Annotated in this window: 41 protein-coding genes; 19 read left to right on the forward strand and 22 right to left on the reverse strand. The window is 37.0% G+C overall.

Annotation, left to right across the window (positions count from 1 at the left end; genetic code table 11):
• Window positions 1-69: 69 nt before the first annotated feature.
• The 7 genes from PN497_RS09660 to PN497_RS09690 all read right to left on the reverse strand — a co-directional run bounded on the left by PN497_RS09660 (window position 70) and on the right by PN497_RS09690 (window position 5,405).
• Window positions 70-684 (reverse strand): CP12 domain-containing protein, encoded by a 615-nt coding sequence (locus PN497_RS09660; RefSeq protein ID WP_096571658.1) that lies wholly within the window; start codon window positions 682-684, stop codon window positions 70-72.
• A 72-nt stretch (window positions 685-756) separates the two neighbouring features.
• Window positions 757-1,302, reverse strand: coding sequence for an NADH-quinone oxidoreductase subunit B family protein (locus PN497_RS09665; protein ID WP_096571657.1), 546 nt, complete (start codon window positions 1,300-1,302; stop codon window positions 757-759).
• A gap of 19 nt (window positions 1,303-1,321) precedes the next feature.
• Window positions 1,322-1,843 carry a DUF3122 domain-containing protein gene (locus PN497_RS09670; protein ID WP_096571656.1) on the reverse strand — a complete coding sequence of 174 codons (522 nt, stop codon included), beginning with the start codon at window positions 1,841-1,843 and terminating at the stop codon, window positions 1,322-1,324.
• 51 nt (window positions 1,844-1,894) lie between these two features.
• On the reverse strand, window positions 1,895-2,611 hold the full coding sequence (gene hoxU / locus PN497_RS09675) for a bidirectional hydrogenase complex protein HoxU (protein ID WP_096571655.1): 717 nt from the start codon (window positions 2,609-2,611) through the stop codon (window positions 1,895-1,897).
• A gap of 44 nt (window positions 2,612-2,655) precedes the next feature.
• Window positions 2,656-4,260 carry a NuoF family protein gene (locus tag PN497_RS09680; protein ID WP_096571654.1) on the reverse strand — a complete coding sequence of 535 codons (1,605 nt, stop codon included), beginning with the start codon at window positions 4,258-4,260 and terminating at the stop codon, window positions 2,656-2,658.
• Window positions 4,247-4,756 carry a bidirectional hydrogenase complex protein HoxE gene (gene hoxE / locus PN497_RS09685; protein WP_096572828.1) on the reverse strand — a complete coding sequence of 170 codons (510 nt, stop codon included), beginning with the start codon at window positions 4,754-4,756 and terminating at the stop codon, window positions 4,247-4,249. Before hoxE ends, PN497_RS09680 begins: the two co-directional genes overlap by 14 nt.
• Window positions 4,757-4,907: 151 nt before the next feature.
• Window positions 4,908-5,405 (reverse strand): universal stress protein, encoded by a 498-nt coding sequence (locus PN497_RS09690; RefSeq protein WP_096572827.1) that lies wholly within the window; start codon window positions 5,403-5,405, stop codon window positions 4,908-4,910.
• Window positions 5,406-6,017: 612 nt separating this feature from the next.
• On the opposite strand from PN497_RS09690, the gene PN497_RS09695 reads away from it, so the two are divergent.
• Together PN497_RS09695 and PN497_RS09700 are read left to right on the forward strand one after the other, a co-directional pair.
• On the forward strand, window positions 6,018-10,037 hold the full coding sequence (locus PN497_RS09695) for a response regulator (RefSeq protein WP_096571653.1): 4,020 nt from the start codon (window positions 6,018-6,020) through the stop codon (window positions 10,035-10,037).
• Window positions 10,038-10,157: 120 nt separating this feature from the next.
• Window positions 10,158-10,544 (forward strand): response regulator, encoded by a 387-nt coding sequence (locus PN497_RS09700; protein ID WP_096571652.1) that lies wholly within the window; start codon window positions 10,158-10,160, stop codon window positions 10,542-10,544.
• Between the two features lie 163 nt (window positions 10,545-10,707).
• Here PN497_RS09700 and PN497_RS09705 read toward each other — a convergent pair whose 3' ends face one another.
• Both PN497_RS09705 and PN497_RS09710 read right to left on the reverse strand, forming a co-directional pair.
• Window positions 10,708-11,436: a dienelactone hydrolase family protein gene (locus tag PN497_RS09705; RefSeq protein ID WP_096571651.1), complete on the reverse strand. Its 729-nt coding sequence runs from the start codon at window positions 11,434-11,436 to the stop codon at window positions 10,708-10,710.
• Between the two features lie 65 nt (window positions 11,437-11,501).
• On the reverse strand, window positions 11,502-12,143 hold the full coding sequence (locus PN497_RS09710; protein WP_096572826.1) for a phosphoribosyltransferase: 642 nt from the start codon (window positions 12,141-12,143) through the stop codon (window positions 11,502-11,504).
• 477 nt (window positions 12,144-12,620) lie between these two features.
• Here PN497_RS09710 and PN497_RS09715 point away from each other — a divergent pair, with 477 nt between their 5' ends.
• Both PN497_RS09715 and PN497_RS09720 read left to right on the forward strand, forming a co-directional pair.
• On the forward strand, window positions 12,621-13,148 hold the full coding sequence (locus PN497_RS09715; RefSeq protein WP_096571650.1) for a universal stress protein: 528 nt from the start codon (window positions 12,621-12,623) through the stop codon (window positions 13,146-13,148).
• Window positions 13,149-13,545: 397 nt separating this feature from the next.
• The gene (locus tag PN497_RS09720; protein WP_096571648.1) at window positions 13,546-14,232 is read left to right on the forward strand and encodes a LabA-like NYN domain-containing protein; all 687 of its coding nucleotides are present in this window, start codon (window positions 13,546-13,548) and stop codon (window positions 14,230-14,232) included.
• Window positions 14,233-15,313: 1,081 nt separating this feature from the next.
• Here PN497_RS09720 and PN497_RS09730 read toward each other — a convergent pair.
• Entirely contained in the window at window positions 15,314-16,549 is a 1,236-nt protein-coding gene (locus PN497_RS09730; RefSeq protein WP_096571646.1) for an HhoA/HhoB/HtrA family serine endopeptidase, read from the reverse strand.
• Between the two features lie 337 nt (window positions 16,550-16,886).
• Here PN497_RS09730 and PN497_RS09735 point away from each other — a divergent pair, with 337 nt between their 5' ends.
• The 6 genes from PN497_RS09735 (at window position 16,887) to PN497_RS09760 (ending at window position 22,360) form a co-directional block, all read left to right on the forward strand.
• On the forward strand, window positions 16,887-17,465 hold the full coding sequence (locus tag PN497_RS09735) for a TetR/AcrR family transcriptional regulator (RefSeq protein ID WP_096571645.1): 579 nt from the start codon (window positions 16,887-16,889) through the stop codon (window positions 17,463-17,465).
• Between the two features lie 67 nt (window positions 17,466-17,532).
• Window positions 17,533-18,822, forward strand: a complete 1,290-nt coding sequence (locus PN497_RS09740; protein ID WP_096571644.1) for an ABC exporter membrane fusion protein — start codon at window positions 17,533-17,535, stop codon at window positions 18,820-18,822.
• 153 nt (window positions 18,823-18,975) lie between these two features.
• Complete coding sequence (gene devC / locus PN497_RS09745) at window positions 18,976-20,157, forward strand: ABC transporter permease DevC (protein ID WP_096571643.1); 1,182 nt, start codon at window positions 18,976-18,978, stop codon at window positions 20,155-20,157.
• A gap of 104 nt (window positions 20,158-20,261) precedes the next feature.
• Window positions 20,262-20,966, forward strand: a complete 705-nt coding sequence (locus PN497_RS09750) for a DevA family ABC transporter ATP-binding protein (protein ID WP_096571642.1) — start codon at window positions 20,262-20,264, stop codon at window positions 20,964-20,966.
• 482 nt (window positions 20,967-21,448) lie between these two features.
• Window positions 21,449-21,655, forward strand: a complete 207-nt coding sequence (locus PN497_RS09755) for a glycogen debranching protein (protein WP_096571641.1) — start codon at window positions 21,449-21,451, stop codon at window positions 21,653-21,655.
• 144 nt (window positions 21,656-21,799) lie between these two features.
• A complete protein-coding gene (locus PN497_RS09760) occupies window positions 21,800-22,360 on the forward strand; it encodes a methylmalonic aciduria and homocystinuria type D protein (protein WP_096571640.1) in 561 nt (186 codons plus the stop codon).
• Window positions 22,361-22,426: 66 nt separating this feature from the next.
• Here PN497_RS09760 and PN497_RS09765 read toward each other — a convergent pair whose 3' ends face one another.
• Window positions 22,427-23,491: a potassium channel family protein gene (locus PN497_RS09765; RefSeq protein WP_272110014.1), complete on the reverse strand. Its 1,065-nt coding sequence runs from the start codon at window positions 23,489-23,491 to the stop codon at window positions 22,427-22,429.
• 370 nt (window positions 23,492-23,861) lie between these two features.
• Between PN497_RS09765 and PN497_RS09770 the strand changes: the two genes are divergently transcribed.
• Complete coding sequence (locus tag PN497_RS09770) at window positions 23,862-25,130, forward strand: aspartate aminotransferase family protein (RefSeq protein WP_096571639.1); 1,269 nt, start codon at window positions 23,862-23,864, stop codon at window positions 25,128-25,130.
• A 147-nt stretch (window positions 25,131-25,277) separates the two neighbouring features.
• Here PN497_RS09770 and PN497_RS09775 read toward each other — a convergent pair whose 3' ends face one another.
• The 3 genes from PN497_RS09775 to PN497_RS09785 all read right to left on the reverse strand — a co-directional run bounded on the left by PN497_RS09775 (window position 25,278) and on the right by PN497_RS09785 (window position 27,111).
• Window positions 25,278-25,961 carry a Uma2 family endonuclease gene (locus tag PN497_RS09775; RefSeq protein WP_096571638.1) on the reverse strand — a complete coding sequence of 228 codons (684 nt, stop codon included), beginning with the start codon at window positions 25,959-25,961 and terminating at the stop codon, window positions 25,278-25,280.
• Between the two features lie 41 nt (window positions 25,962-26,002).
• On the reverse strand, window positions 26,003-26,662 hold the full coding sequence (tsaB, locus tag PN497_RS09780) for a tRNA (adenosine(37)-N6)-threonylcarbamoyltransferase complex dimerization subunit type 1 TsaB (protein WP_096571637.1): 660 nt from the start codon (window positions 26,660-26,662) through the stop codon (window positions 26,003-26,005).
• Window positions 26,663-26,862: 200 nt separating this feature from the next.
• Complete coding sequence (locus PN497_RS09785; RefSeq protein WP_096571636.1) at window positions 26,863-27,111, reverse strand: Ycf34 family protein; 249 nt, start codon at window positions 27,109-27,111, stop codon at window positions 26,863-26,865.
• A gap of 149 nt (window positions 27,112-27,260) precedes the next feature.
• On the opposite strand from PN497_RS09785, the gene PN497_RS09790 reads away from it, so the two are divergent.
• Window positions 27,261-28,571 (forward strand): tRNA nucleotidyltransferase/poly(A) polymerase family protein, encoded by a 1,311-nt coding sequence (locus PN497_RS09790; protein WP_096571635.1) that lies wholly within the window; start codon window positions 27,261-27,263, stop codon window positions 28,569-28,571.
• 86 nt (window positions 28,572-28,657) lie between these two features.
• Here the strand turns inward: PN497_RS09790 and PN497_RS09795 are convergent, their stop codons facing one another.
• Window positions 28,658-29,122, reverse strand: a complete 465-nt coding sequence (locus tag PN497_RS09795; protein WP_096571634.1) for an SRPBCC family protein — start codon at window positions 29,120-29,122, stop codon at window positions 28,658-28,660.
• A gap of 116 nt (window positions 29,123-29,238) precedes the next feature.
• Window positions 29,239-30,819 (reverse strand): B12-binding domain-containing radical SAM protein, encoded by a 1,581-nt coding sequence (locus tag PN497_RS09800; RefSeq protein WP_096571633.1) that lies wholly within the window; start codon window positions 30,817-30,819, stop codon window positions 29,239-29,241.
• A 182-nt stretch (window positions 30,820-31,001) separates the two neighbouring features.
• Between PN497_RS09800 and PN497_RS09805 the strand changes: the two genes are divergently transcribed.
• The 4 genes from PN497_RS09805 (at window position 31,002) to PN497_RS09820 (ending at window position 33,802) form a co-directional block, all read left to right on the forward strand.
• The gene (locus tag PN497_RS09805; RefSeq protein ID WP_096571632.1) at window positions 31,002-31,301 is read left to right on the forward strand and encodes a type II toxin-antitoxin system HigB family toxin; all 300 of its coding nucleotides are present in this window, start codon (window positions 31,002-31,004) and stop codon (window positions 31,299-31,301) included.
• Window positions 31,285-31,695, forward strand: coding sequence for a helix-turn-helix domain-containing protein (locus PN497_RS09810; RefSeq protein ID WP_096571631.1), 411 nt, complete (start codon window positions 31,285-31,287; stop codon window positions 31,693-31,695). Before PN497_RS09805 ends, PN497_RS09810 begins: the two co-directional genes overlap by 17 nt.
• A 67-nt stretch (window positions 31,696-31,762) precedes the next feature.
• Window positions 31,763-32,770 (forward strand): tryptophan--tRNA ligase, encoded by a 1,008-nt coding sequence (trpS, locus tag PN497_RS09815; RefSeq protein ID WP_096571630.1) that lies wholly within the window; start codon window positions 31,763-31,765, stop codon window positions 32,768-32,770.
• Window positions 32,771-32,887: 117 nt separating this feature from the next.
• Window positions 32,888-33,802: a methylenetetrahydrofolate reductase gene (locus PN497_RS09820; RefSeq protein ID WP_096571629.1), complete on the forward strand. Its 915-nt coding sequence runs from the start codon at window positions 32,888-32,890 to the stop codon at window positions 33,800-33,802.
• A gap of 43 nt (window positions 33,803-33,845) precedes the next feature.
• Here PN497_RS09820 and PN497_RS09825 read toward each other — a convergent pair whose 3' ends face one another.
• Window positions 33,846-33,983, reverse strand: a complete 138-nt coding sequence (locus PN497_RS09825) for a hypothetical protein (RefSeq protein WP_272110019.1) — start codon at window positions 33,981-33,983, stop codon at window positions 33,846-33,848.
• Between the two features lie 83 nt (window positions 33,984-34,066).
• The gene (locus PN497_RS09830; protein ID WP_096571628.1) at window positions 34,067-34,306 is read right to left on the reverse strand and encodes a DUF433 domain-containing protein; all 240 of its coding nucleotides are present in this window, start codon (window positions 34,304-34,306) and stop codon (window positions 34,067-34,069) included.
• A 253-nt stretch (window positions 34,307-34,559) separates the two neighbouring features.
• Between PN497_RS09830 and PN497_RS09835 the strand changes: the two genes are divergently transcribed.
• Entirely contained in the window at window positions 34,560-36,029 is a 1,470-nt protein-coding gene (locus PN497_RS09835) for an aminotransferase class I/II-fold pyridoxal phosphate-dependent enzyme (protein WP_096572823.1), read from the forward strand.
• 100 nt (window positions 36,030-36,129) lie between these two features.
• On the opposite strand, the gene trpC is transcribed toward PN497_RS09835, so the two are convergent.
• On the reverse strand, window positions 36,130-37,005 hold the full coding sequence (trpC, locus tag PN497_RS09840; RefSeq protein ID WP_096571627.1) for an indole-3-glycerol phosphate synthase TrpC: 876 nt from the start codon (window positions 37,003-37,005) through the stop codon (window positions 36,130-36,132).
• Between the two features lie 250 nt (window positions 37,006-37,255).
• Window positions 37,256-37,537: a HetP family heterocyst commitment protein gene (locus tag PN497_RS09845; protein ID WP_096571626.1), complete on the reverse strand. Its 282-nt coding sequence runs from the start codon at window positions 37,535-37,537 to the stop codon at window positions 37,256-37,258.
• Window positions 37,538-38,663: 1,126 nt separating this feature from the next.
• On the opposite strand from PN497_RS09845, the gene PN497_RS09850 reads away from it, so the two are divergent.
• Window positions 38,664-40,277, forward strand: coding sequence for a sensor histidine kinase (locus PN497_RS09850; protein ID WP_096571625.1), 1,614 nt, complete (start codon window positions 38,664-38,666; stop codon window positions 40,275-40,277).
• Between the two features lie 116 nt (window positions 40,278-40,393).
• A complete protein-coding gene (locus tag PN497_RS09855) occupies window positions 40,394-41,269 on the forward strand; it encodes a response regulator transcription factor (protein ID WP_096571624.1) in 876 nt (291 codons plus the stop codon).
• Window positions 41,270-41,432: 163 nt separating this feature from the next.
• Here the strand turns inward: PN497_RS09855 and PN497_RS09860 are convergent, their stop codons facing one another.
• Together PN497_RS09860 and ispE are read right to left on the reverse strand one after the other, a co-directional pair.
• The gene (locus PN497_RS09860) at window positions 41,433-41,756 is read right to left on the reverse strand and encodes a DUF3082 domain-containing protein (protein WP_096572822.1); all 324 of its coding nucleotides are present in this window, start codon (window positions 41,754-41,756) and stop codon (window positions 41,433-41,435) included.
• A gap of 181 nt (window positions 41,757-41,937) precedes the next feature.
• Window positions 41,938-42,885 carry a 4-(cytidine 5'-diphospho)-2-C-methyl-D-erythritol kinase gene (gene ispE, locus PN497_RS09865; protein WP_096571623.1) on the reverse strand — a complete coding sequence of 316 codons (948 nt, stop codon included), beginning with the start codon at window positions 42,883-42,885 and terminating at the stop codon, window positions 41,938-41,940.
• Window positions 42,886-42,942 lie beyond the last annotated feature (57 nt).

Raw genomic sequence — 42,942 nt, forward strand, 5'->3', positions numbered from 1 at the left:
AGTCACCAGTCACCAGTCACCAGTCACCAGTCACCAGTCACCAGTCCCCAGTCCCCAGTCACCAATCACCTAGAGATCATAAACCCTAGCTTCTTCGGTTTCTGGAAACTCCTCACAGTATTCTTCAAAAGCTGTTTTTAAAGGTTTCATTGCCCGTTGGTGGGCTATTTCCGCTTGTATTTCTTCTACCACATCCCAAGCGGCTGCACATTCGGGGGAATTAATTCCTTTTTCTGAACAAACAAGACGAGCTTTTCTAATTTCATCTTGTAATTCTTGTTCTAACAAAATTGCATGGGGTTTTTCTAAAGCACTGCTGCCAGCTAAGATGTCAGTTAATGAGATTATTCCTATTAATTCGCCACTAATTACCGGCGCACGATGTAAACGATAATTAGCAAATAATCTGGCTACATATTCTAAACCTAGTTCGGGATTGACGACAATACAAGGTTTAGTCATAATCTCATAAACACGGACTTTATTTGTATCTTTCCCGTAGGCTATGACTTTATAAACAATGTCGCTTTCAGTTACAATTCCATAAGCATCTTGATCATGACGACGATCTACAATTAACGCCCTCCAGTCTCTAGCTTTCATTAAATCAATTGCTTCTTTAGCTGTAGCAGAACCGCGAATCATTGCTACATCTTTTGTCATTACATCTGCTGCTTTTAACATAATTCACCTCGGACTAAATTGAAAATTGAAAATTGAAAATTGAAAATTGAAAATTGAAAATTGAACATTGGATTACCCAAATTTAATCATTTCCCGTCCTTCCATTACTGGTATTTCTCCTTTTAATAATGGTTCAAGTGCCGCACGAATGCGAGGGGCTGAAGGAGGACAACCGGGTAAATAAATATCAACTGGTACTATGTAATGAACGGGTACAACTTTATCAATTAAGGGTGGAACAATACCAGGTGAATGGGGTATTTGTTGATTAACATCTGCACCTTCAATATAAGCTAATTGCAGACTCACATCTGCATTTCCTGTTGGGTTACGCATAGCGGTTACATTTCCAGTAACAGCGCAATCTCCAAAGGAAATAATTGTTTTGGTGCGTTTCCTAATTTTGTGGATCAATTCTAAATGTTCTTCGTTAGCGATCGCCCCTTCAACTAATACCACATCCACGCCTTCGGGATATTCTTTAATATCAGCAATGGGACTATAAACTACATCAACTTGGGCAGCTAAATCTATCAACCATTCATCCAAATCTAAAAAGGACATATGACATCCAGAACATCCACCTAACCATACTGTTGCTAATTTTATTTTATCCATCTTTGTACCTTTTTATTTTTTATTTGTTACTTGTAAGTAATATTTTCCATTCTTTCACAACATTAATTGGAACTGAAATATCAATAGACTTCGCACCAGGTAAAGGTATTGCCAAATTTAAAGGTTCGGTCGGTAATTGGGGCAATATTTCAGTGAAATTATATTGACCAATTGTGGGCGCTGGTGCTTCATCTAAAAATATATCAGGAGCGTTCCAAATTTGACCAGTTTTTGAGGTAATTCTTAACGGTTGGGGGTGAATTAATTCCGCAGAACCAGGAAAACCAACTAAGCGCAAATTAATATTAGATGTTTGCCCAGAGTAAACTTGTTTAAACAAAACAACTTGCCAAACTTTACCTAAGTGATCATCTAATTTTGTTTGTGAGCGATAAAGAACTTCTCCTGGAGTTTCTTCTATTTGCGTAACAACAGCAATTGCAGTCTGGAAGGTGAAACTTCCTAAACCCAGGAATATCAATGTTGTCAATATCCCCAGGAATAGCAACCGTAAAAAGATGTTGCCAATACGGTTTAACATTGGTTTTACCTCCTGGTAATTGGTAGGAAATATTCCCCGATACCCAACCTTCTAAACATTCCATTGTTTTTTCTCTCTGGCAGTGACTAAAAATTCAATTTTGCCTCGATCATGTACCATTTCTCCCACACTAGAACCTTGATAGAACAGCGCACCTGTAGGACAGGCATTTACACACTTACCACAAGAAGTACAAGTTTGAGAAGTTCCCCAAGGCTGATTTAAATCAGTAATTACGTGAGATTTTGATCCTCTACCTGCCATGTCCCAAGTATGTGCGCCTTCAATTTCATCACACACACGAACACAGCGAGTACAAAGCACACAACGATTATGATCTATGCCAAATCTATCATGAGAAGTATCAACAGAACGTTTAGGATTTTGATATTCTAAACGTACATGATCCATGCCCATTTCTATGGCTAAATCTTGTAATTCACAATTGCCATTAGCAACACAAACAGAACAAATATGATTACCTTCGGCAAATAACATTTCGATAATTGTCCGGCGGTATTTTTGGAGGCGATCGCTATTTGTATTCACCTCCATTCCTTCAGAAACTTTGGTAACACAAGCTGGTAAAAGTCTATTCATACCAGCAATTTCTACCAAACACAAACGACAAGCACCCACATCTCCCACACCTTCTAAATGGCAAAGTGTAGGAATATGTATACCCGCTTCCTGTGCTGCTTCTAGTAAGGTTTCATCCTCACGGGCGCTAATCATTTGCCCGTTAATTGTTAATGTTTTTACTGTCATACGAATTTTAGATTTTGCAATTAGTAACTATCAATTGTCAATTGTCAATTATCAATTATCAAAGCTAAATACTCATCTCGAAAATATCGCAAAGTGCTAAAAACTGGATTTGGTGCAGACTGTCCTAAACCACATAAACTGGTATATTTCACCATGTCACACAATTCTTCTAATAATTGCAAATCAGCTTGTGCAGCTTTACCATCACCAATCTTCACTAATAAATCATGGAGTTGCACAGTTCCCACCCTACAAGGAATACATTTTCCACAAGATTCATCCATACAAAATTCCATGAAAAATCTCGCCACATCTACCATATTTGTGGTTTGATCCATGACAATCATCCCACCAGATCCCATCATTGATCCCAAAGCAGTCAATGATTCATAATCTACAGGTGTAGCAAATTTTGACGCAGGTATACATCCCCCGGAAGGTCCTCCAGTTTGTACTGCTTTAGCAATACCACCATCAGGAACACCACCACCCATTTCTTGAACAATTTCCTCTAAAGTTGTCCCCATAGGTACTTCTATTAACCCTGTATTGCGGATTTTTCCAGCTAGTGCAAAAACCTTTGTCCCTTTACTTTTTTCTGTGCCAATACTCGCAAACCATTCCGCACCATTTCTCATAATTGGTGCAATATTCGCAAAGGTTTCTACATTATTAATTAAGGTGGGATAACCCCATAAACCAGATTCCGCCGGATAAGGTGGCCGGGGGTGAGGAACACCACGTTTACCTTCAATAGAAGCCATTAATGCTGTTTCTTCACCACAAACATACGCACCTGCACCAATACGAATTTCTATTTTAAAATCAAAGGGTGATTCAAATATTTGTGACCCTAAAAGTCCTAATCTTTGGGCTTGGCGAATAGCAGTTTCTAATCTTTTAATAGCGGTGGGATATTCTGCCCTCACATAAATATAACCTTGACTTGCCCCCACAGCATAAGCAGCGATCGCCATTCCTTCTAATACTCGATGAGGATCACTTTCTAATACACTCCTGTCCATAAATGCACCGGGATCACCTTCATCCGCGTTGCAAATAACAAACTTTTTCTCACCTTGAGATTTTGCCACTGTCGCCCATTTTAAACCTGTGGGATAACCAGCACCTCCCCTTCCTCTTAACCCACTTTTAGTAATAGTTTCTACTACTTCAGTAGGTTTCATTTCTCTTAGCACTTGGTAAAGGGCTTGATAACCATTTTCCACAATGTAAGATTGAATCCTATCCGGGTCAACTTTACCACTATTTTCTAACACAATGGGTAATTGTTTAGTAAAAAATGGTTGGCTCAAATCTTGCTCTTTTAAATCTGTTTCTTTACCCTGCATAGCCTCAATCACTTTTGCTGCATCCTCTGGGGTAACTTGTTCATAAAGTTTCGTTTCTTTGTTGTTTTCTTGATCCACCTGAACTAAAGGACCTTGACAACAAAGCCGCATACAACCCACACCAGAAACATGAATTTCATCCTCTAAACACGCAGCTTTTACAGATTTTTCTAAGTTATCTTTCACCATTTGAGAACCAGAAGACAAACAACCCGCAGCAGTACAACAACGAATCTGTACAGGTTTCGCCTGAGAACGTTCTATTCTGGCAATTTCTAATAATTCATTTAGTTCCATTCTGCCATTCTCCCACTTTTTCACAAACTGTTTCTGAAGTTTGATTTCCTAAAACAGCACCATCAAAAACTACCGCCGGTGCAATACCACAAGCACCTAAACATCTTGCAGTTAACAGGGAAATTTCCCCATCAGGTGTTGTATCTCCAGCTTTAATTTTGGTGGTATTTTCTAAACTTGTTAAAATTGCTTGTGCGCCTTTTACATAACAAGCAGTACCTGTACAAACTACACAATTATGTTTACCTTTGGGCGCAAGGGAAAATAAATGATAGAAAGTTGCTACCCCATAAACCCGACTAGGTGGTAATTTTAATTGGTGGGCAATGTACAACAATAAATCTAGTTCTAAATAACCGAATAATTCTGAAGCCCGATGGAGAATTTCAATCAGTGCATCTTGTTGATATTGATGCCGTTTGATAGTTGCGTCCAACATTTTCAAACGTTTATCTCCACTCGGATGATTCTTAGGAGGTGAATCTGTAGTTTTCATAATCATTGATAATTGATATTGGGTAATTGATATTTGGTAATTGGTGATTCAATTTTGGATTTTGGATTTTGGATTGTATTTCATTAACTTCAACCTAAAATCTAAAATTTTTTCCCCAGTCCCCAGTCACCTGTCACCTGTCACCTATTCCCTATTCCCTATTCCCTATTCCCTCAAAATGTATAATATACACAGAACAAGGTGCATGATGTAAAACATAATTACTAACACTACCGATTAAAAATTCGGTGATTCCAGAAAGTCCACGTCGTCCAATCACAATCAAATCCGCATTCCATTCTTTGGCAAAGTTACAAATTACTTTACCCGGACTACCAACATTTTGCGAAAATTCAGTATTAATGTTCTCAGAATTTGCTTGGGCGCAGAATTTTTGTAACATTTCCAAACCCTCGTCTTTATGCACTTCCAGCTTTTGCAAGTACCTTTTGATGCTGTCATCACCCCAGCCTGGATAGTAATCCATCTGAGAATTAACCATTACATCATGAATACCGTCTTCATCAGGTGATATAACGTGCAATAGCATTAATTTGGCTGATGTTAACCTTGTTAAAGACACGGCTTGTTCAAAAACTTGTTTTCCCATGTCCGAGCGATCCAATGCAACTAAAATTTTGTTAAACATCGCTACCCCCATCTTAGCTCGCCAATTATTGAAAATAGCTCTTTCTGCTTTCTAGATTCTTGGTTAGTCAAAATATGTTTATTTCATTTGGATTTCTTGACACTAATCTTCACAATTCGTTAATTTTTCACACCTGCCCTGTGACTTGGTTTACACTTATGCTTATAGGCAAACAATTTGAGGAACTTGTGAGGATAGATTATTGGTAATTCAGTCAGTATTCATCTGAGAAATTGGTTAATTACAGCAGGAGTCAGGAGTAAAACTGGCTTTGTGTATAGGTTTTAATTTAGATTCTGTACCGTATGGCTAACGCCACGCTATATTTAATTTATATTTAATTTATATTTAATTTATATTTAATTTATATTTAATTTATATTTCATCATCTACTGATTTATCAATTATTCTGACTTGTTACCACCGAATTATTACAGAATATATATTTTCAGCTTGATATAAATTTATATTTCTACATCAATGTTACTATGTTACTATTTAATGTATAGAGTTAAACTTGTTTAAATTATATCTAGGAAAACATAATTTAATATTAAGTTGTTTTCCACTATTACCAGCTTTTAAAGCTACTAGATTAGGGAAGCTTTTAATATGAAGATTTTAGTGATCGAGGATGACCAGTTAAATGCCTATGCACTTACCACCTTTCTCACTGAGCAAAATTATGCAGTAGAAGTGGCCAATGATGGTGATGCAGGCTGGGATTTAGTCGAAACTTACGACTATGATTTAATTCTTTTAGATGTTATACTACCCAAAATGGATGGTATTAGTTTATGTAAGAAAATCCGCTCTAGTGGTCGGCAAGTACCGATTTTATTATTAACAGGATGTGATAGCTCTCACGATAAAGCCATTGGCTTAGATGCAGGTGCTGATGATTATGTAGTTAAACCTTTCAATCAAGAAGAACTTATAGCTCGTGTTAGGGCATTATTAAGACGGGGAAGCATCGCCTCGCAACCTGTATTAGAGTGGGGAAATTTACGATTAGATCCCAGTAGCTGTGAAGTAACATATCAGCAAAATCTCCTCTCACTCACACCAAAAGAGTATGCTTTGTTAGAACTCTTGATGCGAAATAATCGCCGAGTCTTTAGCTGTGGCATGATTTTAGAGCATCTTTGGTCCTATGAAGACACACCGGGAGAAGAAGCCGTTCGCACCCACATTAAAGGTTTACGTATGAAGCTAAAATCAGTGGGAGCGCCTCACGATTTAGTAGAAACAGTATATGGTATTGGTTATCGTCTTAAACCCCAGGAAGATGAAGGAGAGCAATTAGGAAACAGGGGAAATAAAAAGACGAAAGAAACAGGAGAAACAGGGGTATTAAAGGATGAGAAAAGCAATTTAAAATCTCAGCAAACTCTGACAGCTATTGGGGCAATTTGGCAGCGATTTCGTGGACGGGTAGAGGAACAAGTTACTATCATAGAACGGGCAGTACAACAAATTGTAAATTCAAGCTTAAATTCAAGCTTAAATTCAAGCTTAAACTCAAGCTTAAACTCAGAAGTGCAAACTGAAAATTCATCACTTGCGCTATCACAGGCTATTAAAGAAGCCCACACTTTAGCAGGATCTTTAGGCACTTTTGGTTTACCTAATGGTTCAGAATTAGCGAGAAAAATTGAGAAATTACTCAAATCTGGTAAAACCCTAACTACAAGTGATACAACCAATCTCAAAAATTGGGTTAAATTACTCCGTCAAGAAATTGATAGCAAAAATCAGGAAAATCTACCCTGCCATAATAATAACCATAAACATTCTTTAAATTTACCACAACCATTAGACCAAACAACCACTAAAGCCAAAATATTAGTCGTAGATGATGACCCACAAATTTTAGCATTATTACAAACATTACTTACACCTTGGGGAATGGAAATTATTCCACTTAATTATCCCCTGCATTTTTGGCAAACTTGGCAAAGCGTCCAGCCAGATATGCTAATTTTAGATATAGAAATGCCTGGTACAAATGGGATTGAATTATGTCAAATGATTCGCAATGATCCCCAAGGTAGTGAACTACCAATTTTATTTCTTACTGTCCATAACGATGTCGAAATAGTAAATCAAGTTTTTAGCGCAGGTGCTGATGATTTTGTCAGCAAACCCATCATAGAATCGGAGCTAGTTAACCGCATTATTAACAGATTAGAACGGGTGAAACTGTTAAGAAGAATGGCGCAAAATCGAAACAAGCAAGTTAATAACCTAGAAAATCAAAGTAGATTTATTCAGGAAAGTTATCACAATTTAGTCGAAGTTTATCCAGAAGCAATTTTGATTGTCAGTGCAGATAAATTTGTCTTTGTCAACAGTGCCACAGTGAAACTTTTTGGTGTTACATCAACAGCAGAATTATTAGGTAAGAAATTTATTGACTTTGTACATCCCGATTTTCAAAGGGAAATGAACAAAGAACTGCAAAATATCCAAATCAATAAACAATCAATTTCCCTGCATGAAGTTAAGTTTGTCAGATTAGACGGTAGGAAAATTCATGTAGAAATAGTGGTTGCTTCTCTCACCTACCAAGGTCAATCAGCAGCCCAAATATTTGCTCGTGATATTACTCAACGCAAGCAAACAGAATTAGCACTGCACAAAGCTAAAGACGAACTAGAATTAAGAGTAGCAGAACGTACAGCCGAGTTAATTACTGTTAATCACCAATTACAATCACAACTCGATGAAAGACGACGGACACAGGAAGCTCTGCGAATTTCTCAAACTCGATTTGAAGGCATTTTAAGTATAGCTGATGATGCCATTATTTCTATTGATAGTAATCAAAAAATTACTTTATTTAATCAAGGTGCAGAAAAGATTTTTGGCTACTCTGCTCAAGAAGTGCTAGGAGAAAAACTAGATTTACTCTTACCTATGCGCTTTGCTGAACAACATCGCCATCATGTATTTGATTTTGGTAAATCTTCAGGTTCTGCTCGCAGAATGGGAGAAAGAAGAGAAATATTTGGTTGCCGCAAAGATGGTACTGAATTTCCCGCAGAAGCTTCTATTTCTAAATTAGAAGTGGGTGAAGAATGTGTTTACACAGTAATATTGCGAGATATAACTGAACGTAGACAAGTGGAAAAAATGAAAGATGAATTTGTCTCTGTTGTTAGTCATGAATTGCGTACTCCCCTAACATCAATTCACGGATCTTTAGGAATGTTAGCTAGTGGTTTATTACCAACAGATTCAGAACAGGGTAAACGCTTGTTGCAAATAGCCACTGATAGCACCGAGCGTTTAGTAAGATTAATTAATGACATTCTCGACATTGAGCGCATCGAGTCGGGTAAAGTCAAAATGGAACGGGAAACTTGTAATTTAGAAGATTTAATTAACTCGGCTGTGAATATTATGCAGCCTCTAGCCAATAAAGCTGGGGTAAAATTATCTATTTCTAGTGTATCTGTAAAACTCTGGGCTGATCCTGATCGGATTATTCAAACTTTAACAAATTTGTTGAGTAATGCGATTAAATTTTCCACATCTGGGGCTACAGTTTCCTTGCTGACAGAATTAAAAGAAAATGAGGTGCTGGTGACAGTTACAGATACTGGACGGGGAATACCATCTGATAAGTTAGATAGTATTTTTGAACGATTTCAACAAGTTGATTCTTCAGATTCACGCAACCACGATGGTACTGGTTTAGGGTTAGCGATTTGTAAGAGTATTGTACAGCAGCACGGCGGACAAATCTGGGTAAAAAGTTTGTTAAACAAAGGTAGTAGTTTTTATTTTACACTGCCAATTTGCCAGATTGATCAAACACTTGAATTAGAAAATTTAGCCACTGAAGAAACTGAAGAAATTATTATTAATAATCAGCATTCTCCTTTGGTTTTAGTTTGTGATGATGATGCGGTAATTCGTAGTGAATTAAAAAACTTATTGGAACAAGGGGGATATCGGGTAATTACAGTAGATAGTGGTGAAGAGGCGATCGCTCAAGCCGTTGCTCAACATCCCGATATCATTGTATTAGACTTAGTCATGCCCGGTATGAATGGCTGGGAAACAATGGCACTATTAAAGAAACGTCCAGATACTCAGGATATACCAATTGTGATTTGTAGTGTCTACAAACCCAATAAAAATAATCAACCCAGTGCTAATTTTGTTGATTGGTTAAGCAAGCCAGTAGAGGAAAATTCCCTGTTAAATTCCTTGAGAAAAGTTGTATCTGAACCTTCTCGCAAAGTTAAGATTTTAATTGTTGAAGATGATCATGATTTGGCAGATTTATTAGCAACTTTGTTTGCTAGACATGATATTGAAACTTTCCTGGCTAAAACTGGTAGAGAAGCTATTCATCTCAGTCAAAAGGTAAATCCTGATTTACTAATTCTTGATTTAATCTTGCCAGAGAGTGATGGTTTTACAGTTGTAGATTGGTTAAAACAACATAATCAACTTTTTAGTATTCCCGTAGTTGTTTATTCTGCTAAGGATTTGGATGATTCGGAACGCCATCGACTAAAATTAGGACATACAGAATTTTTGACTAAAGGAAGAGTTACTACCCAAGAATTTGAACAACGGGTGATGGATCTGCTACAAAGAATTACCCATAATCATTAGTCAAGAGTCAGATCGGGAAAATGATGTTACAATCAACATCAGTATCTCACATTCCCAATCTAAAATCTAAAATCTAAAATCTAAAATCTAAAATCCAAAATTTATCAGGGGATAGAAATTATGAACAAAAAGCGAATTTTAGTAGTTGATAATGAGCAGTATATTCAAGAAGTAGCCAAAATTTGTTTAGAAACTGTTGCAGGTTGGGAAGTGCTGACAGCTAGTTCTGGGAAAGAGGGAATAGTACAAGCAGAAAATCATCAACCAGATGCTATTTTACTAGATGTCATGATGCCAGATATGGATGGAATTGCTGCTTTTGCAAATTTACAAGCAAATCCAAATACAAAAGAAATTCCTGTGATTTTGTTAACTGCCAAAATTCAAGCCGCTGATCGTCGTCGCTATGCTCAGTTAGGTATGAAAAGTGCGATCGCCAAACCATTTAATCCTCTAGAATTAGCCGGTCAAGTAGCATCTGCCTTGGGTTGGAATTTGGAAAATTAAAACAATTAATTATATCAACTATTGATTTACTCTTATTTCCTTAGCTGAATCTTAACTATAAGTGTTTTCAATCAGAGACTAAGTGAAATAATTGAATTTAATTGAGGAATGAACTTAGGGGAGGTTTTTAACATTGAATGAAACAATTATCAATTATCAATTGTCAATTATCAATTAATAACGACATTGCGTGCAAATGCAATTCCTTTTCCTCAACAGGTGAAAGATAATATTTAAACCATTGACTCGCTAATCTTCCTACTTCCTCCATAGCACCAGGTTCGCTAAACTTGTGACTAGCTTCAGGAATAATTTCTAATTGTTTATGCTGAGTGGGAATTTCTACTATTGCATCCTCATTCATAGCAATTATCGCACAATCATTACCACCAACAATCAACAAAGTTGGAGTTTGTACATAACCAAGACTTTCAATTACCAAATCAGTATAACCACTACGGCAAACAATCGCCCCCACATTCATCGGACGAGCTAATGCAGCTAAAAATGCTGCCCCACTACCTCTATTTACACCAAAGTAACCAACTTTTAAATCACGAGTCAGGGTATTTTCAAACAACCAGTCTGTGACGGTAATTAACCGCGAAGCCAGAAAACTAATATCATAACGTAAATGTTGAGTACGCTGATCAATTGCATCTTCTTCTTCCGTCAATAAATCTATTAATATAGTTGCCAATCCTTCCTGCTGACGCAACAAATGAGCTAAATAATGATTGCGGCTACTATAGCGACTACTGCCACTACAATGAGCAAATACAACAATTCCCTGAGCTTCTGGCGGTACAACTAATTCTCCTTTGAGTCTTAGTAGTCCTACCTCAATAGTAACTATTTGCTCTAAAACATTCCCAGATTCTTGAGCTTTCATTGGTTTAACCTTTTAAGTGATTGGTGATTGGTGATTGGTGATTGGTGATTGGTAAAATCTAAAATCTAAAATCTCAAATCTAAAATTTCTTTCACTTCCTCATCAGTAGTTTGGGCAAAGTCTTCATACCATAATCCAATCGCAGAGAGGATTTCTGGAATTTGCAAACACACTATTTCATCTACTTCTGACTGCAATTCTTTATAAGTGCTTGCCGGTGCAACTGGTATAGCAACAACTATTTTTTGAGGTTGTTGTTGTTGAAGAATCGCAATAGCAGCACGCATAGTTGAACCAGTAGCAATACCGTCATCTATCAAAATCACAGTTTTATTTTCGACGTTTAGAGGTGGAGCATCCCCGCGATAAGTGCGATCGCGCCGCTGTAATTCTTGCAACTCCTCAGCCGCAACTGCCTGAATCGCTTCTTTATCTATTCCCAACGTATTTATCACATCAGAATTTAGTACCCCTATTCCCCCAGAAGCGATCGCCCCCATTGCCAATTCTTTATGACCAGGTACACCCAATTTTCTCACTATACAAACATCTAAAGGTGCATTTAAAGCTTTCGCTACTTCAAACGCCACTGGCACACCCCCACGCGGTAAAGCTAACACCAACAAGTTTTCTTCGTTAGCATAAGCGGTCAAATTTTGCGCTAACATTTTTCCTGCTTCTTTACGGTTGCGAAATCTTAACACCATCACCATCACCTCCTGATACTGATTTTGGATTTCTGATTTTAGCTGCAAGGATTTTGCATGGGTAACTGATAATTGGTGATTGGTAATCAATCTTTTCCCCTAACTATTACCTATGATTTTTGTAAATCTCCGTAACAGACAGAAAACTTTTAAATTTGTGATCCTTGTTGCACTGTTAAAGATACAGCCTATTTTCTTATAAAATCTCGAATCAGTTCATTCCTAATTCCTGATTTAAAAATTCTGATCCTGACTCCTGGCTCCTGACTCCTGACTCCTGACTCCTGACTCCTGACTCCTGAATTCTTACAACCAACAAGTTTACAATACAATATTGATACTCAGCGAGTTGATGATTTATTATTTATTCCTGCATATTTCCCAAAAATTGATTAACATGGCCAATATAGCCGAAGTTATATCAGATAAAAACCACAATAGGTATAGATTTAAAATACTCCCCAAGGAAGACTAACTATGTTTCACAAAATTTTAGTTGCTCTCGACAACTCAGAAAGAAGTCAGTATATTTTTGATCAAGCTCTATTTTTGGCTCAGGTAAGTGAGGCAGAAATGATGTTGCTTCACGTTCTATCCCCCTTAGAAGATCCTTACATCAATCCCATATTTTTGCAACCAGAAACAATTTATCCTACCTTGCATACTGAAACTATTAATCAATATATGCAAGCTTGGGATAAACTAAAACAAGATAGACTAGATTGGATGCGATCGCTAACTCAAACGGCAATTAAGGCAGGTGTCAAAACTGAATTTACCCAAACAGTAGGTGATGCAGGCCGAGTGATCTGTGAATTAGCTTTAAGTTGGCCAGCTGACTTAATTATAGTCGGTCGCAGGGGACGTACTGGCATTAGTGAAGTTTTATTAGGCAGCGTCAGCAACTACGTTTTACATCATGCTTATTGCTCTGTTCTCACCATACAAGGCCTCACGCCTCCTACCATAGCAAACACCGAAAATACAAAAGTAACTTCCACCTGAAATGATCACAATTTTTTAATATTTTTTTAATATTTTTTTAATATTTGTCCCTGTGCCAACAGGGATCTTGAAATACTCCCAAATTCTGGGTTATCACTTCAATATCAGCCATAAGTCCAAATACACCAGTGCAGGTAAATGAACTACAGAATTTTAGAAAATTTCCCTTCAAAATCCAGTATCAAGCCTGGTTTACTCCTGACTACTTACTGCACAGACATTCCGCCCAAACTTCTCTACTGACTCATGAATTCTGCTGTAAGTTAAGTTTATTTGCAAATCTTCTCTTGAGAGAGTTTCTTGCTAAGTTTACTACAAAGGTTATGAACTTAGCAGCGACTATACTAGATAATAGCAATTTATCAAAGACATCCCAATTTAAAATCTTGAGGCATCAATGAATTTTACTAATCTTCACAAAAAAACAAACGAATATAAAGAACTTAAAGAAAAACCACATTGGCAAGGACCAACTGCAATCAAAACAACTGTCAAAGGTCGAGATATCAAGCCACAAGAGGCTATTAACGATATGAGCATTGGTGATGATCTTAATCGCGGTAGAGTAGCCATTTTTATTGATGGTTTAAGCTTATTTCACTGTGCCTTGCAACTAGGCATTGAAATTGACTATGTTAAATTACTTTGTCGTTTAACTCAAACCTCTAGGCTTTTACGGGCTTTCTTTTATACTGGTGTTGATGCCAGCAAAGAAAAGCAACAGGGGTTTCTGTTGTGGATGCGTCGCAATGGCTATCGTGTAGTCACCAAAGATATACTTGCAGTTTCCGAGAATGGTAAAAAACCCAATCTCAATGTGGAAATTGCTGTGGATATGATTACTCTAGCTCCCTACTACGATACTGCTGTGTTAGTCAGTGGAGATGGAGATTTAGCCTATGCTGTCAATGCAGTTACCAGCTTGGGATCTAGAGTAGAAGTAATTGGCCTACAAAGCATGACCAGTGATAGCCTGATTGATGTGGCTGATTATTTCATTGATTTCGACAGTATTAAACAGTACATTCAAAAAGATTCTCAAGTCGGTTATACTTATCGGTCTTCGTCTACTTCCCAACTTTAAATTCCCATTTAATTACTTTAACTACTGACTCTTCACTCCTGAATTTTGAGGTCAGCATTTTCCCAGCTATTTTGTCTGTTCCAAATTAACTGGTTCTAGTACATCTAATGAGGATGTAGCTGATGCTGCATTTTATTTGCCACTTTTTTAGACCTGTGCTATACCAAAAAAGGAATAGCTGATTAACATTTATATGTATAATTGCTATCCTAACTACCTTATCAATTGATAATTGTCCATTGTGAAAGACTTGGCGCAAAATGTATGAGAGGAAGTAATCAGAACCAAAAAATTATTTAGGAGTGCAAATAGTGACCCAGATCCAATTAACATTAGTGATTAGTTACCTACTAATGACTTGCTATTTTTTTACCAATTGGTTAAAGTTTTCCCTTCTTCACCCTACATATACACCAGAGGATAAATTTTTATCCTTTGTTATGTTTGTAATCACTACCATTTTCTGGCCGGTAATTATTCCCATATCTTGCTTCAAAATCCTCAAAAATCGCCAACTGGAATCTAATACTATAATTCCTGTGCTTTTAGCTATTTTTGCTCTTAGCTTTTCCTACTATATCACCTCTCTTTGAATAGTTATCATATCTGTTTGGAAAGGTAACAGGTAACAGGGAACAGGTAACAGGTAACAGAAGGCAAAAGACAAGAGGCAAAATAATTTTAGATTTTAGATTTTAGAGGTTGTTTGAAAACTTTTTCGTGTGGGATTTGACACCCGCAGATTCCCCATTATCCCCCTGAAAAAGCAGGGCATTTTCCAAGTCGGGGGTAAATTGCAAAATCATTTCCCCAAAACCCTTTTCCACAGGTCAATAGAGGCTTTTTTTTCTAATTTTTGATTAATTAATATGAAAAACAAGCCCAAATATTGATGGTCAAAAGGTTCTAGCGATCGCAAATTTAGAGAATGAAAACGCCCTGCTTTGTAAGGGTGGTTGGGTGTATCTCCATGAATTTTGATACTTTTCCAACATCCTCTGAGATTGGAGATAACAAAAACAATCCAAAATCCAAAATCCAAAATCCAAAATAAATAACTCCTGCTTCCTGCCCACTCTAATTATTGGAGATTTGTGGGAAAAGTTCCAGGTCTAACAGCGATATTAATACTTTGTCCATTGCGACGTAAATCTAAGCGTAAATTCCCTCCCACTTGTGCTTTTTCTACCGCTTTCTGTACAGCAGATGCTTCTGTTACTGCTTCACCGTTTAGCCTTTGAATCACATCCCCAGCACGTATTCCAGCTTTCGCTGCAGGTGAGTCGGGCATGACTCTAACTATTAATACTCCTTGATTTTCATTCACAGTTAAACCACTGTTGGGATCTGAATTAATCCGTTGCCTTAACTCAGGTGTGATCCCTACCATCTGAATGCCTAAATATGGATGTTGCGCTTTACCTGTAGTGATTAATTGATCAGAAATTCGTTTTGCTGTATTAATAGGAATTGAAAATCCTAAACCTTGCGCTCCCTGAATGATTGCTGTATTCATACCAATCACTTCTCCACGAGCATTTAGCAATGGACCGCCAGAGTTACCAGGGTTAATTGCTGCGTCGGTTTGAATAAATTCTACTCGTTTATCAGGAACACCTACTTGGTTGCTAGAACGTCCTGTGGCGCTAATAATACCTGTAGTTACAGTATTATCTAAACCCAAGGGATTACCAATAGCGATCGCCCATTGTCCCGGTTGTAACTGATCAGAATTACCCAAAGTCACCGTCGGTAAATTATTCGCTTCAATCTTTACCACTGCCACATCAGTTAATTCATCTTTTCCTACTACTTTACCTTGAAAAGTGCGTCCATCCTTTAAAGTGACTGTCACCCTATCCGCACCTTCAACCACATGAGCATTGGTAAGAATACGACCATCCGCACTTATGATGAAACCTGAACCCGCACCTCTTTCTACCCGGTTTCCTCCTTGCGGTAATCTTGACCCAAAAAACTGCCGGAAAAACGGATCATTAAATTCTTCCGGTATCCTGCTTTGCACAGTGCGGGAAGAATTAATTCGCACCACCGCAGGTCCTACTCTCTGTACAACCTGAGTCACAAAATTCGGATCTGTGTTTCCTGGTAATGGCGGCGCTGCGTTTACACTTTGTACAGCTAGTTTAGATGCAGTTTCAGCCACTTGCTGTTGGTTATTTGCTAAATAGCCTCCTGCAAAAGTCATCCCTGATCCCAGCAACACCAAGGATAAAGAAGCCGCTGCTTTTTTCCAAGGCGCATGATCATGGCTTTTGGTTAACAGATTATCTTTGTCTTGAGGTTGGTTTTGCATTTCTTTATCTGAAAGGATATTTAGAGTTGTTACTAATGTAGATATTTTTTTGGCAGATTTTGTTGCCCAATTCCAGCATTGTCAACTTTTTAGCTGCTATTAATCACCATCGGTATTTAGTGAGATACACCTACAAATGTAAATTTTTCCAAAAAATTTATAAAATCTGTTAAGATTATAGCAACTCACCTGATTTCACTATACAAGACCTACCCAACTTGAAAATTCGGGAAACCGGATAGCGGTTTGTTAAAAGCTGACACCTTGACAAAATTCTATCTCTGATATTACCTTAAAATAACGACCGTTCGATATAAAAAACAACAAAACATCAAATATGCCGAAAATTGTGGATCATGAACAATACCGCAAAGAATTACTCGGCAAGTGTTTTGACTTATTTGCCGATAAAGGATATGGCGCTATCACCATGCGGCAAATTGCTAACGGTTTAGGGGTTTCCACGGGTACTCTTTATCATTACTTCCCCAGTAAACAAGCTTTATTTGAGCAACTGGTAGAAGAAATTAGTCAGCAAGATGTGATTGCAGCTTTAGCAGAATTAGGAGGGAAAAACAACATTTCAGAAATGATGACAGCTTTGGGTAATTATCTTGTCAACAATGAAGATTACCTAATTAAATGGACCTATGTTTGGGTTGATTTTTGTCAAAATCAAGACTCAAAAACCATGCTGAATAATAGCAAAGTTTTTAAACGTGCTAACAAAAGATATCAACAAGCAGCTTGTGAATTTTTGGGTATTGAAGATCAAGTTTTAGCATCATTTGTATTGAGTTTTGTCAACGGTGTAATTCTGGAAAAATTATGGGGTGATGAAACAATTGATTTCCTGGAACAATGCCAACTTTTAGGGGAAATGTTAACAGCTTATTTACAGACAAAGAAAAAGTAAATATCATTAATTGAACGCAGATAGACGCAGATAAACGCAGATTTTTTTATTGTGGGGAGTCAAAAAAATGAGTTATAAATTATTATTGAAACCAGGAAAACAAGGGTTAATTGTTTTGGTTTTAGCAGCCACAGCTATAACTGCGGGAATTGTAATTTACGGTATTTCTAATTTTAGTAAAATTGGCAATGCCGCCACTGGAGAATTAACAGAAACTGCTGCTATTTCTAGTAAGGTGACAACTTTAGGAAGATTAGAACCAGAAACAGAAGTAATTAAGCTATCTGCACCTTTAGCATTAGATGGAGATAGAGTAGAAAAAATCATCTTTAAAGAAGGTGATATAGTTAAAGCAGGAGAGGTAATAGCGATTTTAACATCCCGTTATACCTTAGAAAATGCTGTCCAACAAGCTGAGAAACAAGTGAGAGTTGCCCAAGCCAAACTTGAGCAAATAAAAGCTGGAGCTAAAACTGGAGAAATTCAAGCACAAAAAGCTAATCTTGAAAGAATAAAAGCCCAGTATGAAGGTGATAAAAACGCCCAAAAACAAAATATTGCCAGAATAGAAGCTCAATGGCAAGGTGATAGAATTGCCCAACAAGCAACTATTAATAAATTAACCGCAGAATTAAATAATGCAGAATCAGAATATCAACGTTATCAACAGTTATATTCAGAGGGTGCAATTTCTAATTCTTTAATTGATAGTAAACGGTTAAATGTGGAAACTGCCAAACAAAAATTAAGTGAAGCAAAAGCAGTTATTGAACGTATAAATTCTACAGCAACCAAACAATTAGCAGAAGCAAAAGTAGCATTAAATAGAATTAACACTACTAGCAATAAACAAATTAGCGAAGCCAAAGCTACACTTAACAGTATTGCCGAAGTTCGTCCTGTAGATGTGAACTTAGCACAAACAGAAGTAGAAAGTGCGATCGCTGATCTTAAACGCGCCCAAACCGAACTCCAAGCAGCATTTATTCGCGCTCCGATGACAGGAAAAATTCTCAAAATTCATACCCGTGTCGGTGAGAAAATAAGTGAATCTGGTATTGCTGACTTTGCACAAACAGAACAAATGTTAGCAGTAGCAGAAGTTTATCAAACTGATATTAGTAAGATAAAGATTGGACAAAAAGCTGTAATTACTAGTCCTACATTTACAGGTGAACTGCTCGGAGAAGTTGCCCAAATTGGTTTACAAGTCAATCGTCAAAATGTGTTTAGTAACCAACCAGGGGAAAATTTAGACAGTCGAGTTATTGAAGTTAAAATTAAACTCACTCCCGAAGATAGTAAAAAAGTTGCAGGTTTAACCAACTTACAAGTACAAACAGCAATTGAATTGTAATAGTTATGGGTGATGGGTGATGGGTGATTGGTGATTGGGGAAGATAAATAACCCAATGTTCAATGACTAATAACTAATAACTAATAACTAATAACTAACAACTAATAACTAACAACTAACAACTAACAACTAACAACTAACAACTAATGACAAATGACTAAAAAACTATTTCTGAAAACACCTCTTGCTTTGCGTCAGTTAATGAAAGAAAAAACGCGGTTAGCTGTTGCAGTCGCGGGAATTACTTTTGCTGATATGTTGATTTTTATTCAGATGGGTTTTGAAAGTGCATTGTTTGATGCAGCCATTCAACCACATCGCAATTTATCCGCAGATTTAGTATTGATTAATCCTCAGTTTAATACCTTGTTTTCTGTAAAAAGTTTTTCCAGAGATAAACTATATCAAGCATTAAGTTATAATGGAGTAAAATCAGTTAATTCTGTTTATATTGGTACAGGACAATGGCGCAATCCTGAAACACGAATTGATCGAGCTATTTTAGTTTGGGGAGTCGATCCAAATCAACCAGGATTGAAATTTCCAGAAGTGCAAAAAAATAATGATGCTCTCAAACCACTAAATCAAGTGATGTTTGATCAAGCTGGCCGTCCAGAATATGGTGCTGTAGGTGAAATATTCCAAAAAACAGGCAATTTTCAAACAGAATTAAATAGCAAATCTGTGAGTGTTAAAGGTGTATTTAGTAATGGTGCTTCCTTTGCTGCTGATGGTAATGTGATTACGAGTGATTCCACTTTTTTGCAATTATTTCCTGAACGTAAACCCGATCAAATTGAAGTAGGTTTAATTAATCTCCAACCAGGTGCAGATGTGGAGAAAATCAAAACACAACTGAGAATAGGATTAAATCCAGATCCTAAAAATCCCTTTGTAGAAATAGGAACAACAGAAGATTTTGCCCAAAAAGAAAAGAATTATTGGGCTAATGGTACAGGTATTGGTTTTATTTTTGGTTTGGGTGTAGGAGTTGGATTTATTGTTGGTATTGTGATTGTTTATCAGATTCTTTATTCTGACGTTTCCGATCATCTTCCAGAATATGCAACTCTTAAAGCAATGGGTTATACAGATAGTTATCTTTTAGGAGTTTTAATACAAGAGGCTTTATTATTAGCTATTTTAGGTTATTTACCGGCATTTTTTCTTTCTTTTGGATTATATCAACTCACCTTTGCAGCCACTATGTTACCCATTTCTATGAAAGTAGATCGGGCAATTACAGTGTTTATTATGACGGTAATTATGTGTAGTGTTTCAGGAGCGATCGCCCTGAAAAAACTTCGTTCTGCTGACCCTGCGGACATTTTTTAAAGTTGCTAAAAAGTTCGTAGTCAGGACTTTAGTCCTGATGTGTTCAGCAAGAATAGGCAATAAATTACTGACTACAAACCATCACAAAATACTCACAACAAACCATGTTAAAAATTAATACTCAATCAAAAATTGCTTCAGATACAGTAATTCATGTTACTCAACTCAATCATTATTTTGGTGAAGGAAATTTAAAAAAACAAGTATTATTTGATATAAACTTAGAAATTAAAGCCGGGGAAATTGTGATTATGACCGGTCCTTCTGGTTCAGGTAAAACCACCTTATTATCATTAATGGGTGGGTTACGTTCTGCTCAAGCAGGAAGTTTGCAAATATTAAATCAAGAAATGCGGGGAGCAAGTAAAAGCAAGTTAACTAAATTGCGTCGTCAAATTGGTTATATTTTCCAAGCGCATAATTTGATGACCTTTTTAACAGCTAAAGAAAATGTGAGAATGTCCTTAGAGTTGCATAAAGAATATTTAAATCAAGATATTAATACTAAGGCTATTTCCATGTTAGAAGAAGTTGGGTTAGGAGATCGTGTAGATTACTATCCAGAGAGTTTATCAGGAGGACAAAAACAAAGAGTAGCGATCGCCCGTGCTTTAGTGAGTCATCCTAAAATAGTATTAGCAGATGAACCTACTGCTTCATTAGATAAACAATCAGGACGGGATGTGGTAGAATTAATGCAAAAATTAGCGAAAGAGCAAGGTTGTACCATTTTGCTTGTGACTCACGATAACCGCATTTTAGATATAGCAGATCGGATTATTTATATGGAAGATGGAAAAATGAACTAGAGATAGACTACTTCATTGAGTCTGGAGTGTTTACATCCCAGCAGTAGGTTGAGATTTTTGAGACTTCCTCTGGGATAGTTGCCTCAAACTAATTTGATGGTAAGCATTCAGTTATTATTAGCAAACGGCCATCTCAAACAACCTGTCAGACTAAAGCATCTGACAATCATAATCAAAGAATTTGTACTCTGTTGAAAACATGAAGAGGCATACTGATCAACAGTGGATTATTAAAAAATTAGGGACAGCACCATTACGACGGATACTAATAGTTCCATTTGTTTTACAAATGATTATTGAACAAAACTCCGTACACCGAAATTCTCTAAAACCCTTTTGCCTTTTGCATGACTGCCTCTTGTCTGCCTAAACAAATAATTTCAGGAATCAAATTGGATCACTATAGATATGATAAGTTTTCAGATGGACATGATATAACAGTTTTACCAAAAGTTTACCACAAGATTTAAAAAGAGGTATCTATGACTATTTGGGTAAATGAGCAAATTGATCCATCAGGAATGATTCATGCTTGTATTGCTTGTTGTGATCAGAGTCAAGCTCAAGATTGTCATGAGTCCTTTCAAAAAGGGTTGACTGATAAGCAAAAAGCAGATGGTTGGGTTGCACAGTTACGTACTGTAAATTCTTGGGATGAAGTTCCAGTCAATGCTTTAAAACTCAATTAATTTAGAGTTGCTTGATAAAACCTCAAATCTGTTTCCTCCTGACTCCTAACTCCTGACATCAAATATTGATGATTTTTTAGAAGTTTTCAGAGTTATTATCATAAGCAAGGAATAATTAAACAAACTTGCAAAAACAGATTAAATGTGGTGAACTATTCCAGTGTTTGCACTTCTGAGCCAGGCTATCCCATTAATTTAGTTGGCAAAACGGGACAAGCTGTACAAATTTCTATTCATAACCCCAGTCAATATATCTGTGCCAATTGCGAACAGATATTACCAGATTGGACACAGCAACAGTTTTTGTGGGTGGTGGTTGTTTTACAACAATCAAAATATCCACTTTTAGAAATTACTGCGGAAACAGAAACAGAAAAAGAAAGGTTACGGGAAAAGTTTATGCGGTTCGGTTGTGATGTGGCTTTTAATTTGCGCGATCGCGGTTATGTCACAGATTTAATTGATCCCCGTACAGGTTATCCTTTACTTTCCCATCCCGGTCCTGTTCCCCATGATGATACAGCAGTTGCTAAAGCTTTACTAAATTATCCTGTGATCAAAAACAAATGCTGTGTACTGGTGCATCCTCAATGGGGTGCTGCTGTTTATCCCAGTGTGTTACTTTCGGCAGCACCACCAGATATTATGGTATCGGTAATGAAAGCGATCGCTCCTTTACATGGATGGATGGAAGTTGATGTTTAGTTAATTCTGCTCCCATATTATTTAAGCAGTGACAACTATTGAAAATCCCCAATCTTAACCCAAATCTTAACTTTGTTTTGGTCTTCTTAGTTGTTGAGAATTAATAGGTCCAAGAATTTGATTTAAACTTCGCAGTTGTTCAGCCGTACCCATACAAATTAGCGTATCTCCTGACATTAAAACAGTGTCTCCCGTTGGTCCACCAATGAGATTACCATCACTGCGACGAATAGCTAAAACTAATGCGCCAGTTTGCGATCGCAATTTCGCTTTTTGTAAAGTTTGCCCCACAAAAGGACAGAACGCCGCATCTAATAAAAATTCTTCCATATATAATTGACGATCTGCACCAGAAAGCATCCCATCTACAAAGTCTAAAATCTGTGGTCTGAGTGCAGCCGCAGCCATGCGTTTACCTCCAGTAATATAAGGGGAAATTACCGCATCTGCCCCACCTCTTTGTAATTTTTGTACAGCTTCTTCTGTACTTGCCCGTGCGATCGCCCGAATATGAGGATTGAGAGTTTTTGCTGATAAAACAGTATATAAATTTTCCGCATCAGAAGGCAACGCTGCCACAATACAAATTGCCCGTTCAATACCAACCTTCAACAAAGTATCATCCAGGGTAGCATCACCCTGATAGACAATATAACCTTCTGACTGAGCTTGTTGCACAGATTCAAAATCAGAATCAATCACTGCAAAAGACACACCTTCAGCCTGAAATTCCTTAGCGATTTGTCGTCCAGTCCGACTAAAACCACAGATAATATAATGTCCAGTTAATGATTCCATTAAACGCCTTTGTTGTCTGAGTCGAATACCCTCTTGAAAATAACCTTCAATTACTGCTTGAGTAAATCTATTGACAATGTAACCGAGATTGATTACACCCATTAAAATCAGGACAATTGTAAACAAACGTCCCCGACTCTCTAGCGGGTTAGTTTCGCTATATCCTACAGTAGCTAAAGTAATGACTGTCATGTAAACCGCATCTTCCCATGACCAGCCCTCCACCAACCAATACCATAAAGTGCCACTAAGGAACACAAAGACTAGGGCTACAGCCCCAGCCATTAACTCTTGTTGAATACGTTTATATTTTTGCTCAAGGGTAGAATACACAGGTAATGACAATTGTAAAAATTCAGGAGTCAGAAGTTATAGGGGCGAAGTAGGGGCGAAGCCTGCCTGTCGGCAGACAGGCATTCGGAAAACAGCCTTTTCATAAAATTGCTCATTGTTCGCCCGAATACTGATGCTTCCAGCACGCTTCGCGAACGCCCTTACAGGAGTCAGAAGGTTTGATAAATTGGTTAATTATCGTAACCAATCAACCTTAAGCTATCAGCAAAAAGTTAAATGCTGACTGAAAAATTAAAACTTAAAAATTAAAAGTTAAAAAAACTTCTTCCTCATACTATAGTAAATTTTGAATTATTTAGAAAAACCTGCTAAATAGATTATAGAATTAAAAATTTCAGGAGGTGCGGTAGTGAGTATCCAAAGTTTAGTTGAACAGCCGATACATCCCTCAAATATGACTGCCTTTAGTGCAGACAGTTTTAATCAAGTGGTGATGTCTACCTACGGACGCTTTCCCATAGCTTTAGAACGAGGTGCTGGCTGTCGCGTTTGGGATACCCAAGGCAGGGAATATCTCGATTTTGTGGCCGGAATAGCTACTTGTACTTTGGGTCACGCCCACCCTGTCATGGTAGAGGCAGTCACACGCCAAATTCAAAAACTGCATCATGTCTCTAATTTATACTATATTCCCGAACAAGGGGAATTAGCCAAATGGATTGTAGATCATTCCTGTGCAGATCGGGTGTTTTTCTGCAACTCTGGCGCTGAAGCCAACGAAGCAGCAATTAAACTAGCGAGAAAATACGCTCACACCGTTTTAGAAATTGCCCACCCCATTATTTTAACCGCCCATGCCAGTTTTCACGGCCGGACATTAGCCACTGTCACCGCTACCGGACAACCAAAGTATCAAAAAAACTTTGATCCTTTAGTGCCTGGTTTCCACTATGTCAAATATAACGATATTAAAGAGGTGGAAGCGGCTGTTACTGAGTTGGATGAAGGAAATTATCGCGTCGGTGCAATTTTAATTGAACCCTTACAGGGAGAAGGCGGAGTTCGTCCTGGAGATAAGAAGTATTTCCAAAGATTACGGGAAATTTGTGATGAAACCGGCATTTTATTGATTTTCGATGAAGTGCAAGTAGGGATGGGACGCAGTGGTAAATTATGGGGTTATGAACATCTGGGAGTAGAACCAGATATTTTCACCAGTGCCAAAGGACTAGGTGGTGGTATCCCCATCGGTGCAATGATGAGTAAGAAATTCTGTGATATTTTTGAACCAGGAGAACACGCTAGTACATTTGGTGGAAATCCTTTTGCTTGTGGTGTAGCTTTAAGTGTGTGCCAAGCTTTGGAAAAAGAGAATATTTTAGAGAACGTCCAAGAACAAGGCGCACATTTACGGGAAGGGTTAAAAATGATTGCCCGTAAATATCCTCATCATATTTCCGAAGTGCGGGGTTGGGGTTTAATCAATGGGATGGAAATAAAAGAAGATAGTTCTTTAACTGCGGCTGATGTTGTGAAAGCGGCGATGGATGAAGGTTTATTATTAGTACCAGCAGGTCCTAAAGTCGTGCGGTTTGTACCTCCTTTAATTGTCACAGATACAGACATCAATCAAGCATTACACACAGTAGAAAAGGCATTAGCTAAAGTTACAGCCTAGATAATTAGTAATTAGTAATTCGTAATTCGTAATTCGTAATTCGTAAATTTAGGATTATCAATTACGAATTTTTCTACATCATTTTCAATACTTTTCGTTAAGTGTGAAAAATCAAACAATTATCAATTGTCAATTATCAATTGATAATTATCCTAAGTGTTCCACAAAAATTTGATGTTCTGCACTTGCTAAACCTTGCTGCAAAATCTCTAATACCTTAGCTAAATTCCCAGCTAACAAAGCAGATTTATCTAACCATAAACCAGGAAACACTTGAGAACAAAAAACCCCATCAGCATTAGCTTCTAACCGTCGATATTCTCCATCTTTTAAAATAAACCAATCAAACTCACCGTCATAAACTCGCCAAATTAAATATTCTTGTACCTGATTTCGCCGATATACTTTAAGTTTATCATGGGCATCAATAGCCGCACTACTAGCCGCAATTTCTACAATTAATTCTGGCGTACCTTCCACATAATCATCTTCACTTATCCGCGACTGTCCCCCATTTTCAATTCTTAATAGTGCATCTGGTTGAGGTTCGTTATCTGCATCTAGACGCACAGTGGTATTATCACCGAGTTCTACACCTGGTGTAGCTGACTCATAGAAACCTAACCAAGTTATGATATAAGCATGAGGTTTTCCATGACTTCTAATTCTTACAGGTGATGCCATATAAACAATTCCTTCAATTAAATCTGCTTTTTTCACATCTGGCATGGTATGATAACGACGTTCAAACTCAGAACGAGTAAGTCTATCACCATTTTCCAAAGGTGGAATTAATTGCACAGGTTTGATAGTATCTTGAGTCAGCGTCATAATGTTTAACCCACTAATTCAACCATTAATTAATTCTATTATTAAACATTTACAGGATGTTGACCATAATAGGGTAAAGCTTCAGACCAATGAGGACGTTTACCTTGTTGCCAATCTAAATAAGCTAATTCTAAAATACTGGTGACAGTTGCCGCTAAACTAGATGTGGCTTTAATTAATTGATATTCAGTTTGCCAATTATTTAAAGTTTCCTGCCATTTTTCTGGTGTAAAAACAGTATCTGCTAATAAAGCAGTAATACCAGAATTATCAGCATTAATTTGATAAATTGCCCCAAAAACTTGACCTCTTTGGGCGGGCATTTCAATAGCTAAAATTGGTTGAATTTCTGAATTTTTACTTTTTTCATACCAGGCAAATGCAGCTAAAGTAGAAACTGCAAAAACCGGAATTTCTAACTGTTGTCCCAAAGTACGAGCAGTAACCACACCGATGCGAGTACCTGTAAAACCTCCGGGACCCTTAGCCACAGCAATAAATTGTAAATCTTGCCATTTTTGAGGTTTAATTAAATCAATTAAATATTGATGAATATGACTAGATACCTCACGTCCTAAATTCCAAACATGGGCGCGGGTATCCTCTGCAAAATTGCTAATTACTAAACCTAATTCCGGTGTAGTAGTGTGCAGTGCTAAAGCGTATTTTTTTTCAGGTAGAGTTTCTAGATTATTGTTCAAGGTAGTTGATTGAAAATAAATAAACAAAGTAAATTATAATATAATATCAAATAAAAACATCATTTCTCTGTGTCCTCTGTGGTTTGTTACTCCATAAATCATCAATAAATTACACAAATATAAAGTAGAGACATTTTAGAAAACATCTCTACAAATTGAAATCAAACAAAATCTAAAATCCAAAATCCAAAATCTAAAATTCAAGTGGGTACTAATTCACCAGGACGTAATTGAGACCATTTACCCATTTCTTTCTTAAAGCTGAGACAACCAACAACATCCCATTCCATTTCAATAATGTCATCTTTTGTGCGAATATTAACATTAATCGAGGGTTCATTGGGGTCAAAATCGGGATTTTCTGTTAAGTGGGGTTGTTGGTGTTGTGTTTCTACTGCGTTGTAGGTTACACAACGGTCTACATAGTGGCAGTTCACGCAAATACACATAATAGAACCAACTCCTAGAACCTTTATAGTTAATGTAGCTTAGGACAAAATATTCAGCATTAGTTAGTGGGTTGATTTTTATTACAATAGTGAGAATTGAGGAGTCAGGAGTCAGGAGTCAGGAGTCAGAATTTTTGGTAAATCAGTAGATGAATAATTCAATTGTTGATATTCTAGATGCCCAAAATTGGCCTTTTAGCTTGGAATGGTTGCCACAACCAGCTTACATGGTGGGTGGTGCGGTGCGGGATGCGATTTTGGGTAGAAGTCGAGAATATTTAGATTTAGATTTTATGATCCCAGATGATGCGGTGAAAGTTGCAAGGGCGATCGCCAAACATTATCGTGCTGGTTTTGTGTTACTGGATGCTGAAAGAAATATTGCCCGTGTGGTTTTTCCTCATGCTACTGCTGATTTTGCCCAACAGGAAGGGGATAGTTTATTAACTGATTTACAAAGAAGGGATTTTACCATCAATGCGATCGCCTATAATCCCCACACCCAGGAAATTATTGACCCCCTTCAAGGTTGTGCAGACATAGAAGCCTGTCTATTACGAATGATATCACCCGAAAATCTGCAAGATGATCCTTTGCGCTTAATGCGTGCCTATCGTCAAGCTGCACAACTGGGATTTACAATAGAACCAACTACCCAAACCACTATTCGCACCTTAGCCGCAGATATTAATAAAGTTGCATCCGAAAGAGTACGGGTAGAAATTAGTTATCTTTTAGACAGTTATCAAGGTACGCCTTGGTTAAAAAGTGCTTGGGAAGATAATTTATTAGCTAGTTTTTTTACAAATGCTAACCGTGAAAGCTTGGAGAAATTAGCCGCAGTTGATCAGGCATACAACTTGATCAGAGAAACATATCCACAGTTAGGGGAAGAACTACAAAAACCTGTCCGTGATACTATCAAAACCACTTGGTTAGCTATTGCTAAACTCGCGTGTTTACTTCACCCTAACCCAGAAATAGCAGAAATCGAATTACAGGAATTAACCTATAGCCGTGCAGAAATTCGGGGTGTAACTACGTCCCTGCGACTGTTCCCGCAATTCAAAAAAGCTAGTTATATGTCCTTACGAGAACAGTATTTTTTGTTTCAGGACGTGGGAGTTGTTTTTAGTGCTACAACTGTCTTAGCCTTAGCAGATGATCTTGTAGTAGGGGCGATGTCTGGCGATAATTCGCTATGCGTTTATGTACCCTTAATCGACCGTTACTTGAACCCTGATGATTTGGTAGCTCACCCCTCACCGTTAGTGAGTGGTAAAGAGGTAATCTTAGCACTAAATATTCCTGCGTCGCCACTTGTGGGTAAAATCTTGAGTGAAATTGCGATCGCTCAAGCTGAGGGTAAAATTAATACAGCCCAGGAAGCGTTAGAATTTGCTAAACAGGTGACTGGGGACTGGGGACTGGGGAAGAAAATTTTAGATTTTAGATTTTAGATTTTAGATTTTAGATTGGAGATCACAAAAACAATCCAAAATCCAAAATCCAAAATCCAAAATCCAAAATAAAAAACTCCTGCCTCCTATTTAGCATACTTAGGAGAGCGTGCTAATTCTTCTGCAACTCGTTTAAATCTCTTGAGTTGTGCTTCCATATCGGCTTTTGTCCAAGATGCGGCAAAAGTATTAAAACCCCAACTAACAACAGGGTTAGGAATTTTAAACTCAAAGCGGTTAATTAAAAGTGTACCTTTAGGAAATGGTTGACATTCCCAGCGATCGCACCCTTGAAAAAACCCTTTAAACCCCCAAACTATCAAACCCGGTTGTCTTTCAATCACCACAGTATTTAAAGTAGGTTTAATCACCGGAATTTGAATCATAAACCGACTACGACTACCTAGTTCTGTACTCCACACTTCTCCCACAGGTTCGCAACGGAGAACAGGGTTAAGCCAACGGTGCATTAAAGTTAAATCAGTTAAACATTGTTCTACCAACGTAGCAGGAGCATTAATTTTAATTGATTGTTCTAAAACCTGGGACATTTTTTATTAATAAGGCTATTGCTATGTTTATCATAAGCTACTATAGCAATTCTATCTTATTTGTGAAATATCTCAGGCTCAAATACTCGGCTTTGTTAAAATTAATTTACAGTTTCTTAACTCACAGCTTCTAATTGTAAACTTGCGGTTTCTTTATTCTCCAATTCTTGCTGCTGTAATAATACTAATTCTGCTGCTAGTTCAGCTTTTACTTCATAACGGAACTTAAAGAAATGTTCACCCACACCTAAAACAATTAAATAATCATATAATAAATTTGGTTTACGCCATGCCATGACTATTAATTGCCACCAAAAATGAAATCTTGTAGAACGTAATATTCCCTGTCTCCAACAAATAGCCTTTAAAAAATCCCACTCTGCTTTTGTTAAAGTACGTTGATATTTAGCCCGCCAACCTTCCATCATCATAAAATGGCGAAAAGTCCGTTTTAGATATGGTAATGGTTCATAAAGATTCCAAAAAGTATCAATAAACTCGGTAACAATTTCCGACATCGGACGGGTAGGAACAAAATTCATCAAAGCTTTCTGAGAAGTAAAATATTTACCTAAACCATCCATTAAACGTCCTTCTTTTTGCAGACGAGTCCACATTGCTGTATTTGGTAATGCTTGCAATAAACTGAGATGGGCTTGGGGAATACTCGTTTCTTCCACAAACTCTTGAATCCGTTTACCAGCACCCGTTTTTTCACCATCAAATCCTAAAATAAAACCAGACATAATTTGTAATCCGGCCTTGGTAATTTTGTGACAGGATTCAACTAATGAAGTTCGAGTATTTTGCTCTTTATTTACTCCCGCTAAACTTTCTACATCAGGGGTTTCTATCCCCATAAATACCTGGACAAAACCAGCTTTAACCATCAATTCTAATAACTCATCATCTTCGGCTAAATTCAAAGAAGCTTCTGTTAATAAAGCAAAGGGATAATTACGTTCTTCCATCCAGGGAATTAATGCCCTTAAAAATACTTTGGCATTACGTTTATTACCGATAAAGTTATCATCAACAATAAACACATAACGCCACCAACCCATCTGATATAATACTTCTAATTCTGCCAAAATTTGTTCTGGTGTTTTCGTGCGGGGTTTACGTCCAAAAAGGGTGATAATATCACAAAATTCACATTGAAAGGGACAACCGCGAGAAAACTGTACCGTCATTGCTATATAAGCATCTAAATCTAATAAATCAAATCTTGGTATAGGAGTTTGGGTAACATCTGGTTTTTCTGTAGCGCGGAAAATACCCTTTTCTTCTCCCTTTGCTAAAGCTGCTAAAAACATGGGAATAGTAATTTCCCCCTCATCTAAAATTAAATAATCTGCTCCCGCTTCTAGGGCAAATTCTGGTACAGATGTGGCAAATGGTCCACCGACTGCAACTTTTTTACCTAATGTTTTAGCTTTTTTAATTAATTCACCAAAATCTTGTTTTTGAATAATCATTGCTGAGATAATAACTAGATCGCACCATTGCCAATCTGCATCAGTTTCTAAACGAACATTGCGATCTACTAATCTCATTTCCCAGTCATTTGGTAGCATTGCTGCTACAGTGATTAAACCCAAGGGGGGATTTGTAGCACGTAAATTAGCCAAATCAAGAGTTTCCTGATAAGACCAAAAAGAATTAGGCATGATCGGCCATATTAATAAAGCTTTCATCAAGCATATCCCCCAGATTTGCTTTATGTCTAAATACCCATTTAGTCTTGAACTATAAAAGCTGGATCAGTTAGCTTTTATCCCTCTGGAGGTACAGATTTTTTAATTTATATATAGACAAAATATGGACAAGGTATTATAATTATCTCAGCCATCGAAAAAATATGGGGATTTAAACAGGAGTGAATGTTATTAGTCGGAAAATTTTGCGAGATTTCTGTTTAAACCATGCTGATTCCTGCGATGCACTTTATGACTGGTATAGAGTAGCAAGTAAAGCTCAATGGCAAAACTTAATTGAAGTCCAATCATTTTATAAAAGTGCTGAATCAGTAGGAAATTTTACAGTTTTTAACATTAGAGGAAATAACTATCGTTTAATAGTTGATATTGTCTATGCTAGTCAAAGAATTTATATAAAGTATATTTTAACTCATGCTGAATACGATCAAGGAAAATGGAAAAATGACCCTTACTTTTAACCGAGAGTCCTACGCAGCTTTACTGGCTAAATATCAACCAAAAGTAATCACTACAGAAGCAGAAAATGAAAACGCGATCGCTATTGTAGAGGATTTAGAACACCGTTCCCATCTCACTCCAGAGGAAAAAGCACTATTGGAATTATTGGTAACATTAATTTCCAAATTTGAAGAAGAAAATTATCCCATACCTCAAGGAACACCACATTCTATGTTACTGCACTTAATGGAAGCGCAAAATGTGACCCAAGAAGATTTATTTGCAGTGGTTGGATCACCTAATATAGTGTATGAAATTATTGATAATCAATTACCAATCAATAAAAATCAAGCTCAGGCTTTAGCTGATTTTTTTGATGTAGATGTGGAACTTTTATTAACTAATCCCCAATGACTACTAAAATAGGTTTTGTAACCGCCACCTAAAAAAGCGGGGAAGAGGAGATAACTAAGAAATAATTATGGGTAAGCAGCGCGTTTTGTCGGGAGTTCAACCAACTGGTAACTTACACTTGGGTAATTACTTGGGTGCTATTCGTAACTGGGTAGAGATTCAAGACCAGTATGAAAATTTCTTTTGTGTGGTAGATTTACACGCCATCACAGTACCACATAACCCCGCCACCTTAGCGGCTGATACTTACACCATCGCTGCTTTATATTTAGCCTGTGGCATTGATCTACAACATTCTAACATTTTTGTCCAATCTCACGTTTCTGCCCACAGTGAGCTTTGTTGGTTGTTAAACTGCATCACTCCCTTAAATTGGTTGCAAGATATGATTCAATTTAAGGAAAAAGCCTTGAAACAAGGGGAAAATGTCGGTGCGGGTTTGTTGACTTATCCCGTTTTAATGGCTGCGGATATCTTACTTTATCAAGCGGATAAAGTTCCAGTGGGTGAGGATCAAAAGCAACATTTAGAACTAGCGCGGGATATTGTTAACAGGTTTAATCATCAATTTGCTAAGGATAAACCTGTATTAAAATTACCAGATCCTTTAATTAGAAAAGAGGGCGCAAGGGTAATGAGTTTAACCGATGGGACAAAGAAAATGTCAAAGTCTGATCCTTCGGAGTTAAGCAGAATCAATGTTTTAGATCCACCAGATCAAATTACAAATAAAATCAAACGTTGTAAAACTGATCCAGTACGCGGTTTAACCTTTGATGATCCAGAAAGACCGGAATGTAATAACCTGTTAACTTTGTATATGCTGCTGTCTGGGAAGACTAAGGAAGCAGTAGCGGCTGAATGTGCGGATATGGGTTGGGGACAGTTTAAACCTTTATTGACAGAAACAGCGATAAATGCTTTAAAACCAATTCAGGACAAATATAAAGAGGTAATGGCAGAAAAAGGTTATTTAGAATCAGTGTTAAGAGATGGTAGAGAAAAAGCGGAAGCTATAGCTAATCAAACTTTAGCAGATGTGAAAGCTGCGTTAGGTTATACAGCGCGGTTGTAATTTTGAGAAGATATAAGATCCCCGATTTCTCCAAGAAGTCGGGGATCTGTTTAAGCTAGAAAGGTAATTTGTTTTACTCTTGAAGAAAACCTCAAAACTCAAAATTAAATTTGCATTATGCAGGATAGTCATAAAACCAGTACATTAAACAACTTCCGTAAAGCAGTACAAGCAGGAGAATTTTTAGTGACTGCGGAAGTTGCACCACCCAAAGGGGGAAACATCACCCATACCATTGAAATGGCGGCGACTCTTAAGGGGAGAGTTCATGCTGTCAATATTACCGATGGTAGCCGCGCTGTGTTAGGAATGTCACCTTTAGCAGCTTCAGCAATTTTATTGCAACATGGAATTGAGCCAATTTGTCAATTTGCTTGCCGCGATCGCAATAGAATCGGATTACAAGCAGATTTAATGGGCGCTCATGCTTTGGGTATTCGTAACATTTTAGCCTTAACCGGCGACCCTGTAAAAGCAGGTGATCATCCCGATGCCAAAGCTGTTTTTGATTTAGAATCTATCAGATTATTGCAGTTAATTAGAAACATGAATCAGGGGGTTGATTTTAATCATAAAACCCTAAATGATGGCGCATTAGATTTGTTTGCAGGTGCAGCAGTTGATCCACAGTCTAAAAGTTGGTCAGGTTTACAAAGTCGGTTTGAAAAGAAAATAGAAGCGGGAGCGCAATTTTTTCAAAGTCAATTAATTACTGATTTTGAAAAATTAGAAAAATTCATGGATCAAATTGCATCTCGTTACAATAAACCTATTTTGGCGGGAATATTTCTTTTGAAGTCGGCGAAAAATGCCCAGTTTATTAATAGGATGGTCCCTGGTGTGAATATTCCTGATCATATTATTGAGAGATTGGAAAAAGCCAAACATCCGTTACAGGAAGGGATGAAAATTGCAGCCGAACAAGTGCAGATGGCACGGGGTTTGTGTCAGGGAGTGCATATTATGGCGGTGAAAAAAGAAGAGGCGATCGCGCCAATTTTGGATTTAGCGGGGGTGGAGAAAGTTAGTTAGAATAAATAGCGATTGCATTTATTAAATTAGGTGCGATCGCTGATCAAAACACCTTACGAGTCTCTGGTATCAGAGGAAGTAAATCAGCGAGCTTGTTACTCAGTGCTATGAGAACGAGGACTGCCACACCAGCTTGCTGTAAATTTTGTTGATAACGCAAATTTTGATCAGTAGTAAGCAAAATTGTGAATCCTTCCTGACTCAACAACTGTCTGTATTTTGTAATCAGAAAATTCACGCTTTAGAGGTCTTGGTACACATTCATCAAGCAGGATTCGCATAAGCTGTCAGCATTTCCTTTGCTAATTCAAGGGCTGCGATCGCCTGTTCCCGACTAACACTAGGGAAATGATCTAGAAATACCTCTAATGAATCACCAGCTTCAAGATAATCAAGTAGGGTTCTCATTGGCACACGAGTTCCCACAAAAACAGGGATTCCTCCTAAAATGTCGGGATCACTATGAACCACAGACAGTAATGATCGCTGGAAAGAATTTATCATATTTAAAATCAGAAATATCAGGGTGTAATTGAATTTTAACGCAATCGCATTTATCAGGTTAAGTGCGATCGTTGCCCCCGAAGAAGGCGATCGCGCCGATTTTGGATTTAGCAGGGGTGGGGAAGCTTAGTTAATTGAAAAAGTGATCATATTTAAAGTGATCATATTTATTGAGTTAGATGCGATCGTTATCCAAGTTACCTTAGAAGTTACCCTTTTACCTGAAGCTCTAAACGCTTCATTTTGCCCAAAAATGCTCAACCAAAATCAAACCCCCCTCATTGATGCTCTCAAAACTTCCATCTCTCGTCCCCATGCACCATTTTACACCCCTGGACACAAACGCGGTGCAGGAATTTCCCCAATTTTAACCGATTTAATCGGTAAAGATGTCTTTCGCGCTGATTTAACGGAACTGGCAGAATTAGATAATTTATTCACTCCTGAAAGCGCAATTTTAGCCGCACAAGAATTAGCCGCAGAGGCTTTTGGTGCGGAAAAAACTTGGTTTTTAGTTAATGGTTCTACCAGCGGAATTGAAGCCGCAATTATCGCTACTTGCAGGATGAATGATAAGATAATTATGCCCAGAAATGTGCATTCTTCTGTAATTGCTGGTTCAATTCTTTCTGGTGCAATTCCTATTTTTATCAATCCTGAATATGATGAAAATTTAGATATTACACACAGCATTACACCAGAAAATTTAACAGCAACTTTAGCTAAACATCCTGATGCTAAAGCTGTGTTAATGGTTTACCCAACTTATTACGGTGTGTGTGGAGATTTAAAAAGTATTGCCGAAATTACCCATCAATATAATATTCCTTTAATTGTTGATGAAGCACATGGCGCACATTTTCATTTTCATCCCCATTTACCTATCTCAGCTTTAACCGCAGGTGCAGATTTAACAATACAATCTATTCATAAAACATTAGGTGCAATGACTCAAGCATCAATGTTACATTGTCAAGGAAATAGAATTAATATTAATAGATTAAATAAAGCATTACAATTAGTTCAATCTACAAGTCCGAGTTTTATTCTTTTAGCTTCTCTTGATGCTGCACGTCACCAAATGGCAGTTAATGGGGAAATTTTGATGTCTCAAACTTTGCAGTTAGCGGAAATTGCAAGAATTGAAATTAGTCAAATTCCCAGTTTATCAGTTTTAGAGATCCCTCAAATTAATAAAAATGGCTTTTTTGATTTGGATAAAACCCGTTTGACTGTGAATATTGCCAACTTAGGTTTAACGGGTTTTGATGCTGAAGATATGCTTAATGAAATGGGTGTAACATCTGAATTTTCATCCTTACGAAATCTCACTTTTATTATTAGTTTAGGTAACAATAAATCAGATATTGGTGAATTAGTAACAGGGTTAAAAAAATTAACTCAGATACCACAATTGACAAGTCAGTACAAAATATGTAAATATAGAAACGGTGCTATAATAGATCATATTATGTGCATTTCGCCCCGTGAAGCTTTTTTTGCTGATAGTGAAACCCTACCTTTAGAGAAAACAGTAAATAGAATTTGTGCAGAAAATATATGTCCCTATCCCCCAGGAATACCTGTATTAATGCCTGGGGAACTAATCACAAAACCAGCTATAGAATATCTCCAAAAAATTCAGTCTTTAGGGGGATTTATTAGCGGTTGTGTTGATTCAACTTTGCAAACTTTAAAAGTAGTGAAAGTAGAGATGTTTTAACGAAGGCAGGAGGCAGAAGGCAGGAGGCAAAAGTTAATATTCTCCCCTGCTTCCCCTGCTTCCCCTGCTTTCTTCACTGTCACCTGTCACCTGTCACCTATTAAACTCCTTTTTTCACTAAGTCTTTATAGATTGGAATTTTGGATTTAAATAAACTACTGACAGCAGTTTCTAAATCTTCTTGTTTGAGTAAAGAATCTCCCATCAAAACTGCATTCACACCTGCATCTGACATTAGGGATAAATCAGCAGGTGTTTCAATTCCCGATTCACTGACAACCAAAATACCTAAGTTTTGTAAATGTGTTCTCCTAGCTGCCATTAATTGCTGAGTAGTGCCAATATTAACACTAAAATCTTCTAAACTGCGGTTGTTAATGCTGATAATGCGGACATCTTCTAACTTGATCACCCGATCTAATTCACTCAAATTGTGAACTTCAACTACAGCATTCATTCCCAAATAGTGAATCACCCGCAAAAAGTTATTAATCTGCTGATCAGTAAGAATAGCAGCAATTAATAAAATTGCATCCGCACCTGCTGCACGTGCTAAATAAATTTGACAAGGATCAAGAATAAAATCTTTGCATAACAAAGGTAATGTTATGCGATGTCGAATAATCCGCAGATGATCAAAACCACCATGAAAAAACTTTTGATCAGTCACAACAGATATACAAGTTGATCCACCGCGTTCATAGGATTTAGCTATAGACAAAGGATCAAAATCTTGTGTAGTGACATCTTGATTAGGGAATGTTTTTTTAACCTCTGCGATCAAACTAGGTTTATAAATACTTTGTTGTAAAGCAGTAAAAAAATCTCTGACAGTGGGAGCCGCAGTTAATTGACGTTGCAAAGACGCGAGAGACATTTCTTGTTGCATTTGTGCAACTTCTAGCTTTTTCTGCCATACAATCTCTCTGAGTATGGGTTGCAGAGAACTATTAGACATGGAAATTGGGTAAATCATGATGAGAATGAATTAATAATTATTAGTTAACAGTTAAGAAATTCCCACCTTCGTTTTTCTTACAGTAAGTTATGAACAATATGGCTGGGATAACAAAACATTTTTTAATCTAATTTTCTTGGATATGAGATTGAAAATGCTTATCAATTTAATGTGCCAATTAATGTGTAAATTTGTGGGTTTACCAAACATATATAATGCCTGAAAATACTTCTAGTAAACCCACACCCAGCTTCATTTTCTGGCTTGATTATAAATGAATCCAACTGGATTTGAGGTTAAACATTTCTACCTCTTTTTTAGTAGCAGTTTGCTCTTGTCTAGAGCCACCAAGTAGGCAATTATTTTTGAGCAATCTGATATAAGTACGGTAGGGTATATAGTCAATAGGGTTGTGTCCAGAAAAACGCAACAGCAAAACACAAGCCCAGGAATACTTGCCAGCTATAATTGCCTTAACTATTTGTTCTACTTGTTCAGTATTAATTTTCCTATTAATTTGTCTATTATAATCAGCAACGTTTTGACTCATGGTATGCACTCCTATTTGTGAATGAAATTCAATCAATAGCTTGGCAGCTTTTCCTCATATTTCAAAAATCTCAGCACAGTGGAAGTAGTAGTAGATCATGCTGAGACAAACACCTGCTGATGAAAAATTTATAAACATATATCAAGGGTTTTCTCTGTTTTGATTGGGGTTGGGGGTAGACTGAACCAGCTAGAGCAGCTGTTTGGTTAAGAGATATATAGCTAAAACCACCAATACAGATTCAACCTCTTGCAGAAGTTACCTCTTTCATTAAGCCTACTCAAAGTTTCACACCGGATAAATGAACTATTTTTTGATCGATTTGTCTATTTTTTCGCTCTTGCATTTTTTTTGATGATCCTTCACTCTGATAGCTTGTATTTCTAAGGATGATTTTTGACGATGGAATCAGTATTTTATATTTTGTGTACCTCAACACATTCTTGCTTTACAATTTATATATCTTTGGTAAGAGGTTTCGTTGCTTACAGGTTTTTTTACAGAAATCTCTTCCATAGGGAGGATGACTGGGCGTATTTAGATATAGTTAGATCCTTTCTATGGTAAATTTATTACATTCTTAGATAATGTTCCCAATTGAGCAAATTTCTGAAACTTAACGCAGACAGAAGAGGCTGTTTCTGTCATGGGGATTTATAAGCGGCTGCAAAAACTTTGCACGAAGTCCGGTTTTCCAGCCGATTTTTCGATAATCTAGGTAAACTACATATCTATTACATTTGATATAAAAGTTTTTTATAGTTCCAAGAATGTAGCCTTACCAGTAGACTCTCAAATTTTTACAAATTTTTAACAAATTTTGTGGGGGAGTTCACTAAAAATCTTACCTGGGATTCTTTTAAAGTTCACAATTGAAAGTATGGTATTTTATTTTTACCAAAAAAATACTTAATTTAGGAATAACAAACACTTATATATGCAACAAAATTGAAATAATGATTTCTTTATTGTTAAGATTAAACCTAAATTCAATCGGACTGACAAATTCATAGCATCATCAAAGTAAATTAACCAAAATCCTGTTTCCTTTTGCCTCTTGCCTGTCATAACGACAATTTTTAACGCTCACCTACTTATGAACTAAGACTTAGGAGTAAATCTTGATATGTATTCTGGGGATTCCGGGTTAGCAAAAGTCAACTCAAAATGGAGTTTACAGCCAAGCTTGAAGTTTAAAATTGTAGATTTTCTCATTAATCAAACTATAGATGCTGCTTTTTGTTTAGGAGAAAACGCGCAGTTTATTTATGTCAACAATGCCACTTGCACGCTCACAGGATACTCCCGGGAAGAATTACTATCCATGAATCTGAGTGATTTGGATATAGATTTTTTATTACATAACTGGTCAGAACAATGGCAAAATATGAAAAATTTAGATCACCTCTCCTTTAAATGTCGCTATCGCTCAAAGGAAGGACGAATATTTTTAGCTGAACTAAATCTTACTTATATAAAATATCCAAGTAACGAGTTTTGCTGCGGGTTTATTCGGGAAAATAATAACTTAGTAGAATTAAGTGTCCAAAAATGGATTAATGAAGGTAGAGAAAGTAAAAAGAAATTACAACAGGAAAGTAATAAACAGGAAGGTGATAAAATTCAACATCAGCATATTGATAACTTACTGCAACTCAGAGAGTCTAGATTTCGTACCTTACTAGAAGCAACAAAGGCTGGTATTTTCCTAATTCAAGGTAGACAAATTTACTATGTCAATTCTGCTGCGGAATTACTCACCGGTTATACAAAAAAGGAACTATTAGCAGACTTTGATTTTAACCAAATTATCAAAAGTCGAACATCTAAACCTCCAGAAACAACTAACTGGGAATTTGAATATCAGGAGATAAATATTATTACCAAAGATGGTAAAGAACGATGGTTAGATGTTGCCATGACTCGCTTTGATGGAGGGGTAGATTTTGATGGTCAAGAAGTTGAAGTCATTACAGCTACTGATATCACAGATTATAAATCTGCACAATTGGAATTGCATCAGGCTTTAGAACAAGCACAAGAAATCAGTAAAATTCGAGCTAATCTTGTGGGTATACTCTGCCATGAATTTCGGACACCACTAAATGTTATTTCATTTTCCAATAGCTTACTCAGACGACATATAGATAAATGGGAAACAGACAAGAAATTAATATTTATTGAACACATTCAAACAGCATCTGAACAAATCAATCAGGTATTAGATGATATTTTATTATTATCTAAAGCAGAATCAGCGCAAATTATAGTTGAGCAGCAAAAGGTTAATATTGTGAATTTTTGTCAAGATTTAATTACAAAAATGGTAATCATTAATAGTAATAAATATATTGATTTTCAGAGTCAAGGCAACTGTTTAGACGTATGGATTGACCAAAAAATACTGAAACCAATTTTGAATAACTTGCTAGACAATGCAATTAAATATTCTCACCCTAATAGTGTGGTGGACTTAATTGTTTCGTGTCACCAGGAAAAAATACAGTTTCAGGTTAAAGATAAAGGTATTGGTATTCCCGAAATAGACCAAGAAAGACTTTTTGAACCGTTTTATCGAGGTAGCAATGTTGATAATACTTCGGGAACAGGACTAGGCTTATCAATTGTCAAAAATCTAGTTGATTTATATGGAGGTCAAATCACAATGGTTAGTAAAGTGGGTGTCGGTACTACATTTACCTTAGTTCTACCATCAGTTCCCATATTTCCCAGTTCATAGAAAAAAGGGAAAGAGTCTTTTGCAGGATGAATTATCAATTATCAATTATCAATTATCAATTATCAATTATCAATTGCTATTAATCATTCCCTGTTAGAACTTTTATTGGTTTCAAAATGATACGCGAATCGTCGAAAACAATTCTTGTAATTGAAGATGATGCTATTACCCGCCATCTCTTCTTAGACAGTCTTGAGGCTGAAGGTTTTGTTACGATAGGAGCAGAAAATGGTCAACTTGGTATTCGGCAAGCAGAAGAAAATTTACCTGATTTGGTAATTTGTGATCTGCTCATGCCAGTTATGGATGGTTACAGTGTTTTAACTAAGCTACGTCAAAATCCTCTCACAGCAATTATTCCTTTTATTTTTCTCACAGCAAGTAATTCTAAGGCTTCTATGAGAACAGGAATGGAGTTGGGAGCAGATGATTATTTAAGTAAACCTGCTACTGTCGATGAGTTGCTGAAAGCAATTTCTATTCGATTAGAAAAACAATCTTTGCTCAGATCCTGGTATAGTCCGAACTCTCATCAAGTTTTGCAAAAAGTTTCAGAACTTCCAGCTACATTAGGAAATTCAGAGTTAATCTTCCCTAATATCTCCCACCTGCAAAAAGTTTTTGACTATATTGAGGCTCATTATCACCAAGGTATTACTTTATCTGATGTCGCCGAAGCTGTTGGTTATTCTCCAGCTTATTTAACTAACCAAGTATCCAAACAAACGGGAAAAAGTGTTAATACTTGGATAGTTCAACGTCGTATGGCCGAAGCGTGTTCCTTACTAAAAAGTACGAATTTGACAATTGAAGAAATTGCTACCAAAATAGGCTATCAAAATTCTTGTCATTTTTCTCGCCAGTTTAGTCACCATCACAAATTGTCGCCGACTCTTTGGAGAAAACAAAATCAATTACTTCAGGTTTCCGCATCTGCCAAATTGCAATTTATCAAATCTCGTTCTCAATTAACAAACCCTGTTTCTTGTTAATATCAGAATAATGGACAATTGACAATTGACAATTGACAATGGACAATTACCAAACCTGGAAGTGAGTAGGATTAGAAGATAGAAATTTTTTTCTTTCTTCTCCTGGGAAAAGATCAGTTTTCAAACCTGAATAAAACAATTGTCAATTATCAATTATCAATTATCAATTTTTAGAGGTTGTAAACTGTTGGATTAATAATTGTATTGCCAACGCTAACAAACCCAAGGCTACTATACCAAAGATTCCCGTTCCCAAAGCCACCACACCCACCACTAAGGTACGAACAGCGGAGGCGATATTGAGGACTATTTGGTTATCAGAATGAATAGGTTTATTAGCAAAAGTGGTAGCGATCGCAATCATTAAAGAATACATCGCAAATGCAAATCCTCCTGACATTACCGCCCCAGTTATACACCTTAATGGCGTTGGTGGAACTTGTTCGGGAGTCTCTTTTTCTTTTTCGTTAACTTTGGGTTTGTTCATAATTTGCTCATTGGTAATTGGTAATTGGTAATTGGTAATTGGGTTATTAGCTTCCCCTACTTCCTGACTCCTGTACGGGCGAAGCATTCGGAAAATAGCCTTTTCATAAAATTGATAATTTTTCGCCCGAATGCTTCGCCCCTACGACTCCTGACTCCTACCTCCTGCCTCCTGACTCCTATCAATTTAATATCTGAATCCCATTGCCAATTGTCTGAGTTACAAACAATTCTAAATCCTCATCAGGAATTGCTTCTCTAATTTTCTGCTTAACTATTTCTGCTTGTGCTTTTGATTCCACAATAGCAAATACAGAAGGTCCAGAACCTGACATCATTGTGCCTAAAACCCCTTCTTGACTAGCAAATAATTCCCGCAATTGTAATACTTGAGAATAAGAAGGTAATACCACTTTTTCTAAATCATTGTGCATTTTGTTGGCGATTTTTACTGCATCTTTATTGACGATAGCTTTGACAATTTCTGCCGAATGCACTGCACTAGCACGAGCCGCTAAATCTTCAGTATTTGTCATATAGGTACTACCAAATACTTGCCGATAGGTTTTATAAGCCCAAGCTGTAGAAACTTCCAAACTGCGATATTTAGCTAATACTATATATATGTGATCTAAACTAGGTAAAGGAGAAAGTTTTTCACCTCTACCTGTAGCTATTACTGTTCCTCCCGCAATACAAAATGGCACATCTGAACCGAGTTGTGCGCCTAATTCTTCTAATTCTGATTGAGTTAATCCCAAATTCCACATCAAATCTATACCCACTAACACCGCTGCTGCATTTGTCGAACCTCCAGCTAAACCCGCAGCAACAGGAATGTTTTTTCTCACAGTAATATCAATCCCACCAAAATTACTAAAAGCATCAGGAAATTGCTTGGCCATTAGTGCAGCGGCTCTGTATGCTAAATTACTGTTATCTGTAGGTACTTGGGGATGATGACAATAAACGCGAATCGCTTCTGTGCTGGCAGCGTGTAAATCTATTTGATCTGCAAGGTCTATGCTTTGCAATATCATTGCTAACTCATGATATCCATCAGGGCGGTTGCCGATGATTTCTAAATACAAGTTTATTTTCGCAGGTGCAATTAAGCTATAAGAACGCATATAAGTTATCAGGAGTCAGGAGTCAGGAGTCAGGAGAAAGGAGTCAGGAGTCAGGAG

Origin of the sequence: Sphaerospermopsis kisseleviana CS-549, from assembly GCF_028329225.1 — a bacterium.
Classification (GTDB): domain Bacteria; phylum Cyanobacteriota; class Cyanobacteriia; order Cyanobacteriales; family Nostocaceae; genus Sphaerospermopsis; species Sphaerospermopsis kisseleviana.

Coding starts and splice junctions, on each gene's coding strand:
- PN497_RS09660 (WP_096571658.1), bottom strand. CDS start 684: ATGTTAAAAGCAGCAGATGTAATGACAAAAGATGTAGCAATGATTCGC.
- PN497_RS09665 (WP_096571657.1), bottom strand. CDS start 1,302: ATGGATAAAATAAAATTAGCAACAGTATGGTTAGGTGGATGTTCTGGA.
- PN497_RS09670 (WP_096571656.1), bottom strand. CDS start 1,843: ATGTTAAACCGTATTGGCAACATCTTTTTACGGTTGCTATTCCTGGGG.
- hoxU (WP_096571655.1), bottom strand. CDS start 2,611: ATGACAGTAAAAACATTAACAATTAACGGGCAAATGATTAGCGCCCGT.
- PN497_RS09680 (WP_096571654.1), bottom strand. CDS start 4,260: ATGGAACTAAATGAATTATTAGAAATTGCCAGAATAGAACGTTCTCAG.
- hoxE (WP_096572828.1), bottom strand. CDS start 4,756: ATGAAAACTACAGATTCACCTCCTAAGAATCATCCGAGTGGAGATAAA.
- PN497_RS09690 (WP_096572827.1), bottom strand. CDS start 5,405: ATGTTTAACAAAATTTTAGTTGCATTGGATCGCTCGGACATGGGAAAA.
- PN497_RS09695 (WP_096571653.1), top strand. CDS start 6,018: ATGAAGATTTTAGTGATCGAGGATGACCAGTTAAATGCCTATGCACTT.
- PN497_RS09700 (WP_096571652.1), top strand. CDS start 10,158: ATGAACAAAAAGCGAATTTTAGTAGTTGATAATGAGCAGTATATTCAA.
- PN497_RS09705 (WP_096571651.1), bottom strand. CDS start 11,436: ATGAAAGCTCAAGAATCTGGGAATGTTTTAGAGCAAATAGTTACTATT.
- PN497_RS09710 (WP_096572826.1), bottom strand. CDS start 12,143: ATGGTGTTAAGATTTCGCAACCGTAAAGAAGCAGGAAAAATGTTAGCG.
- PN497_RS09715 (WP_096571650.1), top strand. CDS start 12,621: ATGTTTCACAAAATTTTAGTTGCTCTCGACAACTCAGAAAGAAGTCAG.
- PN497_RS09720 (WP_096571648.1), top strand. CDS start 13,546: ATGAATTTTACTAATCTTCACAAAAAAACAAACGAATATAAAGAACTT.
- PN497_RS09730 (WP_096571646.1), bottom strand. CDS start 16,549: ATGCAAAACCAACCTCAAGACAAAGATAATCTGTTAACCAAAAGCCAT.
- PN497_RS09735 (WP_096571645.1), top strand. CDS start 16,887: ATGCCGAAAATTGTGGATCATGAACAATACCGCAAAGAATTACTCGGC.
- PN497_RS09740 (WP_096571644.1), top strand. CDS start 17,533: ATGAGTTATAAATTATTATTGAAACCAGGAAAACAAGGGTTAATTGTT.
- devC (WP_096571643.1), top strand. CDS start 18,976: ATGACTAAAAAACTATTTCTGAAAACACCTCTTGCTTTGCGTCAGTTA.
- PN497_RS09750 (WP_096571642.1), top strand. CDS start 20,262: ATGTTAAAAATTAATACTCAATCAAAAATTGCTTCAGATACAGTAATT.
- PN497_RS09755 (WP_096571641.1), top strand. CDS start 21,449: ATGACTATTTGGGTAAATGAGCAAATTGATCCATCAGGAATGATTCAT.
- PN497_RS09775 (WP_096571638.1), bottom strand. CDS start 25,961: ATGACGCTGACTCAAGATACTATCAAACCTGTGCAATTAATTCCACCT.
- PN497_RS09785 (WP_096571636.1), bottom strand. CDS start 27,111: ATGTGTATTTGCGTGAACTGCCACTATGTAGACCGTTGTGTAACCTAC.
- PN497_RS09790 (WP_096571635.1), top strand. CDS start 27,261: ATGAATAATTCAATTGTTGATATTCTAGATGCCCAAAATTGGCCTTTT.
- PN497_RS09795 (WP_096571634.1), bottom strand. CDS start 29,122: ATGTCCCAGGTTTTAGAACAATCAATTAAAATTAATGCTCCTGCTACG.
- PN497_RS09800 (WP_096571633.1), bottom strand. CDS start 30,819: ATGAAAGCTTTATTAATATGGCCGATCATGCCTAATTCTTTTTGGTCT.
- PN497_RS09810 (WP_096571631.1), top strand. CDS start 31,285: ATGACCCTTACTTTTAACCGAGAGTCCTACGCAGCTTTACTGGCTAAA.
- trpS (WP_096571630.1), top strand. CDS start 31,763: ATGGGTAAGCAGCGCGTTTTGTCGGGAGTTCAACCAACTGGTAACTTA.
- PN497_RS09820 (WP_096571629.1), top strand. CDS start 32,888: ATGCAGGATAGTCATAAAACCAGTACATTAAACAACTTCCGTAAAGCA.
- PN497_RS09830 (WP_096571628.1), bottom strand. CDS start 34,306: ATGATAAATTCTTTCCAGCGATCATTACTGTCTGTGGTTCATAGTGAT.
- PN497_RS09835 (WP_096572823.1), top strand. CDS start 34,560: ATGCTCAACCAAAATCAAACCCCCCTCATTGATGCTCTCAAAACTTCC.
- trpC (WP_096571627.1), bottom strand. CDS start 37,005: ATGATTTACCCAATTTCCATGTCTAATAGTTCTCTGCAACCCATACTC.
- PN497_RS09845 (WP_096571626.1), bottom strand. CDS start 37,537: ATGAGTCAAAACGTTGCTGATTATAATAGACAAATTAATAGGAAAATT.
- PN497_RS09850 (WP_096571625.1), top strand. CDS start 38,664: ATGTATTCTGGGGATTCCGGGTTAGCAAAAGTCAACTCAAAATGGAGT.
- PN497_RS09855 (WP_096571624.1), top strand. CDS start 40,394: ATGATACGCGAATCGTCGAAAACAATTCTTGTAATTGAAGATGATGCT.
- PN497_RS09860 (WP_096572822.1), bottom strand. CDS start 41,756: ATGAACAAACCCAAAGTTAACGAAAAAGAAAAAGAGACTCCCGAACAA.
- ispE (WP_096571623.1), bottom strand. CDS start 42,885: ATGCGTTCTTATAGCTTAATTGCACCTGCGAAAATAAACTTGTATTTA.